We start from the raw sequence: 56,113 nt of genomic DNA on the forward strand, positions 1-56,113 counted from the left end.
TGGTGTCCTCGGGGGCGGTGAGGGTCAGTCGGGAGCCACGGGTGAGGGCGGGGCCGAGGTAGCCGCCGACGTCGACGATGCCCTGTTTGCCGGGGACGATGGTGACGGCGCCCCAGAGTTCACGACTGCCCTGTGCGTTGGCGGGAGTCGCGGTGAGGGTGAGTGCGATGATGGCCAGGGCGATGGTCTTGCGGCTCATTGCTCGATTCTTGCGGGGCGTGGGGGCTGGGGCGTGCGCTGTGCGTCCGTATGGGTTGCTTGTTCGTCGGCGGGTGCGGGTGCTTCGTGGCTGGTCGCGCCCCGCGGCGGAGCCGCAGATCGATACAGCCCCGCGCCCCTAGGTGAGTAGCAGTGCTGCTAGTGCCAAGGCGGCGTCCCTCGGTGACCCCAGATCCAGGCCCGTCAGTTCCGCGATGCGCGCCAATCTGTTGTCCACCGAGTTGGGGTGGAGGTTGAGGCGGCGGGCCGTTGCTCTGCGGTCCTGGCGTTGTTCCAGGTGGATGCGGAGGGTCTCCACCAGGTCGGGGCGGTCGCCCAGCGGGGCGAGCAGCGCGGCGATGCGGTCGCTGCCGTCGCTGGGGCGGGAGAGGTGGTACTCCAGCAGGACGTCGTCCAGGTGGTGCACCCCGGGCGGGCGGCCGCAGGCGCGGGCCACGCGGATGATCTCGGCGGCGACGTGGGAGGCGTGCGGGACGCCCGTCGGGTCGGGGGCGAGGGACACCGCCAGCCGCACCCCCGGGTCGGCCACCTCGCGCAGGACAGCGAGGAGCCCGTCGGGCACGGCGGCGCCGCCCGGCACCACCGCGTACCCGCCGCCCGCGTCCAGCAGCGCGGGCACCTCGCCTCCGAACCCCCGGTCCAGTTCCGTCTGCACGCGCCGTACGAGCCGTCGTTCCGCCACGGAACCGAGGGCGCCGCGGGGCGTGAACTCCAGGCGGAGGACAAGGACGGGGGTGTCCGGGGCGGGCCGGTCGGGGTGCGGGGTGTCGTTCAGCAGGGCGCGGGCGAGGGAGCGCCGGCGTTCGCGGTGCTCGGCGGCCAGGGCGGCCTGTTCGTCGAGGTAGCTCTCGGTCACGGCGCCGATGACGCGCCCCTGGGAGGACAGCAGCGCCCCGCCCAGCTCGACGAGCGCGCTCTCCTCACCAGGCCGGGCCACTTCCCCCATGGCCTGCCACAGCACCTGCGCCCCGAGGGTGTAGGTCCGCAGCAGCAGATGCAGCGGCATGCCCTCCTCGGCCCGCTGCACGGCCCGCTTCTGGAACAGCCCCAGCCCACCGTCGTCGAGCGGCCCGGCGACCACCCCTTGGGCGGCGTTCCGCAGAAACATCCGCATGGCCTGCCGGGCGGTGGCGGCGATCTCGACGTCCTTGACGTCCGCGGGCAGCTCCCCGTACCCCCGCAACTGCTCGAAGACTCCGCCGGCCATCCGCCGGGCCAGCGCATTGACCTGCCCTTCACAGCGAGCGGCCAGAGCCCGGGCTTCCGCCGACAAAGACATCCCGCACCTCCGAAGCAACGGTAACCGCGACGCCGATAGGGGCGCGGGGCTGCATTGATTTGCGGCTCCGCCGCGGGGCGCGACCAGCCACAACGCACCCGCAGACGCCCACGAACGAGTGATTCCACTGCCCTCCCGCGAAGCACCCCCACCTCACCGGTCAATCAGGAGAAACAGGAGAAAGTAATCCCATACCAAAGAAGGCCCCCCACATGACCCGTCGCAGACCAAGCGCCGGCACCGCCCTTCGCTGGACCGGCGCCGCAACCCTCGGCGCACTCATGCTCAGCAGCACCACCGCGCTCGCCGCACCCACCGAAGACCCCACCCCCCGCGTCTCCGCCGCTCTGGCCTCCTCAGTCATCTCTCCTCAGGACTGGCCCCACCCCACACCCCCCTCCGACGACGAATCCGAGGAATACGGCAACGAAGCCGTCCGCCTCCGCACCGCCACCATCAACGACCGCGCCCTCACCCGCATCTGCGGCCCCGCGGAACTCGGCACCGAGGCCCGCTTCCCCCTCTTCGAGGACACCGTCGTGGAGGCGGCAGAGGTCTCCCGGGAGACCATCGACGGCGTACTGACCTGGCACGGCGAGGTGGAGGGCACCACCGACCAGGAGGTCATCGTCAACCTCAGGGGCGGCTGCGACGGGAAGCCCGGCAACGAGGAGCTCAGCGCCCACTTCATGCTGGGCGGCGCGATCTACGACATCGTCCCGGACGGCCCGGGCCGGGTGCGGGTGATGGAGGCGACGCCGGAGACGGACGAGGACGACAGGGACGTCGTACCCCCGAAGTCCCGCCCGATCGACCCTCCGTCCGCCAAGGCCCACGGCCCCGAGGCCCGCGCCCCGAAGGCGGCCTGCAAGGGCGGCGACAAGATCTCCGTGATCGACATCCTCGTCGGCTACTCCCCGAAGGCCCGCACGGAGGCCGGCGGCGACACGCAGATCAAGGCGCAGATCGCGAAGGCCATCTCGCTCACCAACGACGCCCTCGCGACGAGCGGCATCCTGGCCCGCGTCAGGCTCGTGCACAGCGCGTACATCAACATCTCCGCGACGTACGACACCCAGTCCAGCGCCGCGCTGCTCGCCTTCGCGAAGAAGGGCGACGGTGTCGCCGACACCCTGCCGACGCTGCGCGACCAGTACGGCGCCGACCAGGTCACGATGATCACGGGCGGTTCCGCGATGGGCGGTATCGCGTACACGCCGGAGACGCCGGGGCCGACGTGGAAGGAGTGGGCGTACTCGATCGTCGCCCAGAACGCGATCGCGCACTACAGCTTCGGCCACGAGCTCGGTCACAACCTGAGCGCCAACCACGACTGGGTCACCGAGCCGAGCCAGCCCAACAACGGCGCCGCGGGCTACTTCCCGAAGAAGGGCGACTGGTCGACGCTGATGGCGTACGAGTCGAGCTGCCGTACCGCCACCAAGGGCACCTGCGGGCGTATCAACCGGTTCTCGAACTACAACCAGAGCTACCGGGGCGAGAAGCTCGGCACCAAGCCGACCGCCTCGCACGCCGCCGACTCCTCCGTCATCTTCAACACGTCGTCGGAGGCCGTCGCCGCCTACCGGACCGCGAAGACCGACTCCTCGTGGTGCGATGTGACGCCGTCCTCGTCGCCGTCGGTGAGCGCGGGCCGGATCGTGCCGAAGCTGATGGGGCCGTTCGCCCAGAACGCGACCGCGAGTTTCACGGCGACGCCCGCCAAGGGCTATGTCTTCAGCTACTGGACCCTCGACGGCAAGAGGCAGTCGTCGACGAGCAAGACCATCAGCGTCGCCATGAACTCCAAGGACCACACCCTGAAGGCGACCTTCAAGAAGGGCGCCAGCTCCACCTCGACGGTGTCCACGAGTTCCTCCGGCAGCGGTTCGGTGAAGTCGTCGTCGAAGTCGTCCGCGCGGGCGCTCGCCGGAGCTCCGGTCCTGGAGGGCGACGAACTGCACTACACGGCCGTACCGAAGGCGGGCTGGCATTTCGCGGGCTGGATGCTGGACGGCTCCTACGCCGGTGACGACAACGACATCTATCTGCGCGTCGGCGAGGACGACTCCGCCCTCACCGCCGTCTTCGAACCGGCCGACCTCACCCTCACCAAGGAGGTCCAGGGCGGCGAGGGCACGATCTCGGTCTTCGGCGGCGACGGCCCCTACGCCGACGGCGACACCGTCCATGTCGTCGCCAAGCCCGCCAAGGGCTACCGCTTCGTCGACTGGCTGCTCGACGGCGAGCCGTACGGCGGTGACGAGGAGCAGAACCAGGCCTGTACGGCCATCCACTTCGACGAGTCGGGCCACACGGTGACGGCGGTGTTCGCGCCGAAGTGACCCGAAGTGACCCACGTAACCGCTGAAGCATGAACAACCGTGGCTCCCCGTCCGTACTCAGGGGTCGACCAACCCCGATCGGACAGGAGCCACGGTGCGCTTTTCGCGGAATGCCACGGGGACGCTCTTCGTGGGCGGTGCCCTCAGCCTGACCATCGTCGCGCTCGCGTACCCGGCGATGCTCGGCTTCGACAAGGTGTCCACCGCGCAGGACCGCGTGATCGCGCAGACGCAGTGGGGTCCGCTGACCGAGCAGGACCGGGACTTCGTGGTGAAGGTGCGGGCGGCGGGCCTGTGGGAGTACCCGCTCGGGAAGATCGCCCTCCAGAAGGGGACGACCCAGGCGGTGAAGACCGCGGGCCAGCATCTCGTCGACGGTCACGCGGCCCTGGACACCACCTGCCGCAAGATCGCCCCGATGCTCAACATCACCCTGCCGAACGTGGCGAGCCCGCAGCAGGTGGGCTTCGTGAACCAGATCAACGCCGAGACCGGCAAGGCCTTCGACACCGACTTCGCCAACATCCTGCGCACCACGCACGGTTCGATCTTCAACACGGTCGCGAAGATCCGCTCCACCACCAAGAACTCCCTGGTGCGGGCGCTCGCCGACCAGGCCAACGACACGGTCCTGGACCACATCACGGTCATGGAGAAGACCGGCTTCGTCGACTTCGACCAGGCCCTCTTCCAGCAGACCACCCCGCCGAAGCTCCCCACCGTCGACCTGACCCCGCCGGCCCCCGCGCCCGGCGAGCCCCTGGTCGTCCTCACCGCCCCGCCGAACGCGACCTCCACCCCGGTGGCGATCCCCGGCGAGGGCACGGGAGCGGGCACGGGGGCGGGGGCCAGCCCGAACCCGACCATCGGCTAGCAGCCACAGGAAACCGGGGAGCTAGCCCAGCCAGACCGTGGTGTCAGGACCCAGCGTCCCGTCCTCCTCCAACGGGCCGCTGGCGACCAGCACTTCACCGGCCGGCAGCGCGACCGCCGCTCCGGACAGATTGGCGACACACCGCCACCCGTCATGCCGTACGAAGTCCAGGACCCCGTCGGGACTGTCCGCGCTCCACGTCAGCGTCTCGCCCTCCAGCAGCTTGCGGCGCAGCTTGAGGGCCGTGCGGTACAGCTCCAGCGTCGAGCCCTCGACGCCGTCCTGCGCCTCGACGGAGTACGCCGCGAAGCTCTCCGGCTGCGGCAGCCACGCGCCGCCCGCGCCGAAGCCGTACGACGGTCCGGTCCGTGTCCACGGCAGCGGCACCCGGCATCCGTCGCGCCCCTTGCGGACGCGTCCCGTCTGCTCCCAGATCGGGTCCTGGAGCACCTCGACGGGCAGGTCGGCGACCTCGGGCAGGCCGAGTTCCTCGCCCTGGTAGACGTACGAGGATCCGGGCAGCGCCAGCATGAGCAGCGTGGCGGCACGGGCGCGCCGCAGCCCTGCCGCCGGGTCGATCCGCGGGGCGTGGCCGCCGGAGAGCAGCCAGGCGTTCTCGTCGGTGCCCGGCGGGAGCATCAGGCGGGAGGTGTGGCGTACGACGTCGTGGTTGGAGAGCACCCAGGTGGCCGAGGCGCCGGCCTCGCGGGCGCCGGCGAGGGAGTCGACGATGACCTCGCGGAGCTGTACGGCGTCCCAACCGGCCAGCAGATAGGCGAAGTTGAAGGCCTGGCCGAGTTCCTCCGGGCGGGCGTAGAGGGCGCGTCTGGCCGCGCTCGGCACCCAGGCCTCGGCGACCGCCATGCGGGGCGGGCGGTAGGAGTCGAGGACCCGCCGCCAGTCGCGGTAGATCTCGTGGACCTCGTCGCGGTCGAAGAAGGGGTGGGTGCCGGGCGCGAACCGGGTCAGCGCGTCCTCGCCGCTCAACTCTGGTGCGCCCAGGTCGCGGAGAGGTTCGGTCAGGTCCTTGGCGAGGGCGTGGGCGACGTCGACGCGGAAGCCGTCGACGCCCCGGTCGGACCAGAAGCGCAGGGTGGTGCGGAAGTCGGCGCGGACCTCGTCGTGGTCCCAGTTGAAGTCGGGCTGCTCGGGGGTGAAGAGGTGGAGGTACCACTGCCCGTCCGCGACCCGCCGCCACGCGCTGCCGCCGAACACGGACTGCCAGTCGGTGGGCGGGAGTTCACCGTGTGCGCCGCGCCCGTCCCGGAAGACGTACCGCTCGCGGGCGGCGGACCCGGGCCCGGCGGCGAGGGCCTCCTGGAACCATGCGTGGAGGTGGGAGCTGTGGTTGGGCACGAGGTCGACGATGACCTTGAGGCCGAGCCGGTGGGCCTCGGCGGCCAGGGCGTCGAAGTCGTCCAGGGTGCCGAGCCGGGGATCGACATCGCGGTAGTCGGCGACGTCGTAGCCGCCGTCGGCCAGTTCGCTCGGGTAGAAGGGGCTGAGCCACAGGGCGTCGACGCCGAGGCCGCTGAGGTGGGGGAGGCGTTCGGTGACGCCGTTCAGGTCTCCGAGCCCGTCGCCGTCGGCGTCACCGAAACTGCGGGGATAGACCTGGTAGATGACGGCCTGCCGCCACCAGTTCGGGTCCTTGGACGAGAGGTCGGACGACAGGTCGGATGAGAGGTCGGACGAGAGGTTGATCGTCACGCATTCTCCTGGCTGATCCGTGCGGGCGGAAAAGACCAACAAAAGGGAATCTGTCCACAGCGGCGGAAGGACAAAACCCCGCACTACCGGAGGGGCCCGTTCCCCGTGTGGCGGAATTGTGATGGCTTATGAACAGACCTTGCATTCCCGCAGGTTGACACCGTTCCTGGCCGAGATCCACGATGTCCGCACGCTGTGGCGCATGTGACCAATGGGCCCGGTGTTGCGCGGGGTTTCTCCGCGCCCTTTCAGCGTTCTCAGATCGATTCACAGATCGATTCACCCTCCACCCTGATGGGATACGGATGTCCATAGCGAGACGTGTCATCGTGCGCCGCCTGCTGGGGACGGGCGCCGCGACGCTCGCCATCTGCGCTGCCACCGCCTCCGTCGCCGCGGCCAGTGACTGCCCCGGCGGCAAGGGCTGGGACGACGGCGGCAGCTACAAGCCCGGCACGGGTGCCGGCACCGAGACCGGGACCGAGCTCTGCGAGTTCTCCCTCGACGGCAAGAACTTCTTCCCCTCCGTCAAGGTCGACGACCAGAACCTCAAGCCGACCGAGGACGGCAAGGTCCACGTCACCGTCCGCACCGCGGGCAACGCGTCCACCTGCACGGCCTCCCTCGCCTCCTACCGGGCGCACGGTCCCACCTTCGCCACCTCCGGCGAGCAGGTCTTCCACGACTTCGACACCGTGACCGTCAAGGCCGGCGGGACCGACACCCTCGACATCGCGATCCCGGACCTGGGCTGCTACGCGCAGGTCGACCTCTACCGGGGCGCCACCAAGTTCGACGGCAAGCTCGACGCCAACGACGGCTTCCAGCACGGCGACCTGCCCAAGGGCCCCGACCACCCGGTCATCAAGGACAAGCTGATCGCGGCCTGGAACGGCGGCACCAAGGACTGCACGTCCCAGCCGTCCCCGACCCCGACGCCGACCCCGTCCGCCTCGGAGTCCACCCCGGCCGAGGAGACCACCCCGCCGGCGTCCGAGTCCGAGACCCCGACCCCGTCGGCCTCGGAGTCCACCCCGGCGGACGAGGACACCCCGTCGGCCTCCACGTCCACCACCGCCCCGGCCGCCACCCCGAACGGCGACACCGGCGACCTCGCGGAGACCGGCGCCAACAGCAACACCCCCGTCATCGTCGGCGGCGCGGCCGTGCTGCTGCTGGGCGGCGCGGGCATCGTCCTGGCGACGCGGAAGCGTAGGGCGACGCGCGCGTAGTTCGTAGGACGCGGTGAACGCCGGGTGACTGGAGGGTTCAGTTGCCCGGCGTTTTGCTGTGGGGGTGGCGGTAGGCCTAGAAGCCGGCGTCGCCGCCCGCGAAGCGCACGGGGGACACGAGCGCGATACGGACCAGGCCGGGCTCGGGAGGCGGGGCATCGTAGACGTAGGTGACGGTGAGGGCGGGTGTTTCTCCGCGCCCTTCGATGCGGGTCGTGTAGATCTTCATGCCCCCGAGGGCACCGCGAGCGCGTCGGCCGAGTTCCGGATTTTTCTCCAGTTCGGCCCGCAGGGTCTCGACGGCTTCGAGCGCTCCAGGGCCGATGGCCTGACAGCGGGCACGTGCCTCGTGCGTGATCTCGGCGACGGCCCGAGGCTGTGCGTCGGTCACTGGCTGGTCCCCCGGGTCGCCTGGATGTCGGCCACGGCCGCTGAGACGGCGGCGTCGAAGCCGGGATCCTGACGGGCGATGATCCGCCCCCGGAACTCCTCGACCAGGCGGACGACACCGGAGAGGTCAGCGGGGTCGGCATGGTTGATCTCGCGGGCCAGCTCTGCCTCGAAGTCATCGGCGTCACCGGGGAAGCTGTAGCCCATGATGAGCGCTGCGCGGACCTGACCGATGGTGCGCATGGGCGGGAGGTGCGATCCAGAACCTGCGGCGTCAGTGGTCATGGCGGTCTGCGCTCCCTCTGCGTGGTGTCTGTTCCACAGTACGATGCGCGGCCTGTACATCACCCTCGCTCGCCTCCCCTCAGAAGATCCAGCTCCGCCCAGACGGTCTTGCCGACGACGAGTTGCTCCACGGCCCAGCGGCTGGCCAGCATGCGCACGATGAGCAGACCCCGGCCGAACTGGTCGTCGGGGTGCGAGGGGCGACTGTCCGGAAGCCGTTCCCCTCTCGGGTCAGTGACGGCCACCCGGAGGGCCGTGCCGGTCAGGGACGTCTCCACGCGGAAGAGACGGTCCCGGAGGCAGCCGTGCAGCAGGGCGTTCGTGCACAACTCGCTTGCGAGGATGGCCAGATCGCCCGCCGCGTCGGGATGGCCCCAGTCGACGGCGAGTTGAGCGACGCGTCTGCGGGCGAGGGGGATGCTGCGGGGGTAGGGCGCGTAGCTGATGGTGTCGTGGCGGTCGTAGTGCTTGGGGTTCGGGGGAGGGCATGCGTCGGTCACGGAATCCTCCGGGGTTCTGGGGTCGGGGGTGGGGGGTCGGGGTGGCTCCGCCGTGCGGGCAGCACGGTGCACTTCCGCCAACTGGATTCGTTGGGTGGTCGATTGAGCACTTACGGTAGCCATGAGAGGCTAATGGCAGCAATCGAACACGGCAGATATTTTGCTGCCCTTCTGAGGTGGAGGGATCGCTGCATGGGCAACAACCCCGATCGCGGACGGACCATCACGACTGTTCTGGGGCGCAGACTGGGCGGCGAGCTGCTGCGCATGCGCGAGGCGAGCGGTCTGCGCCAGTCCCACGCCGCCGAAGCGCTGACGGCATCTGTCACCAAGGTCACGAAGATGGAACGCGGCGGTGTTCCCATGCGCGACCCGGACATCCGCGCCCTGTGCCATCTGTACGGCGAAACCGACGAAGCCGTGATCGGACGGCTACTGGCACTGGCGCGGACGGACCGCGATCGCCGCAAAGCCAAGGGATGGTGGAACGAGTACCCGCAGCTGGCGGCACAAGTCGAATACGTCGCCTTGGAGGACATCGCGACGGAACTTCGGACTTGGCAACTCTCCTTCGTGCCGGGGCTCTTGCAGACGCCCGACTACGCTCGCGCCCTGGCGGTCGGGAACGGGGCATGGGAAGACCTCGACGAGATCGAGACCTTCGTCGAGGCGCGAATGGCCCGACAGGCAAGGCTGACCGGTGAACGTCCCCTGCAACTCTGGGCGTTGTTGCACGAAGCGGTGCTACGGCAACTGGTCGGTGGACGCGACGTCATGCGAGCCCAGTTGGAGCACCTGTCGGACATGGCCCGTCTGCCCAACGTGCATGTACAGGTCGTACCGTTCATCGCGGGTGCCCACCCTGGAATGACCTGCGCCTTCACGGTGGTCTCCTTCGCGGAGGCCGGCGCGGCGGACGTCGTACAGGTGGATACCTTGTCGACGAAGCTCTGGCTGGAGAGCGAGACTGATGCCGCGCACCACAACGCGACCTTCGATCGCATCGCGCGGCTCGGGTTGGCGCACAGCAACTCCGTCACACTCATCGACAGCATCCGCAAGGAGATGTAGGCCACCGTGTCCGAGTTCGAGTTCAGGAAGTCCACGTACAGCAGCGGCGACGCACACGGCGAGTGTGTCGAAGTAGCCCGCAACATCCCCAGCACCGTGGCAGTACGCGACTCCAAGTCCCCCGACGGACCAATACTCCACGTGCTCCCCGGCACCTGGGCGAGCTTCCTCGATCGCATCGACCGCTTCCCGGCGTAAGCCACGCGCGGGCCAGGCAGTACTACCGCCGGCATCGCACGGCCGTAGAGTTCGTCGAGCCCGACCAGCAGGCCATGCTCCGGTCTGCCTCGGCCCGCAAGGCGTCACTGAAACCGGCCACTCACGCCCACTGGGAGTACCGGGTTGCGTACGCTGGCGCGACCTATAGAGCCTGTATGACCCGGAGGTCTGTATGGCTGATCAGCCCATGAAGGCGCACTTCTCCGAGATCGTCGCCCTGCCCGATGGCCGGAAGGTCCGTGTCGCTGCATACCCCGATGGCAGCATCCGGTTCCGCGTGGATGGGCTTCCCTATGTGCTGACCGAGGCATACCTCAGCGGCAACCCCGAAAAGGACCAGGCGATCCTGAAGATCTCGCCGGGCAAGCAGGGAAGTAACGCCTCCCACAACTACGTGGAATGGCTTGAGGGCAAGCAGAGCAGGTAGGCACCAAACCCGTGGGCGAACTATGGGCAGAGAGACCGCTGGAGTGTGTTGTGCTGGCCAGACGATCTCCCTGGGACCGTCTCGGCCGACTGCAGTTGCGGTTGTTTCTGTACTTCGCTGCTACGGCAGTGGTCCTGATGACGGCGCTGCCTGCTAGCCCCCACACTGGGGAGTTGGGATTGCGTCGGACGGGGGGCCGATGGACACAGCCGGGGCGTTCTGGGATGGCAGCGGATCAGCCCTGCTGGGGGCTGCGCTCTCTGGTTTTCTAGCCGTGGGGACGTTCTATGCCACACGTTGGCATGAACGGAAGGCGGCCCGTGAACAGCTGGCCTACCAAGCCGCGGAGGACATAGCGCGAGCCCTACTTGAACTGGAGGGTGTACTAGATCCACCTCCGTGGGGCGGCGAACGTGGAGACTGGAAAGCGCTCTGGAAGGCCGCCGATGACTTTGGAGACGTCTGCATCGTCCGCAACGCCGCTCTGTCCGAATACTCCCTTCTCCGCGCCGTGGCAGAGATCTACAACATGGTTTACGACGCGCTCCGGATCATGCGACGCCAGGCGAGTGATGATCCAAGTCCCGTGGCTGGCGTGGACGTCGACACCATCATCCGGGAGACCACCGCGTACCTGGAGGAGGTCGTCAACGTGCTGATCGAATGGCGCCGCACGTCAGTGGCCCGTACGCCGCATGTTCCTGACCTGCCGTGGCGGCAGTTGCTGGAACCAGAACCTCCGAGAATGATCTATCCGATCGCTCGGCCACGCTGGAGGCTCTCAAGCCAGTCCTCGAATGAATAGAAACACCCCATCTTGCCTGCCCGGCGGAAACCCGAGAGGCATGCCGCCGAGACGACGACCCAGCGGCCACCACGGCGGGCGCTTCATCCTCGGCTAGCGCCTCCGGGTACTGCTCCAGGCCGATCACCCCATGCCTGAGCACCTCTTCCGCGTCCGCCAAGTCCGTCCGCACCCACACCAGTTCGGCTTCGAGTTCCTCCACTCGCACCGCCGCGGCCTTCCGTCGTGCCTCCAACACCGCCCGCATCGACGGCATCCGCCACCTCCACCGCAACGCGCTCAACAACGAGTCGCGGCTCCCGCAACGGCCGCAATCCCATGTCTGACCAGCAGAATCCGCACACGAGGTTCGGAAAGAGAACGGCCTCTAAAGCCGCGTAGCCGACCGCCCCAGCCACGACGTAGCCCTTCTCTGGCATCACGGGGCTGCATGCTTTGAGCGCGGCACGGGGAGCGGGGCGAGCCGTCTTGAAGAACCAGTAGAGAAACTTGTAGCTCAGTAGGGCGTACGCCGGCCGTAGAGCTCCTCCAACCCCACCAGCAACACCCCGCCCCGTTCAGCCTCAGTCCGAAGAGCCTCGCTGAAGCCGGCCGCGCTGAAACACGCGAGCCCGCAGCCCGTAGTGTCCATCCCGCGCCCGGACAGCAGATCCCGGGCTCTCGCCAGCCGTTCCAGATGGTTGAGGCCCATGACGGTCCCCCACTTCGCCTCGCCGAGCAGGGTGACGGCGGGCCGGTCGCCACCGGAGCCGCGTTCGACGACGGCGACGTCGACCTGGATCGGGCGGCGCTCCTGAGGGTCGGTCACCACGCCGGTGCCGACCTCGCCGAGCGCCGTGCCGAGCAGAGAGCGCCCTGGTCCGAGCACGTACTCCCGGCACATGGCCTCGAAGTGCGGGCCGGCCACCTGTGCCGCGAAGCGCTCCGCCGACTGCGCCCACACCTCTGTGGCCTGACCGCTCTCCAGCCGCGGCCAGGCCGGGCGCATGACGGCCTCGTAGAAGTTGATCAGCGGTTCGGTGATGCGGTACTGCGACTTTCCCGCCCGGAAGATGTCCGCTTCCCGTTCGAGCAGGTGGCTGTCCTCCAGGACATTGAGCGGATGGGAGATGTCGACGGACTTGCGGCCGATGTAGCCGGCGATGCCGCCACGCGTCGTATTGCCCTGAGCCACGGCCGCGAGTACCGAGTGGTACAGCGCGGTGTCACGGATGTCCGCCTCCTCGGCGAGCAGGTAACGCGCCTCGCGGAAGAGGGGGCTGTACGGCGACAGGACGGTCCGGCACACCCAGTCGTCGAAGTCCCGCAGGCCGACAGGAACGTCGTCCGCAAGGAACTGCCGACGGTAGGCGGGGGTGCCCCCGACGACGGCGTGCAGCCGCGCGGCGAGGGCGGGTTCGTCGGCGACGCCCCAGAAGTCCGCCGCGGGCCGGTACCCGAAGGGCCGCACCACGAGTTCGAGCTGGGCGCGTCCCCGTAGCGGAGCGGTACTGGCCAGCAGTCCGCCCATGACGGACATCGCCGAGCCGCACAGCAGGAGCCGCATGCGGCTCTCCTCCACCTGGAAGCGGTCGATCACGCGCTGGATGAGGGAGGGGAGCTCCGGGGCCACCTTGGTCAGATAGGGGAATTCGTCGATGACCACGAGAAAGGGACGGTCCGGCCCCGCCCCGCTGCCGGGGGAGGCCAGCCCGAAGAGGTAGGAGATCGCGTCGTCCCAGCTGCCGAAGGTGAACGCCGCCGGGGAGCCTGTGTGCTCGGCCAGGGCAGCGCTGAACTGGCGAAGGGATTCCGCCTCGGTCCCGGCGGTGGCCCCGAAATAGAAGCCGCCGCACTGCTCGACGAGCGCCCGCAGGAGATACGTCTTCCCCATCCGTAGCCTGCCGCTGACCACCCCGAGCATGGCGTGCGGCAACGGCCGGTTCACGAAAGTGGTGAGCGCGCCCCACTCGGAGCTGCGATCGAAGACACGTGGAGGCTTCTCCGGTCCTGCCTGATGTTGCACAGCGACCCCTCGGAATCCGCGGATCTGTTTGTTAGGACTACACCCCTAAGGGGTGTAGTCCTAACGGGCGCCCACCGCCGCGAGTCCCACTCAGGCGCCCTCGACCACCGTCAGCCACAGCTTCACGTAACGCTCGACATCCACGTCCAACCCCACATCCACCAGGGCAAGTTCCCGCTCCCCTTCATGAATCTCGGCCTCTCCAGGCCGCGGACGCCGATCCACGATCGTCTGCCCCCGAGTCGCCCCCGGCGCCAGACTCACCTCGACCGGCAGCAGCTCCGTCGTCAGCCCGCCCGGGTCCGCGACCGCGCACACCGCCCCCGCGTCCCCAAGTCCCCCCGTCGGGGTGGGATCCCCGGACGTCGCCGGGTCCCGGTGGGCCAGCAGCTCCCCGGCCAGCCGGAGCCGCGGCTCCGAACTCGCCCGCAGCCGCTGCACATCCGCCGCCGGCACGAGCACCTGCTTGAAGACGTCCAGCCCGTACATGGTGATGGGCACGCCCGCCGTGAGCAGCACCGCCGCCGCCTCAGGGTCGTGCCACACGTTGAACTCGGCGACCGGCGTCGCGTTCCCCGTCGCCACCGCGCCGCCCATGAACACGATCCGCTCGATGTTGCGCACCACCTCCGGGTGGGTCCGCAGCAGCAGCGCGATGTTCGTCAGCGGCGCCGTGGGGATCAACGTCACCGGTCGCGGCGACGCGAGGATCTCCCGCCGCAGCAGCGTCACCGCGTCCACGTCGACCGCCCGCCGGGTCGGCGCAGGCAGCCCGAGGTCGCCCATCCCGTCCTGCCCGTGCACATGCGACGCCGTGCGCAACGGCTCGACCAACGGCCGCTCGGCACCCCGCGCGACCGGGATGTCACCGGCCCCGGCCTGCTCCAGAACGGTCAGGGTGTTGCGTACGACGCCGTCGACGTCGGTGTTCCCGGCCACGCAGGTGATCGCGCGTACGTCGAGACCGGGGTGGCGTACGGCGAACAGCAGGGCCAGGGCGTCGTCCACGCCGGTGTCGCAGTCGATGATCACGGGAATGGGCTGGGCGGTCACGGTGGACTCCTTCCGTCGGGACCGACCTTACGCAGCCGCCCAGAGTTCGGCCCCGCGAGCCTCGACGACAGCCCGGACGCGGTGCAGCAGTTCGTCCACCGGTACGACCCCGGGCTTACGTCCGTCCCGCAGCCGTACGGCGGCCAGGTCGCCGTCGGCCTCCCGCGCCCCGACGACCGCGACGTACGGCACGAGCCGCGCCTCCCGGATCCGCGCGCCGAGGGTGCCGTGCTCGGGACCGGCGAGTCCGGCCCGTAGCCCGAGGTCGAGAGCACGTCGTACGACCTTCTCCGCCTCCTCCGCCTGCCCGTCCCCCACCGGGAGGACCGCGATCTGCACGGGCGCGAGCCACGCCGGGAACGCCCCGCCGTGCTCCTCGATGAGGTGCGCGACGGCCCGTTCCACGCTGCCGATGATGCTGCGGTGCACCATGACCGGCCGGTGCTTGGCGCCGTCGGGGCCGATGTAGTGCAGGTCGAAGCGTTCGGGCTGGTGGAAGTCGATCTGGACGGTGGAGAGGGTGGCCTCGCGTCCGGCGCGGTCGACGATCTGCACGTCGATCTTCGGCCCGTAGAAGGCGGCCTCGCCCTCGACGGCCTCGTACTCGACGTCCTCCAGCACCTGTTCCAGGAGTGCGGTGGCCCGTCGCCACAGCTCCGGGTCGGCCACGTACTTGTTGCCCTCGCCCGGCAGCGACAGCCGGTAGCGGGCGGCGCGGATGCCGAGGTCGGCGTAGGCGCGGCGGATGAGGCCGAGGGCGGCGCGGGCCTCGTCTACGGCCTGGTCGAGGGTGCAGAAGATATGGGCGTCGTTGAGCTGGATGGCCCGGACCCGGGTCAGGCCGCCCAGTACGCCCGACAGTTCGGATCGGTACATGCCGCCCAACTCGGCCATCCGCAGGGGGAGTTCACGGTACGAGTGCGCACGGGACCGGTAGATGAGCGCGTGGTGCGGGCAGAGGCTGGGGCGCAGTACGACCTCCTCGCTGCCCAGCTTCATGGGCGGGAACATGTCCTCGCTGTAGTGGTCCCAGTGCCCCGAGATCTCGTACAGCTCCCGTTTGCCTAGCACGGGCGAGTACACATGCCGGTACCCGGCACTCTGCTCGGCCTGTCTGACGTACTCCTCCAGGGTGTGCCGCACGACGGCCCCGTCCGGGAGCCAGTACGGCAGCCCCGCGCCCATCAGGGGGTCGGTGTCGAACAGATCGAGCTCGCGGCCGAGGCGGCGGTGGTCGGACATGACGGTTCCTCTCCGGTTCGTACGAGAGGGACGAGAGCCACGCAGCAGAAAACCCCGGGGCCCTCGCCCCGGGGTTCGCGTCAGCTCATGGGTCAGCGCGCCGGGACGTGGTCCGGCGTCGTCGTGGAAGACAGGCGGGCGCGCTTCATGGGCGTGACGGTAGCGGGGGGAGGCGGAGGGGCGCCAGCGATTTCCGCTCACGCCGGCTGCGCGTGCGAGCGGAAACCCACCCGCCGGCACCAACGCCCGTACCCCATACGGCCCGCCGCACTGGTGCCCCCTCACCCCCGGTGCTCCCGTGGACCCATGAGCCGCCCTCTCCTCGCCCTCCCCCTCGCCGCCCTCCTCGCGGCCACCGCCTGCTCCGCCATCGCCACGGACAAGGCGCTCCCCGCCAAGGAGCCGAGGGGCGCCAAGGTGTCCCCCACCATGGCCTCCCCCACGGCGAAGCCGACCGCGCCCCCGTCCCCCACCACCGCCCCCGCCCTCTCCCCCGCCCAGGCCCAGTCCGCCCTCGTCACCGACGCCGACCTCGGTGAGCCCTGGGCCGCCACCGAGGGCGCGGCCACCTGGCGGGACAGCCTTCTCAAGGCGACCGCCAACGCGCCCGACTGCCAGCGACTGCTCGACTCGCTCTACGCCGAGGAGTTCTTCGGCGCGGACGCCCACGTGACGGCGGCGACCGGCCTGGACGACACCTGGAACGACGCCCAGCTGCACCACCAGGTCCTCGCCGACCGCCCCGCCGACGTGGACAAGACCCTGGCCTGGCTGAAGACCCTGCCGAAGAAGTGCGGGAAGTTCACGGCCGCCACCACCACCGGCGCCGTCCAGAACGCCCAGGTCACCGAGGCGGCCCTGCCCGGCGAGCTCGGCGACGCCCGGCAGGCCCTGCGGCTCACCCTCAACGGAGAGAGCCCCGACGGCGAGACAACGACCCTCACCCTCGACGTGGCCGCCGTACGCGTCGGCGACGACGTGCTCGTCCTCACCAACGGCGGCCTGGGAGACGTATACGCCGAGGTCACCCAGGGCGTCGCGGAACTGGGCGCGAAGCGGCTGGCGGACGCGCGGAAGCAGGCGCGCGTGCAGGTGTAGGTGCCGGTGCCGGTGCAGGTGTGGGTGCAGGTGTAGCCGGCGACCGCACCCCCCCGACCTCAGCCCCGGCCCCGCCCCCAGCCCCGAGCCCGGCCCCCGGTCTCAGTCGCGGTCGAACCTCTTCCGGTGTGCCACCACGTCGCGCGCCACCTCCAGCGCGGTCCGGCTGTGCGCGAAGGCGTGGGCGCGCAGGCGGGCCAGTGCCACGTCCGAGCCGACGCCGAGCTGGGCCATGATCATGCCGATGGCCTGGTAGACCTCGTCGTAGTCCGTGGCGAGGCCGCTCAGCCAGGGTTCGTCGCCCGTGGGGCCGTTGTCCTCGCCGTGGGGCAGTGCCATCAGGGCCACGGTCAGCACGCCCGACACGAGCTGGGCGATGCGCAGTTCGCGGTCGGTGAGCTCGCCGGGGGAGTCGCGGTAGAGGTCGAGGGTGCCCACGCACACGGAGTCGTTGCCGAGCGGGATCGAGTACACCGCCCGTACGCCCGCGGCGGTCGCCGCCTCGGCGAACACCGGCCAGCGACGGGCGTCCGGACCGCGCGCGAGGTCGGCGGCGAGTACGGGGACGCCGAGCCGGGCGGCGTACATGCAGGGGCCGTCGCCCAGTGTGGCCTGGATGTCCGAGAGCCGGGCGGCCCGGTCGCCGCTCGCGCTCAGCTGCATGGGCAGCCCGTTGGCGCGCAGCGACACGCTCGCGCCGGTCACCGGCAGCAGCCTGACGGCCACGTCGCACAGCCTGCGGGGCATCTCCGCGGGTGCCGCGCCCCGCACCCCTTCGGCGATCTCCTCGGTCACCCGCGCCCGGTCCCGCTCCCCCTCCTGGTCGCGCTCCCGCGCCGGGTCCCGCCCGTTCCTCTTGGGTTCGCTGCTCGTGGGGTCGTTCCTCCGGGCGTCGCCGCCCGCCCTCTCCCGGAGGCCGGGTTCCTCGCCACGACCGTCGAAGTGGTCGTCCCTGGGCCGCACGGCCACCGCCTCCTCCGATTGTGCGCGGCTCGTCGTCCACGGCCTCCCGGAGCGGACCCGCCCGTCCAGGGCAGGGCTCGTGGCGCGCCCGCTCGGGGGCGCTCCCCGGCTACCCGCCACCCACCGGACGAAACGCCCCGCCCCCTCCCTCCCGGCACAGGAACGCCCGCCGTCACCTCTTCTCGTACGGATCCGCCGGCTGCTTCACCTGCCGCACCGAGGCCGCCGCGAGCACCGGCGGCCACGCCGAATCCGTACCGAGCTTCCCCTTCGGGACCCACGTGCCGGTGACGGTGACCCATGTGTCGGCGGGCAGCGGGTCGGCGCCGCGGATCTCGACCTTGCTGGTGGTGGCGTCGGCGGCACAGCAGGAGACGAGGAGCCGGGTGACGTACCAGGTCCCGTCATCGCCGTGGGTGACGAACCCGGTCATCCGGAGGGTACGGCCCTTCAGCGACCGCCCGCTGTCGTAGATCGCCCGCGACGCGAACTCCCCGACCCCCAGCTCGACCGGGTCCCCGGCGGGAAGCGCCGGAAAGGTCCCGACCCCCTGCGCCGCCCGCTGGGCCGCCTCCCGCTCGGCGCTGTAGGAACCGAGGGCGGGCGGTGGGAAGAGCAGCAGGGCGAGGGCGGGGAGGGTGAGGAGCCAGGCGATACGGGGACCGTGGCCATGCCCATGCCCATGCCCATGCCCATGGCCGTGCCCATGGCCGTGCTCATCATGACGCCCTGGATCGTCGTCATCGTCATGCTCAGGGGCGTCATTCGCCGAGCGCCGTACGACCGCCGCCATGGCGATCCCCAGCACCACCAGCGCCACCCCCGACACCACCAGATACGGCCGCAGCCCCGCCTGCACATACCGCAGATACAGCCGGCTGAACGCCGAGATCCGCAGGACCGCCGCCCCGACGAGCACCAGCAGCAGGGCGGACCCGTACCGCCTCACAACAGCCACCACCCCACGAGCACACTGCTCCCCACGGCCACCACCCACGTCACGGCGGAGAACCGGAGCGCGAAGGCCCGCCCGAACGTCCCCGCCTGCAAGGCGACCAGCTTCAGGTCGACCATCGGGCCGACCACCATGAACGCGAGCCGCGCGGTCGGCGAGAAGCCGCTGAGCGAGGCCGCGACGAAGGCGTCGGCCTCGCTGCACACGCACAGCACGACCGCGAGGACGGCCAGCAGCAGTACGGACAGCCAGGGGGACCCGGTGAAGACGTCGAGCACGGAACGCGGGACGGCGATGTTGAAGGTCGCCGCGGCCGCCGCGCCGAGCACGAGGAACCCGCCCGCGTGCAGGAAGTCGTGCTGGAGTCCGGCGCCGAAGGCCTTGAGCCCGCGGGCCTCGGGAGCGTGCCGTTTCGGCAGCCGCAGCCACTCCTCCTTGCCGAACCGCGCCCACAGCCACCCCATGGCCAGGGCCGCCGCGAGCGAGGCGACGAGCCGGCCGAGGACCATCTCCGGCTGCGCGGGGAAGGCGATGGACGTGGCGACGAGCACGACGGGGTTGATGGCGGGCGCGGAGAGGAGGAAGGCGAGCGCGGCGGCGGGCGCGACCCCGCGCCGCATCAGACTCCCGGCCACCGGCACGGAAGCACACTCGCAGCCAGGCAGTACGACTCCCGCGGCGCCCGCGATCGGCACGGCGAGCGCCTGATTGCGCGGCAGCAGCCGCGTGAAGACCCGCTCGGGCACGAACGCGCCGATCGCCGCCGAGACGACGGTCCCCAGCAGCAGGAAGGGCACCCCCTGGACGGTGATCGCGGTGAACACGGTCCACCAGGCGGCGACGGGCGGGGTGTACAGGTCGAGGGCGAGCGTGGGCCCGAGCACGGTCGCGACGGTCGCGATGGCGAGGAGCGCGGTCCCGCCGAGCACGGCGTACACGAGCGCGCGTACGGCGAGCCGCAGCCCGTCGGCCACAGTCCTCTGGTTCTCCACGCGCACGTCCCGGTAGTCGCTTTCCCCCGCGCAGGCTAACCGGTGAGCCCTGTGCACAGGGTGGGGACGGTCATAGAGGAGGCTGTGCGGGTGCGGGTCCGAGCGTGGTGGTGCCGGGGGCCGTACGGTGGCCCAGTCCCGTCCGGTACGCGTCCAGCGCCGCCTCCACCCGCCCCTCCCGCCGCAGCAGGTCCCCGAGCAGCCGGCACAGGTCGGCGAGGTCGCCGGCGGCTCCGGCCCGTTCCAGCAGGCTCAGCGCCCGCACGTAGTGCTCCTCGGCGGTCTCCGGGTCCCGGGCGTCCTCGGCGATGATGCCGAGCAGGCGGTGCGCGGCGGCGGAGTGCACGGCGCCGCGCTCCGGGGAGAGGTCCCCGAGGACGTCCTGGAGCAGCCCGGCAGCTTCCTCGGACTTGCCGCGCCGGTGCAGTACGTCGGCCAGTTCGACGGCGGCCTGGCTGCTGTAGAGGGCGGCGCGGGAGGCGGAGAGCATGGTGAGGGCCTGTCTCAACTCCCCTTCGGCCTGCTCCAGTTGGTTGTTCTGCGCGTACACGTACCCGCGCATCCAGTGGCAGTTGGCGAGTTCGGTACGGAGCTGGAGCTGCCGGTACAGCTCGGCCGCCTTGGCGAGCGAGGCGTCGGCCTCGGCGACCCGGCCTTCGGCGATGAGGGTACGGGCGACGGACCGATGCATCCGGGCGACCAGGGCGGGGTCCCCGGCCTGCGGGGCGAGGGCCAGCGCGAACTCGGCGGCCTGGGCGGCGCGGGCGTGGGCGCCCATGTCCATGTAGGGGCCGATGATGCTGGCGTACAACAACAGCAGGGCATCCGGGTCGTGGAGTCCGCCGCGGTTGAGTTCGTCGAGCGTGGACTCCAACAGGTATACGGCGTACCGGAGTTCACCGGCGAGGTAGTGGGCGAGGGCGCGTCCGCGCAGTGCGGGGACCCGGGCGGGGAGGGGAGCGTCGGCGAGGACGGCCTCGGCCCGCTCGAAGTAGGTACGGCCGTCGATGAGTTCACCGGTCTCGACGGCGCTCTCCCCGAGCCCGAGGAGAGCGGCGGCCTGGACGTCGACGAGCTGGAGGGCGTCGGCCTCGGCGAGCAGGGCGGCGTACTGGCGTGCGGCGTCCTCGGCGGCGCCGGTGGCGAGGGTGCGCTGGGCCTCGACGATCCGCAGCCGCAGATCGGTGACCAGATGGGCGGGCCGCCCGGTGGCCAGCTCGTCGAACTCGACCCCGAGCCGCTCGGCGAGATGCCGGAGCGCCTGGTCGGAGGGGCGGACGCGCCCGGCTTCGAGGGTGGAGATGTAGGCGGCGGTGTAGGCGGGCTCGGCGACCTGCCGTTGCGTGAGCCCGCGGTCGACACGGAGTTGCTGGACTCTTCGCCCGATGACCACCGGATCGTCACGCTCGACCATGGGTCAACTCCCCTTGTGCCTCTTGCCGTTCGGCTCCGCCGAGCCCTAGGTTAAACGGCGTATTAAGCCTGCTTAACCCACATGGTCAAAACCTGGTCGAAGTCGCTGCGAGGTCGTCGTGCTTGAACGCACCAGCACCACCGAGCGCTATACAAGGGGCGTCATCGCCGCCGCGGTCGCGGTGGCGGCCCTGGTCCTGGCGGCGAACGCCGGCCCGGCACGGGCGGCGGAAGTCCAGCGGCCCGACCAGACGCAACAACACGTCGAGCCGCTACGGCGGGGTTAGGGCCGGTCCGGCGCCTCAGAACTCCGCCGTGTCCAGGTCGAAGCCGAGGGGGGCGGGGAGGGGGACGGTGAGGCCGATCTTGTGCTTGGGGCCCTGCGCGTACTCGTCACCGGACGGTTCCGAGTACACGATCACCTCTGCCTCCTCCCGGTCGATCAGGAGGTAGACGGGGATACCCGCACGGGCGTAGCCGCGGATCTTCTTGTCGCGGTCGCGTTCGGCGGTGCTGGTCGAGGTGACCTCAGCGACAAGGAGGACGGTCGACGGCTCGTGCCACTCCTCCTTGTCGTCGAAGCTGCCTTTGGGGGCGATGACCAGGTCGGGGACGACGTGGCCGGTGTCGGAGGCTCCGGGGACGTTGAGACCGATGCCGGTGTAGTTGCGCAGGGACCGGTCATGGCGTCGCTCGACGACCTGGTCCGTCAGCTCGGACACGAACTCCTCGTGCTCGCCGTTGGCCGGTGGTGTCACGTGGATCTCCCCTTCGATCAGCTCCACGCGCCAGCCCCTGGGGGCCGCCGCGCTGATGCGCTCGAAGGCTGTCTCCACGCTCGAGTCCGAGTCGTCGGGCATGTCACTGCCCGCGTCGTCGTCGCCGTCCGGGTCGTCATACGGCCCGTGAATGGCCTCGCCCTGATACCCCGGCATGATGATCGGCTCCGCCGTCGCCATGACGGACCTCCTTCGCTCGACGCGACCATCCCAGGGTAGACGGACACCCCGCACAGGGAACCTGGAACCGTTCACTCGAACGAGCGTGCTGTTACGTTTCCTCGGCGGAGGTCAGCACTTCCAGGTCGCCCAGTACCACTTGCCCTTCATCGAGCCGTCCGAGTTCATCACCGGCGTGTTGATCTGCACACCCGTGCTGCCCTGGCCCGGGTAGTACCAGAAGTAGTGGCCCTGCTTGCGCTTGCCGTAGTGGACCTCCAGCCAGCCCTGGGACTTCCGCCAGTACGGCGCGAACCAGTAGCCGCCCGCCTCGCCGGGCTGGATGACGCCCTTGAGCGTCGTGCTGGCACTCGTGGTCCTGCCCACCTCCCACTTCTCGGTCTGCGACACGCTGGCGGACATACCCGCCTCCAGCGTGTCCGAGAAGCCGGCCTTGACCTCCACCTTCGTCTCCTGCTGGAAGGAGTACGAGGTGCTGCGGTCGGTCCGGAAGGTGACGTCGAAGCCCAGGTCCCTGCTGCCCGCGCAGTTGTACACCGGGTTGCCGACCTGACGGCGCTTGCCCAGCTGGGTCCACGCGTTGACCTCGTGGTACTGGCACAGGTCGGTCTTGCCGTTGTTGCAGTCCCAGATCACGTCGGGCTTGTCGTCGCCCCAGCCGGGGCTGGTGTTGGCGTTGGCCGTCCCCGTGGAGAGGGGGATCAGCGCGAGGGCGAGGGCCGGCGTCAGCACGGCCAGTCGGCGGCGGCCGGTCTTCCGGAGCTTCATGGGGCGTTCTCCCGTCGGATTCACCGACCCGTCGATCGGGTCGAGCCGCCGCCCCGGCCGAGGGGGGGATTCGGACCGGGGCGGCAACGGGTCGATCGTCACGGGGCCGGAAGTTGATCGGCCAGCCTCTCCATCAGGGCAATCAACGGGCCGGTCAACCGCCGCACACCCCGCGATACGGCACATCGCGCACGTACGACCGCCACTGCGCCCGCGTCAGCCCGCCGCCGCCCGCCCTCGCGCACACCGACTCGACCGCGCGCGTCGGATCGATCGGGTAGCGCTGGAGGGGCACATGCGCGCTTCCCGCGTACACCGTGCCGCTGTCCGCGTCGAACGCGACCGTGTCGATCGCCTCGCCCGGGGTCGTGATCGGGCCGCCGAGCGGCTGCCGGCTGGCGATGTCCCACAGTTGCAGGCTTCCCGCCTCGCCGGCCACGGCGAGCGTGCGGCCGTCAGGGCTGACGGCGAGGGCGCTGACGGCCTCGGAGGTGTCTTCGGTCAGCACGTCGGACAGGCCCTCCGGGAGCGCGGGGAAGCGGTTCGGCAGGATCCCCTCCTGTTGCCGGAGAGCCCCGTCCCACAGCGCCACCCGGCCCGTCTGGTCCCCCGCCGCGAGCAGCGAACCGTCCGGGGCGAAGGCGAGGGCGCCGATCTCGTCGCCCTGCACCAGGTTCCGTGTGGTGGCCCGGCCGCCGGGCAGGGCCACCGTGCGGTTGTCGCCGACCAGGAGCCCGTCGTCGGGGCGGACGGCCAGATGGGCGCTGGACAGGGCCGGGAGCACCGCGGTCCGGCGGTGGCGGGCGAGGTCCCAGGTCTCGTTGGTCAGCTCGCCGAGGGCCGGGGTGCGGGTGAGGTGGAGCGTACGGGCGTCCGGGCCGAGGGCGATCGTGATCACCGCCCCGGCCGACGCCCGCGTCGCCAGGTCCAGCGTGCTGCGGACCCGGTCCTTGGTGACGTCCCAGACCGTGAGGCGCTGCGGGGACGCCTCATATCCCGGTGCCGAGACGCCGTACGCCAGTGTCCTGCCGTCGGGGCCGAACGCGAGCAGCGGCGAGGTGTACTCCGGGACGACCGGCCGGGAGGGGAGGCGGGAGACGGGCAGTGGTGTGGCCGGAAGGGTGCTCAGCAGGCGTCCGTCGCCGGTGTCGCGCAGCTCGAAGCGGTAGGTGTCGCCGGTGCGTCGGGCAGTGGCGAAGGTGCGGCCGTCCGGGGCGATCAGCACCTTGTCCAGCGGCCGGTCCCGCCAGGCGGATGTCACGGCCGTCGCGACGTCCAGGGAGTGGACCGTGCCGCCCTCCAGGTAGCGCAGCACCGGGCGCGTGGGGTCCCAGGCCAGACCGCCGTAGAGGTGCTGGTTGTTGAGGGAGTACCGGAACACCGGGGCGTCGGCGCCCAGCCGCCACACCCTGACCTCTCGTCCGTCGGCGGTCGCCAGGAAGTTGCCGTCCTTGCTGAAGGCGGCCTGCGTCACTCCCGTGTCGGGGAGGTCGGCCAGCTGTTCCCCCGACCGGACGTCCCAGACCCGTACGCCGCTTCCGGTCACGGCGGCGAGCCTCCCCCGGCCTTCGGCCGGGCGGCCCCCCGTCTCACTCCGCTCGCCGCCGCCGAGTGTGAGCAGCGACCACTCCTGGCCGCAGATGTCGCCCGCGCGTTCCCAGCGCCCGCGCACCGTGCGCCCCTCCGTCAGGTCCCGGACCCGCACCGGTCCGCCCTTGGCGGGGCAGAGCGCGATCAGCCGGCCGTCCGCGCCCGACGCCACCGTCGCCGGGCTCTCCGACTCCGTCTCAAACAGCGGCTTCCCGTCCGCGGCCGAACGCACCTGCACCCGGGAGTCGTCCGCGCCGCTCACGACGTAGGCGCGTTCGGCGAAGTCCACGAAGGACGCCCCTGGCAGCCGGTCCCCGAACCATCGTCCGGCGGCCGTGTCCCACAGCCGTACGCCGTCGTCCCCCTGGATCGCCAGCAGCCGCCCGTCCGGGCTCGCCCCGATCGCGGCGCCGTCCTCCGGCAGCCGTCCCCCGGCGATCCTCCTGTGCCCGGTCACGTCCCAGGTCCGCCACACCCGGCCCTCGACGCTGAGCAGCGTACGGCCCGAGCCGGTCAGGAAACGCGCGGGGCCGTCGCCCGGTGCCCGGTCGCTGAAGGTGTCCAGTTCCTGCTGGCCGAGTGAGCCCAGCAGCGCCCGCCGGGTCTCCGGCAGCTCGGCCGTCCGCCAGGCGGCGACGCCCAGCAGCTGTGCGGTGCGCGGGTCGGTGGTGCGCAGGGCGTCCGCGACGGTGGCGATGCGGCGGGCCGCGTCGTCGGTGCGGCGGCGCTCGTTGTCCTTGCGCTGCGTCCAGGCGGCCAGTCCGGCGACCAGCGCCACCGCGAGGACGGCGGACAGCACGCCCACCGCGGCCCGTGCCCGGCGCGTGGAGCGGGCGGCGGCCCGGCGTTCTGCCTCGCGAGCCGCCAGCGCGGCGGTGAGGAACTCACGTTCCGGCACGGTCAGGGAGGGGTCGTCCTCGTGGCCGGGGAACAGCTCCGCCGCGCGGGCCAGCCGGGTGCCCCGGTACAGGGCGCCGGGGTCGCGGTCGTGCTCCAGCCAGACGCGGGCGGCCTCGGTCAGCCGCCGGTGGTGGCGCAGCCGCTCGCGTTCCTCCTCGATCCAGCCGTGCAGCCGCGGCCAGCTGGTGATCAGCGCCTCGTGGGCGAGCTGGGCGCCCTCCTCGTCGACGGTCAGCAGCCGGGCGCGGGCCAGCCGCTCCACCGCCGTCGGCACACCGGGGGACTCCCACTCCTCGCGCTCGGCCCGGGTCAGCGGGCGCCGGGTGTCGGGGGTGCCCTGACCGGGCTCGACCATCCGCAGCAGCAGCAGCCGGGCGGCGTCCGCCTGCTCCCCGGTCAGCTGCCCGTACGCCTCCTCGGCGCTCGCCGCGATCGCGCCGTGCACGCCGCCCGCCGCCTGGTACGCGGCCAGGGTCAGGATCCGGCCCTTGCGCCGCCGCCAGGTCTCCAGGAGGGCGTGCGAGAGCATCGGCAGCCCGCCGGGCTCGTCGAGGACCTCCTCCACGATCCGCGCGGTCAGCTCCCGCTCCACCAGGAGCCCGGCCTGCTGCGCCGGCTTGACGACCGCTTCCCGCAGCTCGTCCGCCGTCATGGGGCCCACCAGCAGTCCGGCGCCGTTCAGCGCGTCGGCCAGCCCCCGGTGCTCGCCGCAGCGGGGGTAGAAGTCGGCCCGTACGGCGATGAGCACCCGCAGTCGGCTGCCGGGGTCGCGGGCGGCGAGCAGCAGCTCGATGAACCGGTCCCGCTCCGCCCGGTCCCGGCACAGGGTGAAGACCTCCTCGAACTGGTCGACCACCACCCAGCTCTCCGGCTCGTCCGCCGCCGGGGCCAGCAGAGGGCCGTACGTGGTGGCGGGCCGGTCCCCGGGGGTCAGCACCCGCAGCACCGCCGGGCGGCCCCGGTCCGCGATCTCCCGCTGGAGGCGGGGGATCAGCCCGGCCCGCAGCAGTGAGGACTTTCCGCTGCCGGAGGCGCCGAACACCGCGGCGAACCGGTGCCCGCACACCAGCTCCAGCAGTTCCTGCGCCAGCCGGTCCCGGCCGAAGAACAGCCCCTGGTCGGCGGGCTCGAACCGGGACAGGCCCCGGTACGGCGGCACCGTGTCCCCATCGTCCTCGCGGGCCGTCTCCGCCGCTTCCGCCTCGGCCTCCTTCCAGCGGGGCGCCCATTCGTCCGGGTCGCCGCCGCAGGCCCGTACATACCCCTGGACGACGGCGAGGGACGGCAGCCGTTCGCCGGCGGCCGCCTGTGACAGCGTTGTCGCGGAGAAGCCCGCGGTCCGGGCCATCGCCCGGTACGAGGGGTTCCCCGCTTCCCCGCGCAGCTTCCGCAACTCGTGCGCGAGGCGCGGCACCGGGCCGGCGGTCGGGTCCAGCGGTCTCTCCGGACGCCCCATGCGCGTACCCCCACACAGCTGACGAAAGTGACATCGGGCGCGATGAACATACAAGCCACCCGGTGACGCCCGGGTTGCCCGCAGATGACGTACGGGTGGTGCGGCATGTGATGTCGATCAATCCCCGTCCACCCACGGGATTGATTTACCTGACAAAAGGGACGTGCCGATCAACACTCCGGTTGCGAACGTCGGTGTCGGCAAGGCCGGATCCCGGCACACCGAGTCACCTGGAGATCAGCGCATGTCCGCTACCGACGTCATCGAAGCAAGATCCGGACAGCGTGGCCGAAGAGTCACCGTCGGGTCGATCGTCACCACACTCGTGCTGTCGATCTTCGCCACCCTGCTCGGCCCGCTGGGCGTCCTGCAGAGCGCGAGCGCGGCCGACGGCAATCCGGCCTTCCGGATCGGGACCGACGGCGCGGCGGCCTACAGAAGGTTCATCGACACGATCCGTGACCGCGTCAACGACGGCGGGAGCACCAGCGTGCGCAACGCCGGCGGCTACCGGGTGGACCACACGCCCAGCTGGGTCGACACCCATTCGACCAACGCGTACATCCGCGTGGACATCCAGGCGTGGGGCAACGACGCGGTCGTCCGCCTGAACCTGCGCCGCTCCGACCTGTACCTCATCGGCTGGTGGGACAAGTACAACACCTACCACTACCTCGGCACCCGCAACACCGAGGCCACCAAGACCAACAAGAAGGGCAAGCCCTACGAGGCCGAGTCCGCCCGCTGGGACAACGGTCAGTGGCGCAAGTCCAAGGTGCAGGAGCAGACCCGGTTCGGTGAGAACTACGTCGATCTCGAGCGGTTCACCGGCCGGCCGCGCGCCGGCCTGGGGATCAGTCGGGGCACCCTCAACTCGGCGGTCTGGAACCTGTACAACGGGCACGGCGACGAGCAGATGGCCTGGGGCGTCCTGGTGATGACCCAGTTCCTCTCCGAGTCGGCACGCTTCCGGCTCATGCGGGATCAGATCGCCACCGTCATGGGCGTGGACGGCACCTTCCACATCCCGGCCGAGTACGCCGAACTGGAGAACGACTGGGACAACCTGAGTTCTCACTTCAACCAGCTGGTCCGCCAGGACGCGGCCCAGGGGCGGGTGGTCCGGGACCCCCACCCGCTGGTGGGCTACCGGCGGGACATCTTCGGCGACCCCACGAGGCTGATCCTGGAAGCCGCGTACCTGTACGCGTCGTACGTCCTGGGCACGGCGAAGGGCCGCTGACGCGGGACAGCCGACGCGGGACAGCTGAGGCACGACAGGCAACGGCCGCCGGCGGACCTCCTCCGCCGGCGGCCGCTCGCTGTCCGGGCAACGCGGACAGCGGACCCGCCGCGCCCCCTTTGCGTCGGCTTGCGTCGGCTGCCGCCCCATGTCCATCATGCGTCCATGAGATCCGGCAAGCCGTTCCCCTACGACGTGCCTCTCGTGACCGTGCCCCTCTGGGAGGCGGACGCCCTCGTCCTGTTCGACTGGCTCCGCGACGTCGACCTCGACACGGTGCCGGTCACCCACCCCGCACAGAAACAGGCGCTGGCCGATCTCTACGCCCGGCTGGAGTCCGACACCGAGAAGGACTTCACCGGCGCGACCGCCGAGGAGATCACCGCCGCACAGGCCGAGGTCGCCCAGAACATGGGGTGGTAGGAGGGCATCGCGCGGCCGCCCGCACGGGCGTGCGATAGCTTGCCGGGCATGTCCGACAGTCCGCCCGCCGTGACCGGCCTCGGCCCCGTCCCCTGGCCACCCGCCCCGATCAGGACCGAACGGCTCGTCCTCCGCGCCCCCGAGGCCCGGGACCGTACGGCGTTCATCGAACTGCTCGCCTCGGCGGACGTGCACACCTACCTCGGCGGGCCCCGGCAGCGCGCCGACCTCGAACGCGAGACGCCCGAGGTGCCCGAGCGGTGGCCCGGGAGCTTCGTCGTCGAGCTGGACGGGGCCATGATCGGCCAGCTCCTGCTCAGGAGGGCACCGGCGCACAGTCGCCCGGCCGCCGCGGGCAAGGTCGACCTCGGCTACCTGTTCCTGCCGCGGGCGTGGGGACACGGGTACGCCGGCGAGGCGTGCGCGGCGGCACTCGGCTGGCTCTCCGACGCGCTTCCCGGAGAACCGGCGGTGCTCCACACCCAGACCGCCAACGCCCGCTCGATGCGGCTCGCGGCGAAGCTGGGGTTCACGGAGGTGGAGCGGTTCGAGGCCTGGGGCGCCGAGCAGTGGCTGGGGATGCGGTCCACGGGCAGGGCGTCCGGGTGAGGGCTCCCCCTGCCCGCCGGTCTGGCCCGCCTGGAAAGCCGCCCCACGCCGTCCGGTTGATCCCGCCCTCGGCGCCACCCCGCGGCATACCCTGCCGTCCATGACCTCCACCTCCCCCGCCGCCCGCACCGCCCTGGACCTCACCGCCGCCCTCCCCGTCACGGACCTGGAGGACTTCTACCGGGACCTGCACCGCCACCCCGAACTCTCCGGCCGGGAGCACCGGACCGCCGCCCGGCTCGCGGAGCGGTTGAAGGAGGCGGGGTACGACACCGTCGAGGGGGTCGGCGGTACCGGGGTCGCCAGCGTCCTGCGCAACGGGGACGGGCCGGTCGTCCTGCTGCGCGCCGACATGGACGCACTGCCGGTGCGGGAGGAGACCGGGCTGCCGTATGCCTCCGAGGCGGACGGCGTGATGCACGCGTGCGGGCACGATCTGCATGTGACCTGGCTGGCCGGGGCCGCCGAGGCGCTCGCGGCGGGGCGGGACGCCTGGTCCGGGACGCTCGTGCTGGTGGGGCAGCCCGCCGAGGAGACCGGCAGCGGGGCGGCGGCGATGATCGCGGACGGGCTGTACGAGCGGGTGCCGCGGCCGGATGTGCTGCTGGGGCAGCACGCGGCACCGGGGCCGGTGGGGCTGTACCCGCATGTTCCCGGGCTGATTCTGTCGGCCACCACGGACGTCGACATCGTGGTGCACGGGCGCGGTGGGCACGGGTCCCGGCCCGAGACGACCGTCGATCCCGTCGTGACGGCCGCGTACATCGTCACGCGGCTCCAGACCGTCGTCAGCCGGGAGGTCGCGCCCCGCGAGTCCGCCGTGCTGACCGTCGGGCGGATCGAGGCCGGTACGGCGGCCAACATCATCCCGTCCACCGCCCGGATCTCCCTCAACCTGCGCACCCAGTCGGAGGCGGTACGGGACCGGATGGTCGCCGCGATCCGCCGGATCGCCGAGGGCGAGTGCCTGGCCGCCGGGTGCCCGCGCGAACCGGAGGTGACGCTGGGCGGCTCCTTCCCGGTGACCGTGAACGACGCGGAGACCGACCGGCGGATCGCCGACGTGCACCGCGAGGTCTTCGGCGACGGCACGGTCTTCGACCCGGGCCCGGCGATGGGCAGCGAGGACTTCTCCCGGCTGGCGGCGGACGGACAGCCGTACTCCTTCTGGTTCGTGACGACCACACCGGCCGCGACCTGGGACGCGGCGCCCGGCGGCGACGACCTGCTGGCCCGGCTCGACGCCCTGCCCAGCAACCACAGCCCGCACTTCGCGCCGGACCTGTCGGTGGTGGCACCCGGGGTGCGGACCCTGGTCTCGGGAGCCCTCAGCTACCTGGTGCGCTGAACGGGCCCCTCCGGTCAGCGCACCTAGTCCGGCAACGCCTTCCGCAGCGCCTCGTCCAGCGCCGCCGCCACCTCCGCGTCCCCCGGCGGGCTGTCCCCCAGCAGCGGCCCCAACTGGGCCGTGAACGTCTGGGTGAAGGCGCCGTACAGCGGGGTGCGCGGGCGCTGGACCGCGTTGCGCAGGGCGGGGAGCAGGATGCGGCGGGCGTAGGCGGGGCGGCCCTCCGCGTCCCGGGGCATGAGGTCGGCGCGCTCGCCGGTCGGGGAGGGCGAGGGGGTCGTCGCGGACAGGGCGCAGCGGACGCCCTCGCTCGTGTACGCCGAGGTCCGTGTCGCCGCGAACCCCGCGTCCAGCAGACAGCGTTCGCTCTGCTTCCCGGTGAGGAACCTGATCAGCTCGGTCGCCTTGCCGGCCCGGGCCGAGCCCTGGGCGACGGCGAGGTTCTGGCCGCCGAGCACCGCCCGGCCGGGGAGCGGGGCGACGCCCAGCCGGTCGGCGGGGAAGGACCGGTGGAGGGTGCGGTAGGCGTACGGCCAGTGCCGCAGGAACGCGGTGCGGCCGTCGGCGAAGTCGTCCAGGGTGGCGGCCTCGTCGGAGCGGACGGCGTCCTGGAGGGTGTACGGGGCCTCGGTGCGGCGGCGGAGTTCGGCGATCCCGGCGGTCAACTGGCCGACGTCACCGTCGTAGTGGCCGTCGGGGGCGGTGAGCCGGAGGCCGGGGACCGCCGACGCGAACGCCTCGACCGCGTTGACCGTGCGGCCCTCGTAGGGGGCGAGCTGGGTGGTCCAGCCCTTCTCGTAGGCGCCCTTGGGCGGGTCCTCGTCGATCACCTCGACGAGATCCTCCAGTTGCCCCCAGTCGAGGCCCGCGCTCAGGTCGGTCCGGGTGATCCCGGCCGCCTTGAGCAGGTCGGGGCGGTAGTAGAGGAGCCCCACGTCGCTGTTGAACGGCACCGCGTACACCCCGCCGTCCCAACTCGCCGTCTCCGCGACCGACTTGATGTGGTCGGCGTCGAGCACATCGGCGGGCAGCGGGCGGATGAGCCCGGCGGCGGCGAACTCCGGCACCCAGGTCACGTCCAGGTTGACGACGTCGTACGCCGCGCTGCCGGACTGGAGGGCGCCCAGCAGCTGGCTGCGCTGTTCGTCGGCGCTGCCGGAGAGCTCGACGAGCCGGGCCCGGTACCCGGTGTTCGCCGCCGCCTCCCGCTCGTTCCACGCGTCGATCAGCTGCTGCCGGATCCCGTTCTGCCCGGTGACGTCCCGCCCCCCGGCGACCACGATGTCCCCGGCGACATCGACATCGGGCGAGGGCCCGGCGGCGGGGGAGCCGCCGGTACAGGCGGCGAGGACCAACAGCAGGGCGGTGACCAGCAGTCGGGACCGACGGACCACGCCTCCGCCCCCAACTCCGCTCAGAGCTCCGCCCCGAACCCCTCGCCCCCGCCGAGCCGCCGGCAGGCACCCCCGCCGTCGGCTCATCAGCCCTCCCCGGCCCATCAGCCCTCCCCCGTCCCCGTGCGCGCCACCTCGTCCGTCAGGCCCGCTCCGAGGTCGTCGTCGGCGTCCAGGCAACGGCCCCCGCTCGCGGTGGAGATACGGGCCGCGGGCCGGTCGGGGTCGCAGCCGCCGCTCTTCAGGGAGACCGTGGCCACGGGGACGCGTGCCGAGCGGGCCCGGGTGAGGACGTCGTCGAGGGCGGCGCCGGTGAGGCGGTTGTCGTCCTCGCCGTCGGTGACGTACACGACGAGCTGTGGGCGGTCGTCGGCGGCGCCGCGGCCTGCCATGTCGTCGAGCGCGGCGAGCAGCGCGGCGGGCGGATCGGCCTCGGCGCCGCGGACCCGGGCGCGGGCGTCGATCTCGCGTTCGGCGTCCTTGCGGGCGTGCGGGCCGAAGGGGAGGGCGGTTTCGTAGGGGCGGTCGCCGGAGGTGCCGGAGACCGCCCAGACGCCGTACTCGTCCGCGTCCCCGAGCCCGCCCAGGGACTGCTTCAGCAGGCCGGGGCCGCCGCTCGGCCCCTCCCACAGGCCCGCCATCGAGCCGGAGCTGTCGAGGAGGAAGAGGACCCGGCCGGGGCCGTGGACGGCGCGGTAGGTGGCCAGGGCCGCCGTCATCTCGTCGCCTCCGGCGGATTCGTCCAGCGGGGCCGGATCGGCCAACACCCCCGGGGCGGGGGGCGCTTCGAGGCGGCCGCCCGGGGTGCGGAAGCCGTCCCGGGCGAACACGGCCCGGCCCTGCCGCCCGGTCAGCCAGCTCCGGAACCGTCCGGCGGCCTCGTCGCGCGCGGACTCGTCGCGGTCGGCGCCCCGCCAGCGCACCCGGACGAAGGTGGGCTGCACCCCGGGCACGTCATTGGCGTACTGGGCGGTGCGCGGGGTGCGGGTCGTGCGGTCGCAGCCGACGCCGCTCTTCAGGAGGAACTCCGGTACGAGGGCGGCGGTGCGGTTGTCGACGGCGTCGTCGTCGGGCAGCGTGCACAGCAGGTCGGCGGCGGTCGGGGCGGGCGGCCCCGGCTGGGCGAGCTTCTGCTCGCCGGAGGACGGGTCGGTGTTCTCGGGGCCGTACAGACCGACCGTCGCGAGCAGCGCGGAGGCGGCGAACTCCGGGTCGGGGCGGCGCACTTCGGCCTTCGGTTCGCGCGAGCGCAGCTGCTCGATCATCACGGACAGGGAGAGTCCGACCTGGTCCCCGCGCGCCTTGCCGGCGATCCGTTCCGGTACGGCCAGCACGACCGGCGAGTACGCCAACGGCTCCTCGTCCGGCGCCAGTTGGGCCACGGCGTCGCTGTCCTGGGCGGCGGCGACCCGGGCGGCGTCGGCGGGCGAGGCGGGTATCCACACGTCGGGCTGCGGGCCCACGTCGCGCTGCGGGTTGGTGTCCTCGTCCGGCGGCTCCTGCCAGGCCACCGAGTCCTGGCCGAGGGCGGCGACCGTGTCGGCGGCGCCCGCGCTGTAGACGGTGATGCCGCTGCGCCGGCAGCCGTCGCCGGTGGTGTTCGCCGCCGACGTCAGATAGGCGTCGGCGGCCGCGGTGACGGTCGGGGCGAGGTCGGGGTCGGTGAGGACGCGCAGTTCGAGGGGCGGGGCGCAGGGCGTCGACTCGGAGGTGAGCACGACGATGCCGTAGCCGCCGAGGCCGGCGGCGGCGAGGGCGAGCAGGGCGGTGAGGCGGGTCGGGCCCACCGCGCGCAGCAGCCCGAAGACGCGGGAGCGGCGCGTCCTGGCGGCGAGCGTGGCGGCCCGGGCGGCGAGGAGCGCGGGCAGGGCGCGCAGGGCGGCCAGGAGGGGCCGGGGCGGTCCGGGCTGCGGGGGTGCCGGGGGCGGGGGCGGTTCGGGAGGCCGTACGCCCGCCGCCGACAGCAGCACGTCCTCGTCCGGCTCCGCCCTGCTCTGCGGCTCCCAGGGGTCGCCCCGCACGGTCTCGTGGCCGCCCGCCGCCATCCGGGCCCGTAACGCGTCCGACAGCTCCCGGAACCCCAGCTCGCCGCCCTCGTCGAGGAGTCGGACGAGTTCGGCGGTGTACGGGGTCGGGGTGCCCGGTTCGCCCGCGTCGACCCGGTGGTTGGCCTGGACGCTCATCAGCAGCAGCACGCGCCGCTTGTCCTCGAACCGCTCCCACAGCCAGGCCGCGTTGCCCGCGAAGCAGCAGTCGAGGATCACCACGACCCGCTCGGCCGGGCTCCCTGCGAGGACGGTCAGCACGGTGGTGAACATCTCCGCGCCCGGGAACACCGCGTGCCGCCCGGGGACCACGCGCGCGTTGTGCATCTGGAGGAACAGCTCGTCGCCCGCGCTCGGGATCGCGCCGTGCCCGGCGAAGTACAGCAGGAGCAGTCCCTCGGCGCCGCCTGCGGCGGTGTGCAGGGCCCGGTTGAACTCGTCCTGGGAGGGCGAGCGGGACACGGTGATCTCGTGCTCGCCGAACACCCGGCCCCGCAGCAGCGCGTCCCGCAGCCGGCTCACATCGTGCTTGACGGCCGGAAGGTCGCCGGGCACGCCGTGCGGCGGCTCGGTGAACTCGTACTCGGAGACGCCCACCAGCAGCGCCCGGTTCACCCGGCCGCGCGGGTCGAAGCGGGTCACCGGCCTACCTGTCGTCGGGGAGGTCCACGAGGTCGACGCGGCCCGAGGGCGGATCCCCGTCCTCCACGCCCCGGCGGACGTCCCGCCACTCCGCCACGGACCGTTTCACATACTCCAGCAGGTCCTTGGCGACCGCGGCTCCGGCGCCGCCCGCCATCGCCACCACGATGTCCATGCCGATGCCCATCGGGGCGCCGGTCTCGTCGGTGCGGGGCCGTTCCTGGATGTGCAGTTCGCCGGCGCGCACCTTCTCGTCGAGGCGCTGCTCCCGCTCCAGCCACTTGCGCAGCGCGCCGATGTCGCCCTCGCTCGCGGTCCCGTCCAGCCTGACACGGATTCCCTGGTAGGCCACTCCATCCCCCTCAGCCATAACTCACCATCATGACAGGCGAGTTGTGCGCACGGGAGGGGTCGTACGGCACCCCTGTGAAACGACGTCGTCCGTACGGTGATCCGGTCCTCGTCCTCACGAGCCGAGCGTCTGCAACTCCCGCAGATGCTTGTGCACATGGTCGAGGGCGCCCTCCCGGCGCCCCGGCACCCGTGCCCGCAAGTCGGCCAGCGCGGGCCCCAGTTCACGGGCCCGGGCCGGGTCGGTGATCTGACCCCACTGGTGGTGGGCCCGGTCGACGGCGGCCTCCACGGCGGGCGCGTCCGGGGCCTGCCCGGCGGTCAGGCGGGTGGTCGCCACCGCCAGCCACGCCCGGCAGCTGCGCGCCGGATCCCCGGCGAACATGGCGAGATCCGCGCGGACTTCGCTCCAGTGCAGGGCCTCCTCGGAGGCGGGCCCCTGGGCGCGTACGGCGGTCAGCTCGTGGTGCGCGGCGAGCGCGTCGGCGTCCCCGTGCCGCCGGGCGGCGACGGCGGCGGAGATCAGGGCGTGCGGGTCGCCCGCGGCGGGCCCCCGCGCGGTCAGCACGTACCCCACGCTCTCCTGCGGGAGCCGGCTGAGCGCCTGCTGGTGCAACTGGTCGAGCGGGGGCCGGTGTCCGCTGCGCAGGATCGTCGCGACGGCCTTCATGTACGCGGGCGTGGCGACCGTCCGTCGGGACGGCGGCGGGGCGATGCGGCCGTGGACGGCGCTGTCGCGCCCGGTGTCCAGGGGGTTGGCGCGCAGCCACTCCCAGGTCTCCGGGTCGGCGTGCAGATCGAGGACGAAGTCCGTCGCACCGGCCGGGCGCAGCCGCAGTTCCTCCCGGAACCAGTGCCAGGGGAAGGCGGTGTAGCGGACCGTGGCGGGGGTGGTGCGGGCGAGGGCGAGGTGCGGCAGACGCTGCCGGCGGTCCAACTGGAGCTGCCCGGTGACGAACACGGTGAGCGGGCCGGGGGCCGCGGCGGCGGCGCGCAGCCGCGTCAGCACCGCCTGCGGCTCCAACGGGTCGGCGAGCTCTACGACGTTGGCGGTGTCCGTGCCGGACAGCACAGCCGGCGGTACGGCCGCGAGGACCGGGAGCACGGAGGCCGCGTCGACCAGACACCCCTTGCCCGCGGGCGCGGCGGCGAGCAGCAGCACGGTTCCGGGCATCGGTCCCTCCCCATCCCCCGTCGATCACGTACGGCAGCACCGTAACCGCTGCGGCTGCAAAGGTGGACCTCAGGACTGCAAACGTCCCTTTCCTGCCGGGTCGTCGCCCGCCTGCCGCCGTGCGGGCCGCCGTACCGCGAACACCGTCGTGTCGTCCGCCAGCCGTCCCCCGCAGTGCCGCAGTGTGCCGTCGCGCACGAAGGCGACCAGGCGCCGGGGTTCGGCGATCCGCGGATCGGCGGCGACGGCGTCGGTGACCTCGGCGGCCAGCGGATAGAAGCGGCCCTCGGCGTCCCGGGCCTCGGTCACGCCGTCCGTGGTGAGCAGCAGCGTCTCGTCGGGGGCCAGGGGCACGCGCCGCACCGGCGGCGGACCGTCGGCGGCGAGTTCGCCGAGGCCGAGCGGGAGCCCCTCGCCGGACGGCAGATGGCGCACCCCGCCGGGGCCGGCGATCAGCGGCGGCTCATGACCGAAGACGACCACGTCCACCGCGTCGGGAGCGTCGTCGGGAAAGCCGAGGAGTACGGCGGTGGCGAACCGGTGTTCCTCCTCGCCGCGCCCGAGGGCCTTGATGTGCCCGCGGTGCCGCAGCATCCGCACCTCCAGGCGGTCGGCGACCGTCGTGAGGTCCGCCTCGTGGTACCCCGCCTCACGGAAGGTGCCCAGCAGCGCCGCCGCCGTCTCCACCGCGCCGAGCCCCTTGCCCTGGACGTCCCCGACGAGCACGCGGGTGCCGTGCGGACCGGGCTGGATGTCGTAGAAGTCCCCGCCGACCCGCGCCTCCACATCGGACGCCAGATAGACCGCCGCATGGTCCAGACCGGCCCAGTCGTCGGGCAGCGGGCGCAGCACGGTGCGCCGGGTGGTGTCGGCGACGTCCCGCATGTGCAGCATCCGCCGCTCCCCGCGCACCCGGACCGCGCAGGCCAGCACGGCGAGGGCGCCGCCGATGCCGACGAGGAGGAAGTCGGGCAGTCCGCTCTGGTACCGGTCCGGGTACGAGGTGTCGGCGAGGAGGAAGGTCAGCAGCGCGAGCACCGCGAAGGCGGCGGTGCCCCACACCCCGCAGATCGCGGCGGCGATACCCGGCACCAGCACGACCCACGTGATCATCTGGAACTCGCCGGCCGTGTTGAAGTCGATCAGCGTGATCCCGACGAGCATCAGCAGCGGCGGTACCCAGGCCACGCTGCGGCCGCCGATCCGCAGCAGCTCGCTACGGCTGCGGACGTCGCGCTTCATGCCGTTCAGCGAAACACGGGGGGTTTCCGCCCGCCATCCGACTTGCCAGGGGTCCTCGGCAGGTGTGCTCTGGAATCCGGGGGAATCCGGGGGGCGAGGAGAGAGAGGAGTCCTCTCATGGCTCATGCGGCACCCGCGTCCGGCGGTATGACCGGTGGCGGCACCCGACTGCCCGACATCTTCAGCGAGCGCGTCCACAGGGCGGCTCGGTACGGGATCCCCGTGGTCCTCGGGCTCGTCTACGGCTACTGGGCCGCGGCGAACCGGCGTGGCGGCGGTGAGATCACCGGCTGGAACATCCTGTTCGGTTTCGTCACCGCGATCGCCTTCATCGTGCTGTGCATCGCCGTGGCGACCTTCGCTCCGCTGCTCAAGCGCGAGCTGCATTCACTGGTGAAGTCCGCGTTCGCGGGGGCGGCGATCGGGTTCCTGTACAGCCAGACCGGGGAGAGTGTGCTCCGGTCCATCGCGCTGGGGGTGGCGGTCACCGCGGGCGTGTTCGTGGTGTTCTTCTACCGGTATTACACGCATGAGGACGCCGAGGGGAACCGGGTGTACTGACGGGGCGCGGCAAAGGGGCCCGGCATGGGATCGCCGGGCCCCTTTGTCTCCCTCTCATCCCTCACCCGCCGCCCGGGAACATGCCCCAGGCGTCCGCCGAGGATCCGGCCGCGCTCCAGCTCCATGAGCCGGAAGCGCTCCAGGAGCCGGACCCCGACGCGCTCCACGAGTCGTTCCAGTACGGGTCGTCCCAGTTGCTCCAGGAACCGTCCTTCCACTGGGGGCACGGATCGGAGCAGCTCGGCACCGGGCGGCCGCCGGTGTCGACGAACGCGGCGCTGGCCCAGCCCTGGGCGCCGACGAGCCAGTACCAGTACGGGTTGCCGTTGACGCTCTGCCCCAGGACCATGCACTCCACGCGGTCCTGGCTCCATGGCGAGAGCTGGGTGACCACGGGCGAGTGCGTGGTGGGCGCGGCCCTCACATTGAGGTCGACGCCGGAGACGATGGTGCCCCAGATCGGACCGCCTGATCCCCCGCCACCACCATGCCCATCGGCATACGTCGGCGGGGCGGCGGCGGCCGAGGTGCCCGCTGCCGCGACGGCCAGGGTGCCGCCGGTGAGCAGGATCGCGGCCAGGGTCCGCAGGGCCGGAGTGGTGCGCATGAATCGGCCTCCTTCTCCCCAGAACCAGGAAACACCCGTTCGGGTGAACCCTCCACCGGAGAGCTCGCCGGCGGGGGTGCCGCGATGCGCCCATATGCAGTCACCCCGGTCGCGCCCCACCCCTGGCGGGCCTTGCCTGGAACCGTGCGCCCACGCCTCCGCAACGCCCTCTCGGCCCTCCTCATCGCCCTGGCCTGTCTGCTCGTGCCGTTCGGGGTGCTGGCGGCCTGGGCGACCTACGGCAGGAATGTCCGGCTCCCTCGCCTGAGGCATCAACTCACCGACCCGTACGTGCCGTTCGAGGTCGCCGGTTTCTGGCTGCCCGTCACCGCGCTCGCCCTCGCCGCCGCCGGGATCGCGGTCGCCGTGTGCCGCCGCCGCGCGGTCACGGCGACCTCCCTCGGCACGGCACTCGGCGGCGCCTTCCTGGGCCTCGCGGTGGCACTGGGCCGCCACCTGACCCTCGCCGACCTGCACGCGAGGCACCGCCCGGCCGCGGGCGCCATCTACGACACCCTCACCGCCACCCTGCGCACGGTGTCCTGGCTGCTGGTCGCCCTCGGCCTCACCGCGGCCGCCGCCACCTGGCTCACGGCCCGGTACGCGCGACGCCGGCAAGCGTCCGCAGCGCCCGTCGCAGATCCGGCACCGCGGTCGACGCGAGTCCGAGCCTGACCGCGTCCGGCGTCCGGCTGGGATCGACGGCGAAGGCGGGCCCCGGCGTCACGGCGATCCCGTGCGCCGCGGCGGCGGCCGCGAAGGTGTCCGCCCGCCAGGGCGCGGGCAGCTCCCACCAGGCGTAATAGACCTGCGGATGAGCCCGTACGACGCCCCGGGCGCCCGGGATGCCCCTACCGGACTCGCCGCCCCCGCCGAGCCCCTCCAGCTCCTCGGCCACGATCCGCTGCCGCTCCGCCGCGTCCGCCCGCTTGGACTCCACCAGCCGCCGCACGACCCCCGCCCCGGTCACCCGCACCGCCGCCTCCAGCGCGAACCGGCCCGCGCTCCACCCGCCGGAGCGGATCGCGGCGGCCACGGCGTGCAGCCGCTCCCGGGGTGCGACGACGAAACCGACGGTCAGCCCCGGCGCGACCCGCTTGGACAGGCTGTCGACGACATGGGTGAGGCCGGGTGCGTGGGTGGCGAGGGGGTCGGGGGTGCCGGGGCTGTCTGGGGTGCCGGAGTGCAGGAAGGACCAGATGCGGTCCTCCACGACGGGCAGCCCCAAGTCCGCCACAGCCGCCGCCAGTTGGCGTCGGCGCTCCCGCCCCACCGTCAGGGACGTCGGGTTGTGCAGCGTCGGCTGGAGGTAGAGCGCGGACAGGGGTGCGGTGCGATGGGCCGCGGCGACGGCCTCCGGCAACGGCCCCTCCACGTCCCCGGCGAGCGGGACGAGGGCGATCCCCAGCCGCGCCGCGATCTCTTTGACCAGCGGATACGTCAGTTCCTCCACCCCGACCCGGCCGCCGGGCCTGACCAGGGAGGCGAGGGTGGCCGCGATGGCCTGGCGGGCGTTGCCGGTGAACAGCACACAGGCGGGGTCGGGCCGCCAGCCCGGCGCGAGCACGTCGGCCGCCGCCGCGCGGGCCGCCGCGGTGCCGGTGGCGGCGGCCGGGAGGAGGGCCTCGGCGAGGACGTCGGGGCGCAGGAGGGGTTCGAGGACGGGGGCGAGGAGCTCCGACTGGCCCGGTGCCGTCGGGTAGTTGAGCTCCATGTTCACGGGCGCCCGGGTCGCGTCCTCGGTGAGCGCCCGCCCGGTGGGCCCGGCGGGGGCGGCCCTTACGAAGGTGCCGCGCCCGACCTCCCCTACGACCAGACCCCGGCGCACGAGTTCGCCGTACACCCGCCCGGCCGTGGACCCGGCGATCCCGCGCCGCCGGGCGAACTGCCGTTGCGGCGGGAGCCGTTCGCCGGGTTTGAGCCGACCGGCCTCGATGTCGGCGGCGAGCCGGTCGGCGATGCGTCGGTAGTCCTCCACAGGTCCCACTGGTCCCCCTACGTGCGACGATGCTGGATTGCACCGAGGGCAAAGATCTTATTGCACCGAGGAGTTGGGGCGATCTAGGGTCGGTGCCATGGCAGCCGAAAACGCCGAAAACATGGCAACAGTCCCAACAATCCCTTTGGTCCTGGTCCACGGCCACCCCTTCGACCACACGATGTGGACCCCGCAGATCGAGGCCTTCTCGGCCTCGCGCCAGGTGATCGCCCCGGATCTGCGCGGCTACGGGACGTCCCCGGTGACGCCCGGTGTCACCGGGTTCCCGGAATTCGCCCAGGACATCGCGGCACTGCTGGACGAGTGGGAGGTGTCCGCGTGTGTCCTGGCCGGCCTCTCCATGGGCGGCCAGATCGTCATGGACTGCTACCGGCAGTTCCCGGAACGGATCCGGGGGCTGGTCCTCGCCGACACGTTCCCGGCGGCGGAGACACCCGAGGGCGTCACGGTCCGGCACGCCATGGCGGACCGGCTGCTGCGGGAGGGCATGCGGGGGTACGCCGACGAGGTGCTGGAGAAGATGGTCGCGCCGTACGCGGAGGCGGAGGTGAAGGCCCACGTGCACCGCATGATGACGGCCACCGGCCCCGAGGGCGCCGCGGCGGCCCTGCGCGCCCGTGCCGCCCGCCCCGACTACCGCGAGCTGCTGACCCGGGTGACGGTTCCCGCGCTGGTCGTCGTAGGAGCGGACGACGAGTACACCCCGGTGAGCGACGCGGAGGCGATGCACGCCGCGCTGCCCGACTCGACGCTGCTGGTCGTCGAGGGCGCCGCCCATATGCCGAACCTGGAGCGGCCGAAGGAGTTCAACGAGGCGCTGGGGGCGTTCCTGACAAAGGTCGACACGTCCTCGTAGGGTCGGGGCAGTGAGCAGCCCACCGGAACCACCGGAGCCACCGGAACAGCCCGCAGGACGTTCGAGGAGCCGGAGACTCGGCGTCTGGACCGCCGTCGCGCTGTTCGTCGGAGTGAGTGTCGTGATGGGATTCCGGGCCGCCGACAGCGACGGATTCACCCCCGTCCCCCAGTTCCTCGCCTTCCTGCCCTGGCTGGTCGCCCCCACCGCGCTCGGCCTCGCCCTCACCCTGCTCGCCCGCTGGTGGCCCGGCGTGGTGTGGAGCCTCGTCCTGCTGGGGCTGCTGGCCTGGTTCATCGAGCCGTACGGGAGGACGAGCGAGCCGGACGGGCCGGTGCTGGCGTCCCTGAAGGTGCTGACGTCGAACGTGGAGTTCGGGCAGGCGACCGACGCGCTGGTCGGCGTCGTGCGCGAGGAGAAGCCGGACCTGGTGTTCGTGCAGGAGTGCGAGTACGTCTGCGACGCCGAGCTGAAGCGGACGCTCGCCGGCGACTATCCGTACCGGCGGGCCGTGGCGGGCGGCGGTTCGGCGGGGTCGGTGATCCTGAGCCGGTTCCCGCTGAGGGCGGCCGGGACGATCCCCGGCACGATGGGCATGCCGGGGGCCGTCGCGGACGTGCGCGGGAACGACGTACGGCTGCAACTCGCGCATCCGATGCCGCCGCTGCCCGGACAGCTGGACGTGTGGCGACGGGAGCTGGGCGAGGTGCGGGACTTCGCGGCGGGACAGGCGGGGCGGCCGACCGTGCTGGCCGGGGACTTCAACGCCTCCCAGGACCATGCCGCGTTCCGCCGCATCCTCGACACCGGGCTGCGGGACGCCGCCCGGCTGGCCGGGGACGCCCGTACGCCGAGCTGGCCGGCCCGGACCGCGCCGACACTCGGCGCGCAGATCGACCACGTCCTGCTGTCGGCGGACTTCTCGGCGGAGTCGGCGCGCTTTCTGGAGCTGGCCGACACGGACCACCGGGCGCTGCTGGTGGAGATCACGCTGCACGGGCGGGAGTGACGTGTAATAGGCGCATGTCACGCGAGTTCCCCATCGGCCTCACACCCCCCGACTGGCTGGTCCGGAACCTCCAGCCGCAGCAGGCACCCGTCAACTGGGCGGCCGTGGCCCGCGCGGCGATCGCGATGGCGCTGCCGCTGGCGATCGGCCTGGCGGTGGGCGAACCGGCGTACGGCGCTCTCGCCTCGATGGGCGCGCTGTCCGGGGTCATCGGCGACACGGCGGACGCGTACCGCATGCGCATCCTCAACATCGCGATCCCGCAGCTCTTCGGCGCGGTGGGCGTGACACTCGGGTCGCTGGTGTACGGGCACGGGTGGGTGGCGGTGGCGGTGGTCACGGCCGTGGCACTGGTGTCGGGGATGATCTCGACGATCGGCGCGGTCGCCTCCGTCTCCGGCCTGCTGCTCCTGCTCAACTCGGTGGTCGGCGCGGGTCTGCCGATGCCGGGCGCGTGGTGGCTGGCGCCGGTGCTGATGACGGGCGGCGGGCTGCTGGTGCTCGTCCTGGCGCTGCTGGCCTGGCCGCTCAGGTCGGGGGTGCCGGAGCGGGCGGCGGTGGCGGGGACGTACCGCACGGTCGCGGATCTGCTGACGGCGTGCGGCGGCCCGGACTACGACGCGGCCCGGCAGTCCGTCACCCAGTCCCTGAACCAGTCGTACGACCTCGTCCTGGCCCGGCGCGCCCGCCACCACGGCCGCAGCCCCGAACTCACCCGGCTGCTCGCCCAGTTGAACGCGATCACCCCGGTGGTGGAGGCCGCCCCGGCGGCCCATCTCACGGGGAAGCCGCTGCCGCCGGAGGTCCCGAAGGCGGTGGAGCACCTGGCCCAGGCGGTGGAGACCGGCTACACCGGCCCGATAGGGCTCGACCTGCCCGCGCCCCTCACGGAGACGACCCGCGCGGTGGACCACGCCCTGCGCCACGCGGCGGACGTGGTGACGGCCCCCGACATCGACCCCCGGGGCATCGACGACCGCCTGGGCCGCCCGGCCGCCCTGCGCACCCGAGCCGCGCGGGGAGCCCGCAACGTGGCCCTCTCGGCTGCCTCCTGGCGCTACGGACTCCGCCTCGCGCTCTGCATCGGCGTCGCCCAGGTGCTGGTCTCCATCATCCCCGTCCCCCGCTCCTACTGGGTCGCCCTGACCATCACCTTCGTCCTGAAGCCGGACTTCGGCTCGGTCTTCTCCCGGGCACTGCTGCGGGCGGTGGGCACGGTCGCGGGCCTGGTCATCGCGGCGGCGGTCCTGGCGGAGGTGCCGCGCGGCTGGTGGGACGTACCGGTGATGCTGGTCCTGGCCCCGCTGATCCCGGCCCTGACACCACGCGGGTACGGCTACCAGACGGCGGCGATCACCCCGGTGATCCTTCTCCTGTCGGACGTGCTGAACCACCAGGGCACGGGCCTGCTCATGCCCCGCCTGGTGGACTCGCTGATGGGCTGCGGCATCGCGCTGATCGCCGGATACCTCCTCTGGCCGGAGAGCTGGCACACGAGGGTCGGCGACCGGCTCGCGGACGCGGTCTCGGACACCGCGCGCTATGTGGAGTCCGCCTTCGGCACGTTCGGCACGGAGGCCGTGGACCCACCCGCCCGCGCCCGCATGCGCCGCCGCCTCTACCGCGACCTGTCCGTCATCCGTACGGAGTTCCAGCGCGCGCTGACCGAACCGCCGCCCACGGGACGCCGGGCGGCCGCGTGGTGGCCGCTGGTCGTGGCGGTGGAGCGGATCGTGGACGCGACGACCGCGGCCCGGGTCCGGACCAGGCACGGGGCGCCGCTGCCGTCCGAGGCCGAGGTGAAGCAAGTCGTGCTTCAGCTGAGGGAGTTGGCGGAGGGGGTACGAGAGGCGGAGACGCTGTACTCGGTACGAACCGATCTGACGGGGCCGTCGGGGAGCGTGCTGGAGCCGCTGCGGCAGGAGGTGGCGGCGGCGCGGGCGATCGCGTCGCCGCGGTGAGCGACGAAAGCACGACATAACAGCCGTCAGCCGGTCTGCCAGTTCCGCAGCTTCTCCGGGTTCCGCATCGCCCAGATGTGCCGGATCCGGCCGTCCGCGATGTCGAAGGCGAAGACCGTCGAGAGGGCGCCGTCCTGCCAGGACACCAGGCCGGGCAGCCCGTTGACCGCGCACTCCTGGAACGTCGTACGGTCGCCCGACACCCGGGCGATCTCGGCGTACCCGTGGGCGATCCGCTCGGCGCCCACGATCGGCTCCAGGTGGGTGACGACCAGGCCGCCCCCGTCGGCGGTCGCGACCGCGCCGGGGTCGAGCAGGCCGATCAGCGCGTCGATGTCCTTGGCCTCCCACGCCGTCCTGAACTGCCGTACGACATCGGCCTGTTCGTCGCTCGGCCCCGCCGGGGTCCCCGCGGCGCGGACACGGCGGCGGGCGGAGGACGCCAGCTGGCGGCAGGCCGCGGGCGTACGGCCGACGATCTCGGCGACTTCCCCGAACGGGTAGCGGAAGACGTCGTGCAGGACGAACGCGACACGCTCGGCCGGAGTCATCGCGTCGAGGACGACCAGGAAGGCCATCGTCACCGACTCGTCGAGGGTGACCCGGTCGGCCGGGTCGAGCCCCTCCGCGCCGGGCCGCCCGGTGATCCACTCCGTGGGCTCGGGCAGCGGTTCCGGGATCCAGGCACCGACGTACGTCTCCCGCCGGGCCCGCGCCGAGCCGAGCAGATTCAGGCAGATACGGCCCGCGACCGTCATCAGCCAGGCGCCGGGCGACTCGATGGCGTCCCGCTCCCGGTCGGACAGGGCGTACCAGCGGGCGTAGGTCTCCTGCACGACGTCCTCGGCGTCGGCGAGGGAACCGAGGAGCCGGTACCCGAGATTGATCAGCCGACGCCGCTCACTCACGATCGCGCTGGTGGTCATGATCAGCCAGTCTCCCTCGCTCGCCCGCGTGCCTCCATCGGTTATGACAAAGCAGCCCGCCGGAATGTGAGGTGGCGTCGCGGCCTCACATTCGGGAGGGCTGTTCTGTCGTACCGGTGAAGGCGACAACACCAGGCAGCAGGCAGATAAAAGGGGACTTCGATGAACGAATCTCAGGCCGTGAACGACTTTCGGGCCGTCGCCGACCGTGTCGAGATCGAGGCGCTGCGCGGCGAGTTCACCGACGCGGTGATGATGCGGGACCGGCCCCGGCTGGCGGCGCTGTTCACCCCGGACGGTGCCCTGCGGATGCCCAACATCCCCGTCGAGCAGATCGGCCGCGAGGAGATCATCGCCGGGGGCGAGCGGCTTCAGAGCCTGTGGGACTTCTTCGTGCAGAACACCCACCCCGGCACGATCCAGCTCGACGGCGACACCGCGACCGGCCGCGCCTACATCCAGGAACTCGCCCGCACCCTCGACGGCCGCGAGGGCCTCAACTACGCGGTCTACCACGACACTTACCACCGCACCGAGGAGGGCTGGCGGTTCGCCGAGCGGGTGTACGAGGTCAGGTACCTCGACACGTCCCCGCTGGCGGGTACGGCACCGAGTACGGCGCGGCACTCCGAGACCCACCCGGCCGCACCCTTCACGGAACCGGCAACCTCCGCCCAGCTGGAGCGAGTCGCCGCCGCCCTGCGCGCCAACGGCTTCGCCGCCGAGATCCTCGACGACACCGCCGAGGCCCGCACCCGCGTCAAGGAACTCATCCCCGAGGGCGCCGGCGTGCTCACCGGGGCCAGCGAGACACTCCGGCTCTCCGGCATCGACGACGACATCAACGCGAGCGGCCAGTACGACGCCGTCCGGCCCCGCGTCCTGGCCATGGACCGGGCCACCGCCGCCGACGAGATCCGACGGCTCGTCGCCACCCCCGACGTCGTCATCAACAGCGTCGCCGCCGTCACCGAGACCGGCTCCCTCGTCCTCGCCTCCGGCAGCGGCAGCCAGCTCCCCGCGAACTCGGGCGGCGCCGGCCAGGCGATCTGGATCGTCGGCGCCCAGAAGGTCGTCCCCGACCTCCCCACCGCCCTGCGCCGCATCGAGCACCACTGCCTCCCCCTGGAGAACGTCCGCGCCCAAGCCGTCTACGGCGTTCCCAGCGCCATCAACCGCCTCCTCATCCTCAACGCCGAACCCCACCCGGGCCGAGCCACCGTCCTGCTGCTCCGCGAGGCCGTCGGATACTGACTCCGCCGAGCCGGCATCCACGCCGGACACATGGGTGCGGCCGCCCTGTGCAGGAGGGCGGCCGCACCGGTGGGGGGTGGGGGTTCGGTCTTTGGGAGGGGTGGGGTCAGTCCTTGTCGAGGAGGGGGGTCAGTTCTTGTCGAGGGCCTTGTCCATGGCTGCCGCCAGGCCGTTGGCCCACAGCTGGTTCACGCGGGAGCGCTCGGCCGAGTTCGGCTGGGCGTTGGTGCAGGAGGTGCCCGGGCCGCCGCCCGACATCAGCTCGCTGCACGGGCCCGAGTAGTGGTCGGGGAGACCGAGGACGTGGCCCGTTTCATGGGCGGTCACCCGAGTCGAGTTGTACTGCTGGTTCTGCTGGTAGTCCAGGAAGATGTAGCCGCTGCCGTGGCCGTCCGTGGAGGCGTAGGACCCGTTGGGGTCGTTGCCCTCCCGGTAGGAGAAGTCGGCGGAGGAGGCCGAGCCGGACTGGAGTTTCACGTTCGAGACCGCGCTGTTCCATATCCGGGTACTGGCGGCTATCTGCGCGCTGAACGTGGGCGCGCGGGAGGCGTCGTAGACGACCGTGACGGCCGCCGCGCTGCTCGGGTTCGCGGCTCGCTTCTCGGCCACGGACTTCAGGACCGCCTGGAAGAAGGCGTCGGTGGCGTCGGCGGAGGACGTGGAACGGGACGTGTAGCCGACCGCCGGCGCCGCGGAAGCGGGAACCGCCGTGCCCAGGCCGAGCGTTGCGAGACTCAGGCCTACCGCTACCGCCGCTGTCATGAAGGACTTTCGCATCGAAGACTCCTTGGTGGGGGGTGAGTCTTTCGATGCGAGTCTCGGGGTCTGTGCGGCCGCTGTGATGATGGCAACCGGCGATAGGACGGTGCTATCACCGCCCCGATTCGCGTGCGTGGACGCCGATTTGTGCGTCTGGTGAAACGTGTGAGTCCGCTTTAGTCTCCCAGGGCATGGAGCTTGAGGTGAGGCACCTCCGCGCACTGTGCGCCATAGCCGACACCGGCAGTCTGCACCAAGCCGCTCGCCAACTCGGCGTCGCACAGCCCTCGTTGAGCACACAGCTCAGACGGATCGAGCAGGAGCTGGGCGGCGCGCTGTTCAGACGCGAACGCACCGGCTGTCGCCCCACCCCGCTCGGACGGCTCGTCCTGAGCCGCGCCAGACCCCTCGTGACCGAGATGCGCTCCCTCGTCGCCGAGGCACGGGCCGCCGCCGTGGGCGGACCTCAGCTGCGGGTCGGCTCCACCGCGAGCCGCGCCCTCCCCGGCTGGCTGCGCCGGCTCAGAGCCCAGGGCCAGGAACCGACCCTCCGCATGGACGTCTCCCCGAACGCCCTGCTCCGCATGGTCGCCGAAGGACAGCTGGACGTCGTCTTCGTGCACGAGGTGGAGGGCTGCCCGCTGCGCATCCCGGAAGGCCTGCGCCTCCGCGTGCTGGTCGACCGGGAGCCGCAGTTCCTGTCCCTCCCCGCCGACCACCCGGCCACCGCCAAACCCGTCGTCGACCTCGCCGACCTCGCCCACGACCGCTGGATGATCGACCCCACGGTCGACGGCGAATGGGACGCCGTACAGCGCATGTTCCGCACAGCGGGCCTCAACCCCCGTGTCCTGCACGGCGATTACCACACCGCCGCCGCCCTGGTGGCCACCGGCGAGGTCGTCACCGTCTGCCAGCCGTCCTGCCTCCCCCGCCCCGACATGGCCGTACGACGACTGCGCGGCGACCCTCTCGGCGTACGGCTGCTCCTGGCGGCCCGCACGGAGACGAACCTGGACGGGGTCCGTCCCGCGCTGGAGGAGGCGTACTGGGAGGCGGCGCGGCAGGCTCCGGCGTACAGGGAGTGGCTGGAAGAGACGGTCCCAGCCACTCACTGAGCGTGTGGTGAGCGAGTTCTCTGGTGAGCCGGGGCTCAGACGCCGATGTCGTCACCGTCCGTACGCCACACGGCCACCACGGCCGGGCGGACGATCTTGCCGGGGCCGTCGGGCCAGACCGACGCCGGCTGCTCGACCGTGGCGCCGCTGATCTCGCCGGGGTGCTGGACCGCGACGAGAACCCGGCGGTCCTGCACGATCGGCCCGCAGGTCTCGGCGCCGACCGGCATCGTGAGGAACTGCTTCAGCTCACCGCGCCGGCCACCTCGCGTCGCGACGCCGAACAGGCCGTCGTGGTAGCCGAGCTGGGCGCCGTCGGTGGAGATCCACAGGTTGCCGTACGGGTCGAAGGTGACGTTGTCCGGGCAGGAGATCGGGCTGACCTTGTCCTTCGGGAAGCCCGCGAAGTAGGTGGCGGGGTCGTTGGGGTCACCGGCGACGAGGAACAGCGACCACGCGAACTTGGTGCTGTCGGCCCGGTTCCAGCGCTCGGTGAGCTCCAGGATCTGGCCGTGCTTGTTGGCGTTGCGCGGGTTGGCCTCGTCGGCCGGGGCGTTGCTGCCCACGCCGCGGTTGGTGTTGTTGGTGAGGGCGACGTACACCTTGCCGGTGTGCGGGTTGGGCTCGATGTCCTCGGGCCGGTCCATCTTGGTCGCGCCGACCTTGTCACCGGCGAGGCGCGTGAAGACGTACACCTCTTCGGCGGTCATCCCGTCGACGTGCGAGACCGCGCCCTTCGCGGTGGCGGTGGCGAGCGGTATCCACACGCCGCTGCCGTCGAACTCACCGTCGGCGGGCAGCTTGCCGGTGCCGTCGATCTCGATGGCGGGGGAGTCGCCGGTGAGCTTGGCGACGTACAGCGTGCCCTCGTCGAGGAGGGAGAGATTGTGCTCGCGGACGGCCCGGCTGGTGCCCTTCTTCATCCGCTTGCTGCTGACGAACTTGTAGAAGTAGTCGAAGCGCTCGTCGTCACCGGAGTAGACGACGGGCCGCCCGTCGTCGGTGAGCCGGACGGTGGCGCCCTCGTGCTTGAAGCGCCCGATGGCGGTGTGCTTGCGGGGCGTGGAGGTGGGGTCGTAGGGGTCGAACTCGACGACGTACCCGAACCGGTGGGGCTCGTTGGGCTCCTGGGCGACATCGAACCGCTTGTCGAACCGCTCCCACTTGCGCTCGGTGGCCCCGGTCCCGATCCCGTACCGCTTGTCCGTGGCCCGGCTGCTGTTGGCGAAGTACTGGTTGAAGTTCTCCTCGCCGTGCAGGGAGGTGCCCCAGGGGGTCGTACCGCCGGAGCAGTTGTTGAGCGTGCCGAGGACCTTGGTGCCGGTCGGGTCGGCGGAGGTCTTGAGGAGGTCGGACCCGGCGGCGGGCCCGGTGAGCCGGAATTCGGTGGTGGCCGTGATCCGCCGGTTGAGGGGATGCCGGGGTACGAGGGTGAGCTTCCCGTTCTTCCGATTCTCTTCCACGACGACGGCGGACAGCCCATGGGCCGCCCAGGCGATCTCGACCTGCTCGCGGGTGGGGTTGGCGGCGTCGTAACCACGGAACATGAGCACCTCGTCGGTGTACTCGTGGTTGGCGACGAGGAGCTGCTTGCCGTTACCGAGCGGGAGCAGGGTCAGGAAGTCGTTGTTGTACCCGAACTGCCCGGCCTGCGCGGCGGCCGTCTGCTTCTCCGGGTCGAAGGCGGGGGCACCGCGCAGGATGGGCTCGCCCCAGCGGACGACGACGTTCTGGGCGTAGCCGTCGGGGACGGTGACCTGGTCGGCGGTGTTGGGGGCGACGGGGGTGAAGCGGAGACCGCGGGCGGCTTTGCCGGTGCCGGGCTTGTACGAGGCGGAGGTGGCGTCGGCGGTCGCGTCGCTCGCTGCGTGCGCCTGGGGCGCCCCGGCGACGACCCCGGTCCCGGCCGCGGCGGCGACGGTCACGACGGCGGCGGCCTGTACGAGGGTCCGCCGGCTCACGGCACTGGCGATGACATCGCCGACGTACTCGTTGCCGCTGGTGTTGGGCACCTCGTGGAAGCAGGCGTTGCCACACCGGTAGAGGCAGGTCAGGGCGGAGCGGCCGCCCGGGTGCGCGTCGGACGGCGACGAGGTTCTGATCAGCGGCAGCTGCTTGCGCATTTTGTGTTCCCCTTGCTTCCCCATGGACTCCCCTTGAATCCGCGTGACGGACGCTAGGAGCACGTGTGTGCGACAGCGGGGACTCTTGGTGAACTGCCGGTGAATCCGAGGTAGCGGTACGGGAGTTGGCGGGCCGGGGGGTCCGTGGGGCGGGTCCGGGTGCGCGCGATGGCCGGTTGGCGTCCTTGACGTGAGGCGGGTCCTGTGTCCGCCCCTGCCCAAGATCACCATCTGGGGCCGCTAACCTTACGTGTCCGTCCTGGCCAGGGATTTACGGGCATCAACTCATGCGAAGGGTTGCGCACATGGGCATTCTCACTCTCCTGCGGAACGCGTTCGGCCGGTCACGCAAGGGGCTTACCGCCGAGGCAGAGGGTGCGGAGGGGACGCAGCCGACGACGCCGACGGTGCCTTCGGTGCCGTCCCCGTCGCCCGAGCCAAAGCCGGAGCCGGAGCCGTCCCGGGTTTCGGCGGAGGTCCCGGAACAGCGTCCGGCTTCGACGTCGCTGTCGACCAAAGATGAGCACGATCTGGTCTCGGCGGCCTTCGACAACGTGACGGTGCCGAAGCCGGGTGAGCCGGTGGAGGAGCGGGGGGCTGGCGCCGGGGAGGCTGCGGCTGCGGTGCGTGGCGCGGGGGAGGCTGAGGCGCCGGGCGAGGCTGAGGCGCCGGTCGCCGAGGAGGCTGAGCCGGTTAAGGGTGAGGAGTCCGCGCCGGGGTCGGTGGAGGAGTCCGCGCCGGGGTCGGTGGAGGAGCCGGAGGCGGTTGCCGAGGAGGCAGCGCCGGAGCTCGCCGCCGAGACCGAGGCTGAGACCGAGTCGGTGAAGGCGGAGGAGCCCGAGGCTGAGGCGGTCGTCGAGGAGACGGCGCCCGTCGCGGAGGAGCCTGCGGCTGAGGCGGTCGTCGAGGAGACGGCGCCCGTCGCGGAGGAGCCTGCGGCTGAGGCGGTCGTGGAGGAGACGGCGTCGGCCGAGGTGGAGGAGCCTGAGTCCGCGACCGTCGTGGAGGAGGCTGCGCCCGTCGAGGTGGCCGTGGCCGAAGAGGCGCCCGCCGTTGCGGAGCCGGAGGCCGCGGTCGAGGCCAAGCCCGAGGTCGCTGCCGAGGTCGAGGCCGAGGCGGCAACCGTCGAGCCGGCCACCGCCGAGAAGGTGGAAGCCGAGGAAGAGCCCGTTGCCGAGGCACCGGCCACGGACGAAGCACCGGCCGCCGAAGAGGCGCCCGCCGCCGAGGCCCCCGCCGAGGTAGAGCCCACCCCGGAACCGGCTGCGGAGACGGAGCCCGAGCCGGTCGTCGAGGAGCCCGCCGCCGAGAACGAGTCCGAGCCGGTCGCGGAAACGGAGCCGGAGCCGGAGCCCGCCGTGGCCCAGGAGTCCGAGCCCGCCGCCGAGACCCAGCCGGAGCCCACGCCGGAACCCGCGGCCGAAGTCACCCCTGACCCGGAGCCCGCCACCGAGGTCACCCCCGAGCCGGAGCCGGAGGCGGCGCCCGAACCGATCGCCGCAGCCGCCGACGGCGAGTCCGCCCCGCAGGGGCCACCCGCAGACGACATCGAACCCGTCACGGGTGGTGCGCGTGGGAACACAACCGCCGAAGGCGAAGCCGAGGCGACGTTCGCCAACGACGCCGCCGCCCTCGCCCTCGCAAAGGCCGGCCTCACCACCGCCCGCGCCAGGACCTACCTCGTCCTGGACCGCTCCGCGAGCATGCGCCCGTACTACAAGGACGGCTCAGCCCAGGCGCTCGCCGACCAGACCCTCGCCCTGGCCACCCACCTCACCCCCGACGCGGCGGAGGACCCCTCCGTACACGTCGTCTTCTTCTCCACCGAGGTGGACGGCACCACCGACCTCACCCCCGCCTCCCCCAAGGACGCGATCGACGAGGCCCACGCCGGCCTCGGCCGCATGGGCCGCACCAGCTACCACGCCGCCGTGGAAGCCGTACTGGCCCACTACGACAAGAACGCCACCCCGGGCTCCCCCGCCCTGGTGATCTTCCAGACGGACGGCGCCCCGGACGCGAAGACCCCCGCCACCCAGTCCCTCACCGACGCCGCGAAGACCCACCCCTCCGTCTTCTTCTCCTTCATCGCCTTCGGCGACCACGAGAACAAGGCCTTCGACTACCTCCGCAAACTGAAGACCGACAACACGGCCTTCTTCCACGCGGGCCCCACCCCCAAGGAGCTCACGGACGCGGAGCTCTACGACGGCGTACTGATCGACTGGCGCCCGTAGCCACACCGCACCACCCCGGGCCGCTCGCTTCCCACCCCTCAGGACGGAAAGCGGGCGGCCCACCCATGTCGGATACGATTTCTTGGTTCGCAAAGCATCAAGAAATCCGACCTGGGAGCAGCCCCCGATGGCTCGACACCTCATCACCAGCGCCCTTCCGTACATCAACGGGATCAAGCACCTGGGCAACATGGTGGGGTCCATGCTCCCGGCGGACGTGTACTCCCGGTACCTCCGCCAGCGCGGCCACGACGTCCTCTACATCTGCGCGACCGACGAACACGGCACCCCGGCGGAGCTGGCCGCGAAGGAGGCGGGGCTGAGCGTCGCCGAGTTCTGCGCGCAGGCCCACGACGCCCAGAAGGCGGTCTACGACGGCTTCGCGCTCGCCTTCGACTACTTCGGCCGCAGTTCCTCGCAGCAGAACGTGGAGATCACCCAGCACTTCGCCCGCCGCCTCAACGAGAACGGCTTCATCGAAGAGCGGGCCATCCGCCAGGTGTACTCCCCCACCGACGGCCGCTTCCTCCCGGACCGCTACGTCGAGGGCACCTGCCCCCACTGCGGCTACGACAAGGCCCGCGGCGACCAGTGCGAGAACTGCACCCGCGTCCTGGACCCCACGGACCTGATCAACCCGCGCTCGGCGATCTCGGGAAGCACGGACCTGGAGGTCCGCGAGACCAAGCACCTCTTCCTCCTCCAGTCGAAGCTCCAGCACGAGGTCGAGGAGTGGGTGGCGGCCCACGAGGCCGAGTGGCCCCAGCTCGCCTCCTCCATCGCCCGCAAGTGGCTGACCGAGGGCCTGCACGACCGCGCGATCACCCGCGACCTGGACTGGGGCGTCCCGGTCCCGGCGGACACGTGGCCGGAGCTGGCGGCCGAGGGCAAGGTCTTCTACGTCTGGTTCGACGCCCCGATCGAGTACATCGGCGCGACGAAGGAGTGGTCGGACGAGGACCCGTCGACGCGCGACTGGAAGTCGTGGTGGTACGAGTCGGACAAGGGCGAGAACCCGGTCCGCTACACGGAGTTCATGGCAAAGGACAACGTCCCCTTCCACACGGTGATGTTCCCGGCGACGGAGCTCGGCGTCCGCGAGCCCTGGAAGAAGGTCGACTACGTAAAGGCCTTCAACTGGCTGACGTACTACGGCGGAAAGTTCTCGACTTCCCAGAAGCGAGGCGTCTTCACGGACCAGGCGTTGGAGATCCTCCCGGCCGACTACTGGCGCTATTTCCTCATCGCCAACGCCCCGGAGTCGGACGACTCCTCCTTCACCTGGGAGCACTTCACGGCGACGGTCAACAAGGACCTCGCCGACACCCTCGGCAACTTCGTCAACCGCGTCCTCTCCTTCTCCCGCAAGCGCTTCGGCGACGACGTCCCCGCGGGCGGCGAGCCGGGCGAGGCGGAGACGAAGCTGGGCGAGCAGATCGCCGTACTCCTCGCCGAGTACGAGACCCAGATGGAGTCCCTCCAGTTCCGCAAGGCGGCAGCCGCGCTGCGCGCCCTCTGGTCGGCGGGCAACTCCTACCTGGAGGAGAAGGCCCCCTGGCTGGAGATCAAGACCAACCCGGAGGGCGCGGCCCTCACCCTGCGCACGGCGATGAACCTGATCCACCTCTACTCGGTGGTCTCGGAACCCTTCATCCCGGCCTCCTCGGCCGCCATGCGCCAGGCCTTCACCCTGAAGGACGACACGGCCACCTGGATCACCGAGGCCGACGCCAAGTCCCTCACCGCCGTCCCCGCCGGCACCCCCTTCACCGTCCCCCCGGTCCTGTTCGCCAAGCTCACGGACGAGGACCTGGAGACGTACAAGGAGCGCTTCGGCGGCGAACCGGCGTAACGCGTCAAGCCACGAGGGGCCCGAAACCGACACTCGGTTTCGGGCCCCTGCGCTTTCCGCCGCAGCCCACCCCGCGGCCTGGCACGCCTAGCCTCGATTCGAGTCGTACCCCCACCGGGCCCGGCCGTCCTTGCCCTTGAAGCACTTGGCGGGCCGACCATCCTCCGCTATTCCAAGAGCACCGACAGGAGAGCAGGCGTATCCGAACTGGACACCCGTCTGAACAGTTGAGTCGTCCCCCTCGCTGAGAATGCCTCCAAGGAGCAGCAGCACCAGAAACAACCCGAGTGCGACGGACATGATCCGCGCGGGCAGACCCATGGACGCCCATCGCCGCCTCGCACGCCAAATAGGGCCACGTCGTCTTCCGTTACCGGTCATCGCCACATCCTGAGTGCTCCACGGCGACTTTCCTTCTAGTCGAACACCATGCCGCCCACCGCGCACCAGGACCCGCTTGATATATTGAAGGTGGCAATATATCAAGCAAGACCTCGCGGGAGGTCATATGTCCAGGACGCTGGTCGACATCGACGACGACATGTTGGCCTTCGCCCAGCAGCAACTCGGCACCAAGACGAAACGGGACACCATCAACCGCGCGCTGACGATAGCGGCAGCGATCAGCGCGGACGACCGGGCCCGGGCACTGCGCTGGCTCCAGGAGAACGCCGACGCGTTCCTCGACTTCGACGTCCTCGAAGAACGGGAGCGCTCCGGGCTGTGACCTACCTCGCCGACACCTCCGCCGTCTGGCGGCTGCTGCGCCGCCAGCTCGGCGCACCGTGGCCCGACCGCGTGGCGCGAGGCCTCGTTGCGATCTGCCCGCCGGTCGAGGCCGAGTTGATGCCCGGCCTTAGGGCCGACCGCGACTACGAGCCGTTCTTCACCATGCTCGGCCAGACCTTCGGCTGGGTTCCCGCACTCGACGACCCCTGGCCGAAGATCATCGCCGTACAGAGAGACTTGGTGAGCATCGGGCATCATCGCGGCCCTTCACCCATCGACATCCTGATCGCGCTCACCGCCGAACACCATGGCCTGGCCCTGCTGCACATGGACGACGATTTCGCCGCCGTAGCGAAGGTCAGACCCGGCCTGTCGCTGATCCGGCCACAACCGGCGACCAGCTGACCGAGCCTCCGGTCGCAGTCGAGGGGTCAGCTCCCCGAGGTGTACGCCACGAAGTCCGCCCATGCCTCCGGCGCCAGGGCGAGGCGGGGGCTGGTGTCGCGGTACTTGGAGTCGCGGACGTGGATGGTGGCGGGGGTGGTGGCGACCTCGACACAGGAGTCGCCCTCGGGGCCGTCGCTGTAGCTGCTCTTGAACCACGCCAGCTCGGAAGCGTCACCGGCAGTGGACTTGCGGATCATGTTTCTCCCAGCAGGCGCTCGACGAAGGCCAGCGACTCCCGCGGGGTGAGAGCCATAGCCCTGATGGTGCTGTACCTCAGTTCAAGGATACGAAGGTCTTTCGGTTCAGAGACCGGCCGCCCGTTGAACGCTCCGTCGGAACGGCCCAGCGCCGTACCGTCCTCGAACTTCAGCACCTCGATCTTGCCGCTCAGCCCAGGATGGGCACCGGAATCCGTTGGCATCACCTGGAAGGTGACGTTGCGCAACTGCGCTAC

52 protein-coding genes (2 of these 52 running past the window's edge) are annotated in these 56,113 nt (G+C 71.6%); 24 read left to right on the forward strand and 28 right to left on the reverse strand.

Features of this window, described 5'->3' with window-relative positions; translation table 11 throughout:
• Together ABZ928_RS10825 and ABZ928_RS10830 are read right to left on the reverse strand one after the other, a co-directional pair.
• Positions 1-199 carry the 5' end (the start) of a carboxypeptidase regulatory-like domain-containing protein gene (locus ABZ928_RS10825; RefSeq protein ID WP_361516886.1) on the reverse strand. The gene continues 578 nt to the left of window position 1, outside the view, so only the first 199 of its 777 coding nucleotides appear in the window; it begins with the start codon at positions 197-199; the stop codon falls past the left edge of the window.
• A gap of 138 nt (positions 200-337) precedes the next feature.
• Positions 338-1,498 carry a helix-turn-helix domain-containing protein gene (locus ABZ928_RS10830; protein WP_361516888.1) on the reverse strand — a complete coding sequence of 387 codons (1,161 nt, stop codon included), beginning with the start codon at positions 1,496-1,498 and terminating at the stop codon, positions 338-340.
• A gap of 212 nt (positions 1,499-1,710) precedes the next feature.
• Here ABZ928_RS10830 and ABZ928_RS10835 point away from each other — a divergent pair, with 212 nt between their 5' ends.
• Together ABZ928_RS10835 and ABZ928_RS10840 are read left to right on the forward strand one after the other, a co-directional pair.
• Positions 1,711-3,843, forward strand: a complete 2,133-nt coding sequence (locus tag ABZ928_RS10835; protein ID WP_361516890.1) for a zinc-dependent metalloprotease family protein — start codon at positions 1,711-1,713, stop codon at positions 3,841-3,843.
• A 130-nt stretch (positions 3,844-3,973) separates the two neighbouring features.
• On the forward strand, positions 3,974-4,717 hold the full coding sequence (locus ABZ928_RS10840) for a DUF4142 domain-containing protein (protein ID WP_361517634.1): 744 nt from the start codon (positions 3,974-3,976) through the stop codon (positions 4,715-4,717).
• A gap of 21 nt (positions 4,718-4,738) precedes the next feature.
• Here ABZ928_RS10840 and ABZ928_RS10845 read toward each other — a convergent pair whose 3' ends face one another.
• Positions 4,739-6,427 (reverse strand): glycoside hydrolase family 13 protein, encoded by a 1,689-nt coding sequence (locus ABZ928_RS10845; RefSeq protein ID WP_361516892.1) that lies wholly within the window; start codon positions 6,425-6,427, stop codon positions 4,739-4,741.
• Between the two features lie 305 nt (positions 6,428-6,732).
• On the opposite strand from ABZ928_RS10845, the gene ABZ928_RS10850 reads away from it, so the two are divergent.
• A complete protein-coding gene (locus ABZ928_RS10850; RefSeq protein WP_361516894.1) occupies positions 6,733-7,659 on the forward strand; it encodes an LAETG motif-containing sortase-dependent surface protein in 927 nt (308 codons plus the stop codon).
• 76 nt (positions 7,660-7,735) lie between these two features.
• Here the strand turns inward: ABZ928_RS10850 and ABZ928_RS10855 are convergent, their stop codons facing one another.
• From ABZ928_RS10855 to ABZ928_RS10865, 3 genes are read right to left on the reverse strand one after another with little or no spacing between them, the layout of a single operon-like run.
• Positions 7,736-8,050 (reverse strand): hypothetical protein, encoded by a 315-nt coding sequence (locus ABZ928_RS10855; protein WP_361516896.1) that lies wholly within the window; start codon positions 8,048-8,050, stop codon positions 7,736-7,738.
• The gene (locus ABZ928_RS10860) at positions 8,047-8,334 is read right to left on the reverse strand and encodes a hypothetical protein (RefSeq protein ID WP_361516898.1); all 288 of its coding nucleotides are present in this window, start codon (positions 8,332-8,334) and stop codon (positions 8,047-8,049) included. Before ABZ928_RS10860 ends, ABZ928_RS10855 begins: the two co-directional genes overlap by 4 nt.
• Before the next feature lie 59 nt (positions 8,335-8,393).
• Positions 8,394-8,834 (reverse strand): ATP-binding protein, encoded by a 441-nt coding sequence (locus ABZ928_RS10865; protein ID WP_361516900.1) that lies wholly within the window; start codon positions 8,832-8,834, stop codon positions 8,394-8,396.
• A 192-nt stretch (positions 8,835-9,026) separates the two neighbouring features.
• Between ABZ928_RS10865 and ABZ928_RS10870 the strand changes: the two genes are divergently transcribed.
• From ABZ928_RS10870 to ABZ928_RS10885, 4 genes are all read left to right on the forward strand, one after another.
• Complete coding sequence (locus ABZ928_RS10870) at positions 9,027-9,905, forward strand: helix-turn-helix transcriptional regulator (RefSeq protein ID WP_361516902.1); 879 nt, start codon at positions 9,027-9,029, stop codon at positions 9,903-9,905.
• A gap of 6 nt (positions 9,906-9,911) precedes the next feature.
• Entirely contained in the window at positions 9,912-10,103 is a 192-nt protein-coding gene (locus tag ABZ928_RS10875) for a DUF397 domain-containing protein (protein ID WP_361516903.1), read from the forward strand.
• Between the two features lie 193 nt (positions 10,104-10,296).
• Complete coding sequence (locus ABZ928_RS10880; RefSeq protein ID WP_361516904.1) at positions 10,297-10,551, forward strand: hypothetical protein; 255 nt, start codon at positions 10,297-10,299, stop codon at positions 10,549-10,551.
• A 199-nt stretch (positions 10,552-10,750) separates the two neighbouring features.
• Positions 10,751-11,356: a hypothetical protein gene (locus ABZ928_RS10885; RefSeq protein WP_361517670.1), complete on the forward strand. Its 606-nt coding sequence runs from the start codon at positions 10,751-10,753 to the stop codon at positions 11,354-11,356.
• Between the two features lie 496 nt (positions 11,357-11,852).
• On the opposite strand, the gene ABZ928_RS10890 is transcribed toward ABZ928_RS10885, so the two are convergent.
• From ABZ928_RS10890 to thrS, 3 genes are all read right to left on the reverse strand, one after another.
• Positions 11,853-13,361 (reverse strand): ATP-binding protein, encoded by a 1,509-nt coding sequence (locus tag ABZ928_RS10890; protein ID WP_361516906.1) that lies wholly within the window; start codon positions 13,359-13,361, stop codon positions 11,853-11,855.
• Between the two features lie 90 nt (positions 13,362-13,451).
• Entirely contained in the window at positions 13,452-14,414 is a 963-nt protein-coding gene (locus ABZ928_RS10895; RefSeq protein ID WP_361516908.1) for a nucleoside hydrolase, read from the reverse strand.
• A 27-nt stretch (positions 14,415-14,441) separates the two neighbouring features.
• Positions 14,442-15,656, reverse strand: coding sequence for a threonine--tRNA ligase (gene thrS, locus ABZ928_RS10900; protein WP_361516909.1), 1,215 nt, complete (start codon positions 15,654-15,656; stop codon positions 14,442-14,444).
• 306 nt (positions 15,657-15,962) lie between these two features.
• On the opposite strand from thrS, the gene ABZ928_RS10905 reads away from it, so the two are divergent.
• A complete protein-coding gene (locus ABZ928_RS10905; RefSeq protein ID WP_361516911.1) occupies positions 15,963-16,754 on the forward strand; it encodes a hypothetical protein in 792 nt (263 codons plus the stop codon).
• Positions 16,755-16,856: 102 nt separating this feature from the next.
• On the opposite strand, the gene ABZ928_RS10910 is transcribed toward ABZ928_RS10905, so the two are convergent.
• The 4 genes from ABZ928_RS10910 to ABZ928_RS10925 form a co-directional block, all read right to left on the reverse strand.
• Positions 16,857-17,549 (reverse strand): GAF and ANTAR domain-containing protein, encoded by a 693-nt coding sequence (locus ABZ928_RS10910; RefSeq protein WP_361517636.1) that lies wholly within the window; start codon positions 17,547-17,549, stop codon positions 16,857-16,859.
• 340 nt (positions 17,550-17,889) lie between these two features.
• Positions 17,890-18,666, reverse strand: a complete 777-nt coding sequence (locus tag ABZ928_RS10915; protein WP_361516912.1) for a TIGR03943 family protein — start codon at positions 18,664-18,666, stop codon at positions 17,890-17,892.
• The gene (locus ABZ928_RS10920) at positions 18,663-19,664 is read right to left on the reverse strand and encodes a permease (protein ID WP_361516914.1); all 1,002 of its coding nucleotides are present in this window, start codon (positions 19,662-19,664) and stop codon (positions 18,663-18,665) included. Before ABZ928_RS10920 ends, ABZ928_RS10915 begins: the two co-directional genes overlap by 4 nt.
• A gap of 70 nt (positions 19,665-19,734) precedes the next feature.
• Positions 19,735-21,078 carry a helix-turn-helix domain-containing protein gene (locus ABZ928_RS10925; RefSeq protein WP_361516916.1) on the reverse strand — a complete coding sequence of 448 codons (1,344 nt, stop codon included), beginning with the start codon at positions 21,076-21,078 and terminating at the stop codon, positions 19,735-19,737.
• 118 nt (positions 21,079-21,196) lie between these two features.
• Here ABZ928_RS10925 and ABZ928_RS10930 point away from each other — a divergent pair, with 118 nt between their 5' ends.
• Positions 21,197-21,364 (forward strand): hypothetical protein, encoded by a 168-nt coding sequence (locus ABZ928_RS10930; RefSeq protein ID WP_361516917.1) that lies wholly within the window; start codon positions 21,197-21,199, stop codon positions 21,362-21,364.
• A 15-nt stretch (positions 21,365-21,379) separates the two neighbouring features.
• On the opposite strand, the gene ABZ928_RS10935 is transcribed toward ABZ928_RS10930, so the two are convergent.
• From ABZ928_RS10935 to ABZ928_RS10945, 3 genes are all read right to left on the reverse strand, one after another.
• Complete coding sequence (locus ABZ928_RS10935; protein WP_361517638.1) at positions 21,380-21,937, reverse strand: Uma2 family endonuclease; 558 nt, start codon at positions 21,935-21,937, stop codon at positions 21,380-21,382.
• A 210-nt stretch (positions 21,938-22,147) separates the two neighbouring features.
• Positions 22,148-22,804 (reverse strand): hypothetical protein, encoded by a 657-nt coding sequence (locus ABZ928_RS10940; protein WP_361516919.1) that lies wholly within the window; start codon positions 22,802-22,804, stop codon positions 22,148-22,150.
• Positions 22,805-22,958: 154 nt separating this feature from the next.
• The gene (locus ABZ928_RS10945; RefSeq protein ID WP_361516921.1) at positions 22,959-26,750 is read right to left on the reverse strand and encodes a hypothetical protein; all 3,792 of its coding nucleotides are present in this window, start codon (positions 26,748-26,750) and stop codon (positions 22,959-22,961) included.
• A gap of 244 nt (positions 26,751-26,994) precedes the next feature.
• On the opposite strand from ABZ928_RS10945, the gene ABZ928_RS10950 reads away from it, so the two are divergent.
• The 4 genes from ABZ928_RS10950 to ABZ928_RS10965 all read left to right on the forward strand — a co-directional run bounded on the left by ABZ928_RS10950 (position 26,995) and on the right by ABZ928_RS10965 (position 30,373).
• The gene (locus ABZ928_RS10950; RefSeq protein ID WP_361516923.1) at positions 26,995-27,993 is read left to right on the forward strand and encodes a ribosome-inactivating family protein; all 999 of its coding nucleotides are present in this window, start codon (positions 26,995-26,997) and stop codon (positions 27,991-27,993) included.
• Positions 27,994-28,158: 165 nt separating this feature from the next.
• A complete protein-coding gene (locus ABZ928_RS10955; protein ID WP_361516924.1) occupies positions 28,159-28,416 on the forward strand; it encodes a hypothetical protein in 258 nt (85 codons plus the stop codon).
• Between the two features lie 69 nt (positions 28,417-28,485).
• Positions 28,486-29,025, forward strand: coding sequence for a GNAT family N-acetyltransferase (locus ABZ928_RS10960; RefSeq protein WP_361517640.1), 540 nt, complete (start codon positions 28,486-28,488; stop codon positions 29,023-29,025).
• 100 nt (positions 29,026-29,125) lie between these two features.
• Complete coding sequence (locus ABZ928_RS10965) at positions 29,126-30,373, forward strand: amidohydrolase (RefSeq protein WP_361516926.1); 1,248 nt, start codon at positions 29,126-29,128, stop codon at positions 30,371-30,373.
• A gap of 23 nt (positions 30,374-30,396) precedes the next feature.
• Here the strand turns inward: ABZ928_RS10965 and ABZ928_RS10970 are convergent, their stop codons facing one another.
• From ABZ928_RS10970 to ABZ928_RS10990, 5 genes are all read right to left on the reverse strand, one after another.
• Positions 30,397-31,767 carry an extracellular solute-binding protein gene (locus ABZ928_RS10970; protein ID WP_361516928.1) on the reverse strand — a complete coding sequence of 457 codons (1,371 nt, stop codon included), beginning with the start codon at positions 31,765-31,767 and terminating at the stop codon, positions 30,397-30,399.
• A 104-nt stretch (positions 31,768-31,871) separates the two neighbouring features.
• Positions 31,872-34,454: a caspase family protein gene (locus ABZ928_RS10975; RefSeq protein ID WP_361516930.1), complete on the reverse strand. Its 2,583-nt coding sequence runs from the start codon at positions 34,452-34,454 to the stop codon at positions 31,872-31,874.
• A gap of 4 nt (positions 34,455-34,458) precedes the next feature.
• The gene (locus ABZ928_RS10980; protein WP_361516931.1) at positions 34,459-34,806 is read right to left on the reverse strand and encodes a hypothetical protein; all 348 of its coding nucleotides are present in this window, start codon (positions 34,804-34,806) and stop codon (positions 34,459-34,461) included.
• A 114-nt stretch (positions 34,807-34,920) separates the two neighbouring features.
• Positions 34,921-35,979, reverse strand: coding sequence for a hypothetical protein (locus tag ABZ928_RS10985; protein ID WP_361516933.1), 1,059 nt, complete (start codon positions 35,977-35,979; stop codon positions 34,921-34,923).
• A 69-nt stretch (positions 35,980-36,048) separates the two neighbouring features.
• Positions 36,049-37,221 (reverse strand): PP2C family protein-serine/threonine phosphatase, encoded by a 1,173-nt coding sequence (locus ABZ928_RS10990; protein ID WP_361516935.1) that lies wholly within the window; start codon positions 37,219-37,221, stop codon positions 36,049-36,051.
• 117 nt (positions 37,222-37,338) lie between these two features.
• Between ABZ928_RS10990 and ABZ928_RS10995 the strand changes: the two genes are divergently transcribed.
• Positions 37,339-37,782 (forward strand): hypothetical protein, encoded by a 444-nt coding sequence (locus ABZ928_RS10995; RefSeq protein ID WP_361516937.1) that lies wholly within the window; start codon positions 37,339-37,341, stop codon positions 37,780-37,782.
• A 61-nt stretch (positions 37,783-37,843) separates the two neighbouring features.
• Here ABZ928_RS10995 and ABZ928_RS11000 read toward each other — a convergent pair whose 3' ends face one another.
• Positions 37,844-38,389 (reverse strand): SH3 domain-containing protein, encoded by a 546-nt coding sequence (locus tag ABZ928_RS11000; RefSeq protein ID WP_361516938.1) that lies wholly within the window; start codon positions 38,387-38,389, stop codon positions 37,844-37,846.
• A 144-nt stretch (positions 38,390-38,533) separates the two neighbouring features.
• On the opposite strand from ABZ928_RS11000, the gene ABZ928_RS11005 reads away from it, so the two are divergent.
• Entirely contained in the window at positions 38,534-39,064 is a 531-nt protein-coding gene (locus tag ABZ928_RS11005) for a hypothetical protein (RefSeq protein WP_361516940.1), read from the forward strand.
• Here the strand turns inward: ABZ928_RS11005 and ABZ928_RS11010 are convergent.
• Positions 38,979-40,367 carry a PLP-dependent aminotransferase family protein gene (locus ABZ928_RS11010; RefSeq protein ID WP_361517642.1) on the reverse strand — a complete coding sequence of 463 codons (1,389 nt, stop codon included), beginning with the start codon at positions 40,365-40,367 and terminating at the stop codon, positions 38,979-38,981. The two genes, ABZ928_RS11005 and ABZ928_RS11010, sit on opposite strands and share 86 nt — an antisense overlap.
• Before the next feature lie 97 nt (positions 40,368-40,464).
• Between ABZ928_RS11010 and ABZ928_RS11015 the strand changes: the two genes are divergently transcribed.
• The 3 genes from ABZ928_RS11015 (at position 40,465) to ABZ928_RS11025 (ending at position 44,214) form a co-directional block, all read left to right on the forward strand.
• Positions 40,465-41,244, forward strand: a complete 780-nt coding sequence (locus ABZ928_RS11015) for an alpha/beta hydrolase (protein ID WP_361516942.1) — start codon at positions 40,465-40,467, stop codon at positions 41,242-41,244.
• Positions 41,245-41,344: 100 nt separating this feature from the next.
• Positions 41,345-42,253, forward strand: a complete 909-nt coding sequence (locus ABZ928_RS11020) for an endonuclease/exonuclease/phosphatase family protein (protein WP_361517644.1) — start codon at positions 41,345-41,347, stop codon at positions 42,251-42,253.
• Positions 42,254-42,267: 14 nt separating this feature from the next.
• Complete coding sequence (locus ABZ928_RS11025) at positions 42,268-44,214, forward strand: FUSC family protein (protein ID WP_361516944.1); 1,947 nt, start codon at positions 42,268-42,270, stop codon at positions 44,212-44,214.
• Between the two features lie 26 nt (positions 44,215-44,240).
• Here ABZ928_RS11025 and sigJ read toward each other — a convergent pair whose 3' ends face one another.
• On the reverse strand, positions 44,241-45,140 hold the full coding sequence (gene sigJ / locus ABZ928_RS11030; RefSeq protein ID WP_361516946.1) for an RNA polymerase sigma factor SigJ: 900 nt from the start codon (positions 45,138-45,140) through the stop codon (positions 44,241-44,243).
• A gap of 162 nt (positions 45,141-45,302) precedes the next feature.
• Here sigJ and ABZ928_RS11035 point away from each other — a divergent pair, with 162 nt between their 5' ends.
• Positions 45,303-46,394, forward strand: a complete 1,092-nt coding sequence (locus ABZ928_RS11035) for an LUD domain-containing protein (protein WP_361516948.1) — start codon at positions 45,303-45,305, stop codon at positions 46,392-46,394.
• Positions 46,395-46,523: 129 nt separating this feature from the next.
• Here ABZ928_RS11035 and snpA read toward each other — a convergent pair whose 3' ends face one another.
• Positions 46,524-47,171: a snapalysin gene (gene snpA, locus ABZ928_RS11040; RefSeq protein WP_361516950.1), complete on the reverse strand. Its 648-nt coding sequence runs from the start codon at positions 47,169-47,171 to the stop codon at positions 46,524-46,526.
• A 173-nt stretch (positions 47,172-47,344) separates the two neighbouring features.
• Here snpA and ABZ928_RS11045 point away from each other — a divergent pair, with 173 nt between their 5' ends.
• On the forward strand, positions 47,345-48,271 hold the full coding sequence (locus ABZ928_RS11045; RefSeq protein ID WP_361516952.1) for a LysR family transcriptional regulator: 927 nt from the start codon (positions 47,345-47,347) through the stop codon (positions 48,269-48,271).
• Positions 48,272-48,306: 35 nt separating this feature from the next.
• Here the strand turns inward: ABZ928_RS11045 and ABZ928_RS11050 are convergent, their stop codons facing one another.
• Entirely contained in the window at positions 48,307-50,394 is a 2,088-nt protein-coding gene (locus ABZ928_RS11050; RefSeq protein WP_361516954.1) for a PhoX family protein, read from the reverse strand.
• A 305-nt stretch (positions 50,395-50,699) separates the two neighbouring features.
• On the opposite strand from ABZ928_RS11050, the gene ABZ928_RS11055 reads away from it, so the two are divergent.
• From ABZ928_RS11055 to ABZ928_RS11070, 4 genes are all read left to right on the forward strand, one after another.
• Positions 50,700-52,631 carry a VWA domain-containing protein gene (locus tag ABZ928_RS11055; protein ID WP_361516956.1) on the forward strand — a complete coding sequence of 644 codons (1,932 nt, stop codon included), beginning with the start codon at positions 50,700-50,702 and terminating at the stop codon, positions 52,629-52,631.
• A 127-nt stretch (positions 52,632-52,758) separates the two neighbouring features.
• Positions 52,759-54,483 carry a methionine--tRNA ligase gene (gene metG / locus ABZ928_RS11060; protein WP_361516957.1) on the forward strand — a complete coding sequence of 575 codons (1,725 nt, stop codon included), beginning with the start codon at positions 52,759-52,761 and terminating at the stop codon, positions 54,481-54,483.
• Positions 54,484-54,991: 508 nt separating this feature from the next.
• On the forward strand, positions 54,992-55,210 hold the full coding sequence (locus ABZ928_RS11065; protein WP_149823560.1) for a type II toxin-antitoxin system VapB family antitoxin: 219 nt from the start codon (positions 54,992-54,994) through the stop codon (positions 55,208-55,210).
• A complete protein-coding gene (locus ABZ928_RS11070) occupies positions 55,207-55,617 on the forward strand; it encodes a PIN domain nuclease (RefSeq protein WP_361516959.1) in 411 nt (136 codons plus the stop codon). Before ABZ928_RS11065 ends, ABZ928_RS11070 begins: the two co-directional genes overlap by 4 nt.
• 26 nt (positions 55,618-55,643) lie before the next feature.
• Here the strand turns inward: ABZ928_RS11070 and ABZ928_RS11075 are convergent, their stop codons facing one another.
• The gene (locus ABZ928_RS11075; RefSeq protein WP_361516961.1) at positions 55,644-55,856 is read right to left on the reverse strand and encodes a DUF397 domain-containing protein; all 213 of its coding nucleotides are present in this window, start codon (positions 55,854-55,856) and stop codon (positions 55,644-55,646) included.
• Positions 55,853-56,113, reverse strand: partial view of a helix-turn-helix transcriptional regulator gene (locus ABZ928_RS11080; RefSeq protein WP_361516963.1) — the end only. It continues 609 nt past the right edge of the window; the window shows 261 of its 870 coding nt (coding positions 610-870); its start codon lies off the right edge, out of view; the stop codon is at positions 55,853-55,855. Before ABZ928_RS11080 ends, ABZ928_RS11075 begins: the two co-directional genes overlap by 4 nt.

Origin of the sequence: Streptomyces sp. NPDC046909 (assembly GCF_040644695.1) — a bacterium.
Classification (GTDB): Bacteria; Actinomycetota; Actinomycetes; order Streptomycetales; family Streptomycetaceae; genus Streptomyces.

Excerpts from the sequence above, each read along its gene's own strand:
- ABZ928_RS10830 (WP_361516888.1), bottom strand. The coding sequence starts at position 1,498 with ATGTCTTTGTCGGCGGAAGCCCGGGCTCTGGCCGCTCGCTGTGAAGGG.
- ABZ928_RS10835 (WP_361516890.1), top strand. The coding sequence starts at position 1,711 with ATGACCCGTCGCAGACCAAGCGCCGGCACCGCCCTTCGCTGGACCGGC.
- ABZ928_RS10850 (WP_361516894.1), top strand. The coding sequence starts at position 6,733 with ATGTCCATAGCGAGACGTGTCATCGTGCGCCGCCTGCTGGGGACGGGC.
- ABZ928_RS10860 (WP_361516898.1), bottom strand. The coding sequence starts at position 8,334 with ATGACCACTGACGCCGCAGGTTCTGGATCGCACCTCCCGCCCATGCGC.
- ABZ928_RS10870 (WP_361516902.1), top strand. The coding sequence starts at position 9,027 with ATGGGCAACAACCCCGATCGCGGACGGACCATCACGACTGTTCTGGGG.
- ABZ928_RS10880 (WP_361516904.1), top strand. The coding sequence starts at position 10,297 with ATGGCTGATCAGCCCATGAAGGCGCACTTCTCCGAGATCGTCGCCCTG.
- ABZ928_RS10885 (WP_361517670.1), top strand. The coding sequence starts at position 10,751 with ATGGACACAGCCGGGGCGTTCTGGGATGGCAGCGGATCAGCCCTGCTG.
- thrS (WP_361516909.1), bottom strand. The coding sequence starts at position 15,656 with ATGTCCGACCACCGCCGCCTCGGCCGCGAGCTCGATCTGTTCGACACC.
- ABZ928_RS10905 (WP_361516911.1), top strand. The coding sequence starts at position 15,963 with ATGAGCCGCCCTCTCCTCGCCCTCCCCCTCGCCGCCCTCCTCGCGGCC.
- ABZ928_RS10925 (WP_361516916.1), bottom strand. The coding sequence starts at position 21,078 with ATGGTCGAGCGTGACGATCCGGTGGTCATCGGGCGAAGAGTCCAGCAA.
- ABZ928_RS10935 (WP_361517638.1), bottom strand. The coding sequence starts at position 21,937 with ATGCCCGACGACTCGGACTCGAGCGTGGAGACAGCCTTCGAGCGCATC.
- ABZ928_RS10940 (WP_361516919.1), bottom strand. The coding sequence starts at position 22,804 with ATGAAGCTCCGGAAGACCGGCCGCCGCCGACTGGCCGTGCTGACGCCG.
- ABZ928_RS10945 (WP_361516921.1), bottom strand. The coding sequence starts at position 26,750 with ATGGGGCGTCCGGAGAGACCGCTGGACCCGACCGCCGGCCCGGTGCCG.
- ABZ928_RS10950 (WP_361516923.1), top strand. The coding sequence starts at position 26,995 with ATGTCCGCTACCGACGTCATCGAAGCAAGATCCGGACAGCGTGGCCGA.
- ABZ928_RS10955 (WP_361516924.1), top strand. The coding sequence starts at position 28,159 with ATGAGATCCGGCAAGCCGTTCCCCTACGACGTGCCTCTCGTGACCGTG.
- ABZ928_RS10965 (WP_361516926.1), top strand. The coding sequence starts at position 29,126 with ATGACCTCCACCTCCCCCGCCGCCCGCACCGCCCTGGACCTCACCGCC.
- ABZ928_RS10985 (WP_361516933.1), bottom strand. The coding sequence starts at position 35,979 with ATGCCCGGAACCGTGCTGCTGCTCGCCGCCGCGCCCGCGGGCAAGGGG.
- ABZ928_RS10990 (WP_361516935.1), bottom strand. The coding sequence starts at position 37,221 with ATGAAGCGCGACGTCCGCAGCCGTAGCGAGCTGCTGCGGATCGGCGGC.
- ABZ928_RS10995 (WP_361516937.1), top strand. The coding sequence starts at position 37,339 with ATGGCTCATGCGGCACCCGCGTCCGGCGGTATGACCGGTGGCGGCACC.
- ABZ928_RS11000 (WP_361516938.1), bottom strand. The coding sequence starts at position 38,389 with ATGCGCACCACTCCGGCCCTGCGGACCCTGGCCGCGATCCTGCTCACC.
- ABZ928_RS11015 (WP_361516942.1), top strand. The coding sequence starts at position 40,465 with ATGGCAGCCGAAAACGCCGAAAACATGGCAACAGTCCCAACAATCCCT.
- ABZ928_RS11025 (WP_361516944.1), top strand. The coding sequence starts at position 42,268 with ATGTCACGCGAGTTCCCCATCGGCCTCACACCCCCCGACTGGCTGGTC.
- sigJ (WP_361516946.1), bottom strand. The coding sequence starts at position 45,140 with ATGACCACCAGCGCGATCGTGAGTGAGCGGCGTCGGCTGATCAATCTC.
- ABZ928_RS11035 (WP_361516948.1), top strand. The coding sequence starts at position 45,303 with ATGAACGAATCTCAGGCCGTGAACGACTTTCGGGCCGTCGCCGACCGT.
- snpA (WP_361516950.1), bottom strand. The coding sequence starts at position 47,171 with ATGCGAAAGTCCTTCATGACAGCGGCGGTAGCGGTAGGCCTGAGTCTC.
- ABZ928_RS11045 (WP_361516952.1), top strand. The coding sequence starts at position 47,345 with ATGGAGCTTGAGGTGAGGCACCTCCGCGCACTGTGCGCCATAGCCGAC.
- ABZ928_RS11050 (WP_361516954.1), bottom strand. The coding sequence starts at position 50,394 with ATGCGCAAGCAGCTGCCGCTGATCAGAACCTCGTCGCCGTCCGACGCG.
- ABZ928_RS11055 (WP_361516956.1), top strand. The coding sequence starts at position 50,700 with ATGGGCATTCTCACTCTCCTGCGGAACGCGTTCGGCCGGTCACGCAAG.
- metG (WP_361516957.1), top strand. The coding sequence starts at position 52,759 with ATGGCTCGACACCTCATCACCAGCGCCCTTCCGTACATCAACGGGATC.
- ABZ928_RS11065 (WP_149823560.1), top strand. The coding sequence starts at position 54,992 with ATGTCCAGGACGCTGGTCGACATCGACGACGACATGTTGGCCTTCGCC.
- ABZ928_RS11075 (WP_361516961.1), bottom strand. The coding sequence starts at position 55,856 with ATGATCCGCAAGTCCACTGCCGGTGACGCTTCCGAGCTGGCGTGGTTC.